Origin of the sequence: Chryseobacterium polytrichastri (genome assembly GCF_900142445.1) — a bacterium.
In the GTDB taxonomy this organism is placed as follows: Bacteria; Bacteroidota; Bacteroidia; order Flavobacteriales; family Weeksellaceae; genus Chryseobacterium; species Chryseobacterium polytrichastri.
The window spans coordinates 1-42,620 of sequence record NZ_FRAV01000043.1; the positions used below are offsets into that span (position 1 = coordinate 1).

Here is a 42,620-nt window from a genome sequence, read left to right on the forward strand (position 1 = left end):
ACATTGTATAATCTCGTTGTGTACGCTTTTCTCTATTCCTATCTCGTTTTTCCATAATAAGTATATTTTCTGTAAACCTATTTTAGGACGCGACATTTACACAAAAAAAGCCTTTCAAATCTGAAAGGCTTTCAATTTTTTTTATTCAAGGCATTTTCTAATACTTAGCTTTAATTCTACATGAAGTTAGTATTTCCAAGAATTTGATTTTTTTAATCAACTGGTGTTGAAAAGAAATAATTCTCAATTAAATTTACCCCTTGGAATGTGGCTTGATTATTAAAAGTATATACACTTCTGCTAATACTGTTAATATCCGACTGAAGAACAAAATATAAAGTAACATTTGCATTCGTTATATTATTATAAACAAAGGATTGGGTAACTTCAAAATCTCTTCCCATCAGTGGTTGAAAATTAGTACTTCCCAGTATAGGTGTATCTTGTGGATTACTATTATTGGTTCCAACGTTTTTTGTTCCTATGTACGTTCTCACAAATCCGTTATTAGAACTATTCAGTATGTGAATTTTTGTATAGATCATATGTGATCCTGGAGTGATGGTCAGAGAAGCAATTCCATTCCAATTTGTGTTTCCAATATTAGTATAAGGAGCCCAATTAAAAGCACCTAATATATTTTGTCCGGTAAATAGTGACAGTTTTTTCCATGTTCCCACCCCGTTAGCATCACAATATAACACATTATTTGCTGCTTCATTTCCATCCGAAAGTTTAAAGCCATACACTGGAGATCCAGCTGTTCCGGTGGTTTTTATGTCTAACTTAACTGTAGGGTCAATGCGGCCTATACCAAGATTCCCATCCGGTTTAGAAACAACGACATCATCATTTGGATTTGTATCTGCTGGAGTACTTCCTCCATTAACATGCAATATCCCTAAAGGATTGGCTGTGTTAATACCTACTTGTGCAGATGCGGCTACTGAACTAAGTAAAAGTCCTGAAATAATAAAGTTTTTTTTAATCATTTTTATAAAGTTTCTTGTTAAATAATAATTTAAAGAGCATGAATCATATCTTCTACTCAAGGTATTCCTCCAAAATTTCCAAAACTAATTGTACTTTAAAAAAGGATAAAATTTATGGTGTGTTTTTAAAATTTGGGAGTGCAAAGGAATGTGAAATTAAAATGTAATGCAAAAAAGGGGTATACCATTTATATACTACTTTCATGTAGTGTTTTGAAAATCAATTATTTGTATATTGTGATTGTCAGTGTGTGTAATGAATTATTTTTAAGATATAGATTTTCGAGTACCTATGTATTTTGTAGAACTTATATTGCAAAATGAATTTCGCTTTTTAACTAGGAGGACTTCACTTCAGTATTTAGTATGTAAGTGAACTCATTTAGATACATTTGAAGTATCTTCATTTGCTTTCAAGGTAATGTTTTATAAGAAATATAGATTCACTTTTGTTTCTTAATAAAATAAGGTTCCTTTTATGAAAGACTTACTTATCATATTGATATTTTTATGTAGTATTGTGAAAAATTTACTTGACTGTTTTTTAATTGGGCCTCTATTATATTTTTATATTAGATCAATATTGCAAAATATAGTCTCGTTTTAATTATTATAAGTATAAGTGCTTTTGGTTTTCTTTTTTCAGGATTAGTCATCTCAAAGAGAAATGAATCTTACGTTGAACAAGATGGTCGAATTGTTACAGTGCAAAATTTTCAATCATCAAGTGATGTTACCTTAAAAATTATTGAATTGATAGAGAAAAATAATTAGGATAATTTTTCAATAGTTAACGATGGGAGGATTGAATGTTGTAGATTTTATTTTGCATCCAAAACTCCTTCCATATAGTTAAAAGATTTAGACAAGAAAAAACGGCAAATATCTAAGATATTTGCCGTTTTAGTGACCAAAGAAGGATTCTCTTCAAACACTTTTATAGATGATTTATTTAGTTTGAACCAAATTAAACAAGACTTACAAAGCTCATATTTATAAGATAATTTTATTCGTTTGAAGTAAGCAATCTTAATAGAGTTATTCTTCATTTAGATCTTGTTCTTATAAAAAGCTTATTAAAATTTAACTGATACAATCAAGTATGTTGTTATCTGATTTTTAAAAAAATAAATCAACGCTTGATGGGATTTTGCAAGATTATTATTCTCAATAATTTTAGCCTCAAATCTATGCGCCAACGAGGGATTTGCGGATGTTCCATATGCTCACTCAACATAATAAAAGTTACTATTAGCATCGCAAAATTATGTCCTTGTGGTAGCAACATCGGAAAAAGCATTAATGCCCAACCTGCACCTACACACCAAAAACCGTGAGTGAGCCCAAATGAAAAAGCATCTGTATAAGCTTTTGATCCCCACGCAGCCAAAACAGGATGATAATGCCCCTTATTAAGACACTTTTGCTTAGTTGGAGAAAATTGCCAAATTAAAGCGATTATCCCCAAAATAACAACCGGAATAAAAGATCCAGGCATCTGAATATTGAGAAACAAGATGAGTATGTTTAATAAAACCCCGGCTACAATCCAAGTCAAAGCATATCCTATTACAAAAATAAGAACCATTAAAAAGCTCATATTCTTAAAACTGTGATCAATAATAATCTGGATAGGAACAATCAACTTAGGAAGCATCATGGCAAATACCATCAATATCCATCCAGCCATCATTTCAGGAAAAGGATTTATTTTCAGGAGCATTTTTAATGAAGTCGCGTTTCCCTCACACAAAGTCATCTTACAATGTGCTGCAGTCATCAAATTACCGGGATTCCAAAGCAAGATAAACCAAAAGATAATGCTTATACCCCATATAATATAACTTATGAGATTTCGATTGGCATTTGATGTTTTCATGGCTATTGTTTTTCCCTGTAAACACTTATTCTTCCTACTGTAATTTTTGTATCGGATAAAATTTCGTTATCGGGAGTAACAGCAACGTCTAAAGAACTTACATTTTCAAGATCATTTTCAAGATGCAGTTCATCAATAATATTGGTAATATCCAAAGAAAAACTAAGACCGTTACCTCCTCCGTGAGAATCACCCAATGATGCATTGCGAAGTCCAAAAAGCGAGATAAATCCTACATGCTGATTGTTTACAGAAACTTCAAGTGTATTTGCGTTGATATTTCCCTTAACATTCTCAAGAACTAAATAAACACGGTCAGGGACTTCCTCTGCGGAAGCTTTTAAAAAGCTTTTAGAAACTTTCTTTAATCCTTTATCAGAAAAATTAACGGTGGTTTTAGTTATGGCATTCTTAATTTCAAAAGAACCTTGGTTTGCACCGACTAATTCTGTTGGTTTTTCATTATTATCCATAGTATCTTCAGTTAGTTGAACATGATCCAGAGTTGGAATTCCTAGCTTTTTCAATCTTTCAGAAGTGTTATCGGTAATAGCACTTTCTGTTTTTGTTTCAAGGTTGTCATAGCTGTAATCTAAAGAATCCAGATTGGTTACATCATTTGGTGTATATATCCATTCTTTTCCATCAATTAAAGGCATTACAAATTCACGTTCACCAATTTCTTTCGGACCTCCCAGCCATTCTATCTGTGATGGATTATTGTTTCCTTTCGCATTCCATGATGCCCACATTCTGTCAATATTGCAATGATGAAGATAAAAAATAGGATCCAATGCTGCCGTATTGGGATCAGACATAATACCTTCATTTCCCTGAGCAACTCCTCCTACATCATTATGAACAAAATTGTGAGGATTCGTTTCTAAGCTTTCTTGAGGAAATAACGTTCCATAATGTGAAAATTCAGTTTCAGGCCCTCCAAAACAATTTTGATTACCTGTATATACCGTTTTAAGTTCACAGTTTTGGGTAACTCTTGGCTTACCGTCTTTAAATAATTTGATGTAAATATTTCCGTCATTATCCGGACCGTATCTTTCTGTAACAAAAAGAGGATTGGGTGTTGTACCGTCATTTAGAAACTGTTGAGTAAATGCCGGGGGTATCTTATTCTCTTTTTCTCCATTAAGATAATTCCAATACGGTAAAGCCCAATCAGCAGGTCCCTTAAGCTCTATCACGATTGTTCTTATCTGTATTTCCAGAGCCATAAGATAGCCACGATGCCATGGTGCAAAATACCAAGTTTGGTGCTGACATTGATTCCAATACTTATCTTTTATGTTTGTAGATGGAAGGGGATTTGTGGGTACTTTTGGGGGCGTTTTAATTGTATTCCAATTAATACTATTAGGATCTCCGGCAATATTTTCACCGTGAATTGCAGCAAAAAACCACCAACTCGTCGGGTCATCCAATTTTCGGGACTGCATTTCAGCCACTGCTTTTGCGTACCAGAATAAATCGCTATTATCAAACGTTCCCTCTTGATTCCACGCATTTTTTCGTAAGAATTTTTTCATGTATTAATAGATTTATGATGAGTAGTTTTTGATTGAAGGAAGAATGTTGATTTTCGCCTTCCATCACCTTGTAAAAGTATCATTTTTAAGATATCTGTCTATCAGTAGTAATACCTAATATTTTATTAAAGGAGAACAGATGTAGTTTATGTATATGCTTTCCATGAAACTGAAATATTTATACAATGAAAAACGACAAATACCTTAGATATTTGCCGCTTTAGTGAACATGCCATACGTTGATAAAAACACCTTTGTGGATGACTTAATTCGTTTAAACCAAATTAGATAAGAATTATAAAGTTTGTATTTATCAGGTGATTACGAAGAATAATTAATTTTAATTCAAATTTTCCAAATCAAAGCTTGATATCGTATGAAAAGCATCTGCTTCTTTATTCTTTTCTCCTGGAAAAGTATCATAATTAACGACTAATAATTTCCCTTTATAGATAATTGTTTCACAAGGATTATCCAGTTGTCCATCAGAACCGTCTGCATCGTCATTTTCCCAAATCAGCGAAATGGTATTGGTATCTAAGTTGAGTTGATGCACGCTGTTATTCTCATAATTGGCAATAAAAATCGAATTTCTTTTTTCGTCATAAAAAAATCCGTCACAGCATTTTAACAGATCTGAATCAAAAACTATTGTATTCGATTTTACTTTTCCGTTTTTGTCAAATTCTAGTTTATTAATAACGCCATCTCCAAAATTTCCGGCGTATAAATTTCCTTTTTTATCAAAAGCAATCCCGTCAATTCCTATCGTGTTTTTCGTAACTTCTGGTTTTAAAGTAAAAGTTGCAATGATATAATTTTTCTTATTGGCTGCATCTAACGTGATATTTTTAGAATTTAATTGTTTCATGGTAAAGCTGTAAATTCCGCTTTCTCTTCTGTTTTTAAATAATGCATCCGTTATATAAATTCTGTTTTTAGACCATCTTACGGCTTCTCCGAAATTAAATCCTTCAACCAAAACCTCAGCATTTAAAGGTTTTCCGTCTTTTACATTTATTCGAATCAATCTTGAAAAATTTTCATTTCCTGTAAAAAACTGATTATCCATTATATATAAATTTCCATCAGGACCAAACTCCATTCCCATTGGATGTACTTTTTTAGTAATAGGATGCAATGGGAGTTGGTCAAACCAAATGACGGGTTTATCATTTTCATCAAAAGTTAGAATTCTGCTCCCGTGTTGATCAAATGTAATTGGATTGGTGATCGATAAATATAGATTTCCTTTTTTATCTAAAGCCATTCCGTCTGGCGTTTGGTTGGTTTCTCCCAAATCAGCAAACAAGGTGGGCTTTATGAGTTTAGAAGTTTTGCTGTATACTATTTCTTGTTTGATCTCTTGCGAAAACAAGGTTAGGGCATTCATTAGGATCAGAATACCTATTACATTTTTAATTACTTTTTTCATTTCGTTTTGTTGGTTTAATCATTTTCCGTTAAAAAGGTTTTTTATTTTAGGATAGTACTTAACAGTGCTGCCGGTAGAATAATACGGTTGATCATTTTTGTTATTTGAAGCGAATATAATCACGTCATTATGATGATTTTTTGAGCATAGTTGAAGAACCTGTTTAAGCATTCAAATAATCGATTTTTAAGTTGTATTGAATTCGTATGCTGAAATGCAGTTTTTATAGGCTAAAACAGACTATTCAGATTAATTAACGGACTTTATTTCTATATTTTGTTACTTTGCGTTTATTAAAATATATAATGAATTTTATCAACAGAATTGATTTAAAAAGAACGGCGCTTCATTGTTTATACTGGATTTTATTTTTGCTGTTTTTTTATTCAAATAAATCTGACAATGAAGATTCTTATGCATTCATTGTTATTTATTCCTGTAAAATTTTAGCACAGGCCGCCGTTGCTTACGGTTTGATATATTGGATTATTCCTGAAACATTAAATAAAAAAAGATATTTATTTTTCATAATTTCTGCCTTAGGCTGGCTTTATATTGTTTTTGCGCTTTTAATAACTTTAAAATTTTATTATCTGGAAACCAGATTTCCAACTTTCTTTGATGATTGGTTGGGGCATACAATGACGATTCGTGAACGTCTTACTTCGGGCAAATTGATAGTAAGAGAGTTTTCTTTTATCACGTATCCCGTTATTATTTTAGGATTTATCAGTTTTAATCGCAAACAACAGCGTCTTTTAAAACTGGAAGAAGAAAAAAAGTCAATAGAATTAAAGGTGCTGAAAAACCAGCTGAATCCTCATTTCCTGTTCAATACTTTAAACAATCTATATACTTTAACCCTAAAAAAAGATGATAAGGCGCCTGAGGTCATTGCTAAATTATCTGAGATTTTAGACTTTGTTTTATACCGCTGCAATGAAGATTATGTTTCTGTTGAAAAAGAAATTACGCTGATTGAGAATTATATTGCTTTGGAAAAATTACGTTATGACGAAAACAGACTGGATATTTTATTTACGAAAGATATTCAGGAAAGTAATAAGATTTCGCCTTTAATTGTATTGACTTTTATCGAAAATGCTTTTAAGCATGGGGTCATTAATGAAACTGAAAAAGCAACAATCAGATTGAATTTAGAAAGTAAAAATGGACAAATTATTTTTAGTATCGAGAATACAAAACCTCAAAATGAATGTGCCCGAATTTCGGAAAAATCTAAAATTGGCCTAGAAAACGTCCGGAAACAATTGGATTTATTATATCCAAAAAAACATCAATTGGAAATTGAAGAAACGAAAACGTTTTATAGCGTTAAGCTTTGTCTTAAAAATCAAAATGGGAAAGAAGCTTTATAAGACTGCCGATAGACCATTCAAAACCATTACATTTAGCTTTTAAGAATTTTAAACTACTTATTTCGCATGAAACACAGATGTATTATTGTTGACGACGAACCTTTGGCAAGAGAATTAATTGCTTCTCATTTGGCAAATTTTGAAAGCTTTGAGTTAGTAGATTCTTTTGAAAATGCATTAAAAGCATATTCCTTTTTAGAGCATAATTCTGTCGATCTAATCTTCTTAGATATTGAAATGCCTTTACTGAAAGGCAATGATTTCCTGAAAAAATTAAAAAATCCGCCTCAAGTAATTTTTACAACAGCTTACAGAGAATACGCCATTGAAGGGTATGAACTTAATGTGATTGATTATCTTTTGAAGCCCATTACTTTTGACCGTTTTTTTGTTTCAATAGAAAAATTTAAACAGCTTCAAACTCCAAAGAAAGAAGTTAATGAAGAATCTGAAAATCATATTTTTGTAACAAGCGGCAACAGACATATTAAAATTATTTTTGATGAGATTATGTATGTCGAAAGCCTGAAAGATTACATCACTATTCATTTGGAAAATGGAAAATCACATCATATAAAACAGAATATCTCGGTTTTTGAAAAATTATTGAATGCTGATTTTATTCGAATTCATCGTTCCTTTATTATTCATGCAAAAAAAATGACTGCTTATACTAAGAACGAAATTGAAATAAACTCCATAGAAATTCCCATTGGAACCAGTTACAAAGAAAACTGGCAGAATTATCTGGAAACCATTACTTCAAAATAATAAAAAACTGCAATGATTTGTATTGCTGAAATATATAAGAATAACAGCAAATAAGTACCAATTTATGCACTTTTAAGCTTTTGAAACCTCTTTTATTTTTTCTTATGTGAATTTTGCATTTAAATAATTCAAATTACATTTATGAAAAAGTTGTTATTACTGGCTGTTGTTATTTTGATCACCTCATGTAGCCATGAAGATTCAAACTCCTCATCTGATAGAAAAGCGCTGGCACAGCAAAAACTTGATAAAGCTTTGTCCAACTTCCCCGGCTTAAGTCTTAGTGTAAAGACAGCTTCCGAGAATTATACCCTGGTTGCGGGAGACGCGGTAATTAATAAAAAGCCGATGACCGCTTCTGCACTTCATTATATGCAGAGTATTTCAAAAACCTTTACCGCAGTTGCTGTCCTAAAACTGAAAGAAGAGGGCAAAATTAATCTCGATGCCAAAGTAAACACCTACCTTCCTAACATTTGTAATCATCTTCCAAACGGAAATATCATTACGGTAAGGCAACTGCTTACGATGACATCGGGCCTTCCAGATTATTTAGATAATGGTCAGTTCTTAAACGATGTTGTTACAGGGCCACTGCCTATGACGAGCGGACAGGTATTGAGCTATATTTACGATCAGCCTGCAAAATTTGCACCCGGCGCCTCATTTGGGTATTGTAATATAAATTATCACTTGCTGGCTCTTATTATTGATCATGTTACTCCAAACGGGCATCGAAAGTATATTACAGACAAAATAATTAGCGCCACTGGACTTTCCAACACCTATTATATAGCGGGCACGGCAAGTACGATGGCTCCCGAAGGGACAACGGCTAACTATTTAGATATAAACGGCACCTTTACCGATATGAGCGAGTTGCAGCTGGGTACCGTACTTACCTTCATTGGCGATGACGGTATTGTTGCTTCCGTTCAGGATATAGCTGGATTTTACTACAAGCTACTCCATGACAAAACGGTACTGTCACCCGCATCGCTGGATGAAATGAAGATTGCAGTTATTTATCAGGGAACTCCGATGTATGGCTTAGGGCTCCATTTTTATAAAACCAATGGTGGCCTGCAGGCAATCGGCCACGAGGGTAGTGGTGTCGGAGCCGGAGCCTATGCTTTTTATTTTCCTTCCAAAAATACCAGCGTCGTCCTGTGTACAAACATGGGAACGCTTACCGATGCTATAAAAGAGGAACAGTTACGGACATTGTATGATGAAATTATAGGGATATTGCTTGAGTAAAACTAATTTAAACCGTTGCATTACGTTCCTTATTGATGAGGCATCAGTTAGCAGTAATGGAAAGGGAAGTAAAGAAATTGCCATTTGTCTCTTTATCAACATTGATACGCTCAACAGTGTGTTGCTTTACTGCTCAAAGTCTCCCGAGTTTGAGCTAGTAAAATAAGATCATTTTCTTTAAAATTACTTCAAAGTCGGGAGGCTTCGGAGAGTGTGGGAAAAATAACAATACAATGAAATTATTTACTAATATTTAATATTGATAAAAACACATACTTAATGTTTGTGTATATTTTAAATATTATCTATAATTTTATAATAACCTGTTAAAAAATATTAAAATGCCACATAAGATCAATTGGAAATTTAGCGATAAGAATTCTAATCTTTTAAATTCAAAAGACAAAATTGAAGATGGGAATGAAATGTTTGAAATAATTGACAAAGCAAAAAAGGATGAACTACAAGAAGTATTTAATACCGCTATTGACATTAAATATGATTTATATAAAAAATATTTATTTGAAAATAATTTATTTCTCTTTAGGAGTTTAGAAAATAATATTAAAGAATCAATATACTGTTTAATAATTGGTATCCATACTGCAAGTATAACGAATACAAATCTAATATTAGAAAGAGCTATAAAATTAGCTTTAATTCAATATCAGGCTGAGGATTTACTTGACTATTCGGATGAAAAAATAATTCAGAAATATATTGATAGTGATAAAAAATATTCAGGTAGAAACTTAGATGAAAATATCCAGACTTGTCAAAAATTCAAAATTTTCAGTGAAAACGAGGCAAAAGAATTAAAAGAATATAAAATAAAATTTAGAGATGGTTTCTCTCATTTCACACCTAAGAATATTTTAAGAGGGGAAAAAAGTTTAATTCATATATCTGGTAATTTGATAGATGAAAAAATGGAGACTCATATTAAATTACCAACTTTTCAAGTTGTTGAATTATAGTAATTTGTGATAAACGAGGTCGAGAATCACGTAAAATATGTTTTAAAAATTATAAATCATTTACAATTTAAGATATTAGAAAAATTTGCTAAAAATTAAAACTAAATGGAAAATTATATTGGCAATTCTATGAAAAACCTTATGAACAATGAGAAAATTTGATGATTATACAGAAATATTTGGTAATTGGTGTAACTTTAGTGATCGTTTTGATGAACTGAAAATTTATTCTAAAGAACTTGAAAAGATAGTTAATTTTGAAGCGGAAAATTACAGAATAAATAGAGAAACCTTTGAATTGGGAACTGACGAATTTGAACGTCAATTTCATTTTGTAAATGATACTTTTATAAAAAACTTAAGAACATCGGTAATTGTTTCACTTGTTACTATTATTGAAAATGAATTTCATAATTTTTGTAATATGCTAAAACTAATTAAGAATTTAAAAATAAAGCACAATTCTTTTAAAGGAACAATCTTAGAACAATTCAAAATTTATATAACTGATGTTTACTCCTTACGATTTGACTTAAATGCAAATGATTGGCAACTCTTAAATGAGATAGTTGAATTACGAAACTGTATTGTTCATCACGATAGTAATTTAGAAGACTGGTATGGAAGAAAATTTGCAAAAGCTGAAACTATAAAAAATTTATCTAAGAAAATCCCCGACATTGGGATAGAAAATGATTTAAACAATATAACTCTAAACAATGGATCCTGCGAAGAATGTATTAAAATTGTAGAATCCTTTTTTAATAGCCTTTACAAACATACCTTAAATCTATTTTCTAAAAATGAAAATTAAAAGGACTTCCAATACCGTGTTTCTGATATGTCCAAACTTTTAAAAAACTGCTTAAACAATGATAGAACTTGATGGAAATGATTTAAATGAAATGTTAATTTCAACAAGAGAAATTGAATATTCAAACATTAATTTCAACATTGAAACTCCATTAAATATTGACATAAATAAAATTACTCTAAAAAATAAATTTATAAATTGTAAATTTAAAGGACACCAAATTGATTTTTTAAATCTAAATATTGCACACCAAGAAAATGAAATTCATATTTTAAATTTTGAGAACTGTGATTTTGATAATGAAATTTTCTTTAAAGATTGTTCTTTGCAAGAGTTGAAAATATCAAAGTTCCAGAATATTAATAAATTCCATATTGCTTGCAAAAAAATATCATATCTTATAATAGAAAATGATGAGAAAGCTATCATAGAGGATTTTAATTTAACATTACACAATTGTGAAGTTACTAAAGAATTATCTTTAAGGAACATTAAGACAAATACCGGTTACGTGGATTTTATTAGCTGTAATTTAAATTTATTTACAATTTTTAACTGTAAAATCGAGCGTTTAGATATTTCAAAATCAACCTTTAATAAAACATTTGAATTCCATAAGAATGAAATATCAGAGTCTTACATTAAAAATTGTAATTTTTCAAAATTCTATTTCATAAAAAACAATTTGAATGGTTGCATTAATTTAAAGTATAACAATTTCAATGAAACAACATTAGTTGAAAAAAATGAAAATGATATTAGAGGTGAATTTAATATAGTTTCATGTGATTTTAATAAATACACATATTTTAATAATAATAATCTCTTTCGTATTATTATTGACACTTCAAAATTTGCTGAAACAACTTCATTTCAAGATGTAAATATTGATGAATTTAAATTAGACAAAACTATTTTTGAAAAAACTCCTTTTTTTGATGATTTTTCTATAAAAATGATCGATAGATGTACATACCGAACAATTAGAAATTTAAAACAGCAGTTGTTGCGAGCTGACAATTCTATTGATTATAATTTTTATAGAGCGATAGAACATACGATTTATAAGAAACATTTAAAAACCAAGATCAATAAATCCACCTCAAAAGTTGATAAGACAAGATTAAAAAGAGACCTGATAATTCTAAAAATTAATGATTTCTTTTCTGATAATGGTGTAAATTGGGCTAAAGCTATTAAAAGAACTTTATTTTTCAGTTTTTTAATATATGTTGTATTTTACATAAGTTACAACTTTCAACATTCATTTGATTTAAAATCTTTTAATAAATTTACTGTTGGATATTTCAAATTCTTATTAGTAACTGACTATCACAATCCCCTGATTGAAGAAAAAAAACATATTGATTTATGGTATGCATGGATTCCTTTCATAATAGGAAAAATTTTTATTGGAATAGGAATTTATGAAATAATTGTGTCTTTTAGAAAATTTAAAAAATAAAATAGAAATGGACTTTTAGATATATTATTGTTATTTAGAATGTTTATTATTAAAAACAACACAAAAGATTCGTGCAGTAGTGGCATTATTTTAGAAATTAAAATAGTTTATAGGATAATACTATTTTTCATTCATGTATTGGAACCTAAAATCTATATTTTCAACTTTATCTATCTCTATAAGTTCAAGACCAAACGGATCATTGCTTTGAATAAGATGTTTTTTATAGGAAGCTAATCGTTCATTCATGAATTGGTTTGAAGTAGGAATTACGAAAGAATGTCCCATCAAAGGATAGCTATAAAATCTAAAACTTTTATCTATTTCATCACTATGCTCCGTAAATCGTATTTGGGGCACTAATAAATCTTCAGTATTATAGAAAACTACTTTAAACTTTGGTTTTTGAATGTATACTGGATAATCATTTAGGTTATATCTGGAAAATTCTCTTATATAATTAAATCTTTCGTCGTGAGCATCCCCTAATTGCCTTTCTCTTTCTTCTAAAAATACTTTGTAAATTCCCCTTCTAAATCTTTTTGCAAACTCTCTCTGAAAGTTTGGTTTCAGCTTATATCCCATCTTAAACTTAAAAGTTCTGTCATTCTTATAATTGAAAACAAAATATTCCGACTTAAACCTATTTAACCTTAACTCTTTATGTTGAGTTAAAAGCAAATATTTTGAAGTATTCAAAAGTTCCTTTAATGCAATCTCTACCGCAGGTAATCCAAATTCTTTCTTTCCAAAATATTCATTACACTTATCACATACATTTTTACAAGTAAATTTTCCCCCTAAGGATTGAGGAATTGTATGAGCAAGCTTATTAAAGGTTGTATGATTTTCTGTTTTTGAGCACCAAATACATTTTTTCATTTAGTGAAATTATTATGGTATTAAATTATTGCATCTTGTTCAAATATGCAAGTTTTCAAATTTTCGAATTTTATGGCGAAATAAACAAAAATCCCAACTTTCGTCAGGATTTAGTACTAAAATAAAAGTTTTACTATTGAAAAATTTCCATTATTTCCCAAGATATTTTTGAACTGCAGCAGCAGAAACTCCAACAGCCCTAACTGCATTTTTCAACTGATCTTTGGTAACGCCAAATTTTTTTGACCAATATTCTAGTTCCCAACTCTCATTTACATTTACTTTAGTTGCATCTTGTGGTCTTTTTTTACTTAAATCATCGCTCATAATAGATATTTTTTGGTTAATAAAACCAAAGATAAATAGGCTTTATACCATATCCTTACGGTTTTCCGTAAAATCAAAAATCCCAACTTTCGTCAGGATTTTTAATCAATTTTGAAGTTCAATAAATCGCTTCCAAAGAAAGCCTCAGCAACACTATGAATGCAAGTGGTGCAAACATCACTTATAATTTTACACAGATAACCTCATAGATGAATAAGAAATGCCCCATTTTAGGGGCATTATATTATTGTGCTTTTACTTGCTCTATCTTTATGAATATTTTAGTAAGGTTGGGTTGGGCACTGCTTGAAGTGGGGGCTCCTGCCATAATGGTTGCAGTATAAGCGGTTTTTGAAGAAGGATTACTGTCTATCCAGGTATATCTTCTATGCTCGGGTCCGCCACCGGCTCCATCTATAATCCCTATGTTCCCCCAGTAAGCACTTCCCATTGCTCCTGTGCCTTGAGGATACCAAGTAGTTGATGCATCTGCCATACCGCCCCATACTCCTGAAGTAATATTGGTTGTTGTTACAGCTGCACCAATATAACCACCATATTCGGTATTATAATTCCAATACAGATTAACGGTAGAACCTGTATTATTATACAGTTGTACATTAGGATTGGCAAGGGTTGTACCACTTGTGGTATCAAATATTACCCTAATCGAATACTTACCATCTGAGGTAGCAAGAGGGAAAGTATAGGCTTGTTTCCCGTTGGTATCGGTTGTTAGGGTGGGATATCCCATCGCAGCGACAGATGAAATGTCTGCACGACTTGTATTTCCTACTGTGTCGTTACAGTTTTGTCCTGCTGTTAAGAAAGGAACAGTGGTACTGTTCATAGGAAGAGTCATATCATTACCAGTGGTAGGAGTTCCATTCACTGAGAATACCAATTCGCCATCACCAAACTCTAGAGTCCCGGGTCTTAGTTGGAAGGTTAATCCGTTCACTGTAAAAGGAGCTCCTGAATTATACGAACCTCCGTTTCCTTGGTTATAGGTAACTCTCAGGTTTCCGTTGAAAGGAGTACCGGGAGTATAAGTAGAAGGATTTAAGTAAGCTGTAGTACATTGTAATGCGGAAATCACTGGAGAGAAGATGGTATTTGTTGCTTGTGTAAGTCTTTGCCATACTGCTCCATCAAAATAATAATAGCCCATAGCAGTAACATTAATACGTTGTCCTGCAGCATCTCCACCAGTAACATCCGTAATATAAATTAATGCTCCTCTCTGATCACTACTATAGGTAGCGGTATTTGCTGTAAGCTCAGCTCTTGTAAGCCTCGGAGCCTGTAATCCGAATGTTTGTGTGTTATCCGTAATCACTCCTGAATTATCTCTTTTAGCAGATACATCCATCGTTGTTTTTGGTAAAGATGTATTGAGGCCTACTTGGGCAAATGAGAGTCCAGAAATAAGAATAGCACTGAATTGTGTAAATTTGGTTTTCATATTAAGGTGTTATTTTGGGTAAGTCAAATGTAACTTTTATTTTATGAGAAAATAAATAAAATACCTATATAGTTGATGAAAATTAATTAATTTGTAATATTCTGTTTAATTTAAGTACTGGGTTTTTGGTTAAAAATATTTATATTAAATTATATTTTTCTCTAAAATAAGATGATTTTTATTTAATATATAGATGTTTTTACTGATTGTTTTATTTCTAATCGGTTCTAATACCTTGAAGATATGACTAAATATAAATGAATCTAATAAATTGCCCAAAGTCTAAAAATATACTAGTGAGATTTTCGTGATAGAATTCTAAATTGTAAATACCGGGAGAACTTGACGAGATACTATTCATTTTTTTTTATTTACACTTTATTGGTATAAGAAGTAGAATTAACATTTTCATAAAATACAATCAGGCACAGCCAGGTATATAATGCCATAATTTGTTCTATATTTAGAAGTATATTAGTATATATGTTTACGAATGTTTAGAAAAATGTCTTGTGTTCGTATTCTGCATTCTAAGCATACCTATAAATATGATATAAAAAATGACAATGCCTATAAATCAATTACCTCCAGACGGAGGAATGTTATATAAAGAAACAGATATGGCTCAGTTTTTCCCTGAGCCATTCAATGCAATAACTGCTCTGTTGTTTTTAGCCATAGCTATTTTTTGGACCATTAAAATGAAGGGTACTTTTAAAGAATATCCTTTTTTAACCTACTGCTTGGTTTTATTATATATTGGCGCCATAGGGGGAACTGTTTATCATTCATTCAGACAATGGCCGGTATTTATCATGATGGATTGGATGCCCATTATGTTGCTCTGTTTGTCTGCCGGATTTTATTTTGTAGCTCAGATCACCAAATGGTACTATGCTGTTGTAATGGTTCTTGTATATCTAATGCTTATGTTGGGTTTAAGAAATTGGATTTTGGTAGATAATCCTTCTCTTTTTATCAACATAAATTATGCAATCATGGCTTCATTTGTGCTTTTTTCGGTATTAAGTTATTTAATTTATACCCAATGGAAAGCTGGCAAATGGGTAGGCTTTGCTTTATTGTCGTTTGTTTTTGCACTGACCTTCCGTATAGCAGATAAATGGGAATGGTTGAGTTTCGGAACACACTTTTTATGGCATACATTTGGGGCGGTGGCAACATTTTGCATGTTTAATTATATCTATCTTACACGGAATACAATTAGAAAAACATAAGTAGCTTTTATTTTCTTTGAAAAAAATGTATACGTGATTATCAAACCTTGGGTCTGTGGTTAAAAGAATTTCCCACAGATTCCACAAATTTCACGGATGTTTGTTGATATTTTTCTCTCGCTGATTTTGCAGACGACGCTGATTTTATAAAGAGACTAAACCTTATAGGTTTTTAATATACACAAGTTTTAAAACCTATAAGGTTTGATCCGATAATTTTCAAAAGATCTCAGCATTCTTATGGATAAAAAAATCTGCTCAATCTGAAGCATCTGCGAGAATAATAGAAATCTTTGATTTTTTTAAAACTTATGTGTACTTATTGTGCGCCAGGATATCCTCTTAAGCTCACTTAAGTATTTCAATCTTTTGTGCCTTTTGTGGTTTATTTTATTTACAGATGGTACAAATTTTTGCAGAAAACATTACCTACATATCGTCCTTTTATTTTTAACACTTTAGGACACTTAAGAAGGTTTAAAATAATACAGCATAAAAGTACACTGAAGAAAAAAATCAAAGATTTTTAAAACTTATGTGGACTTATTGTGCGCCAGGATATCCTCTTAAGCTCACTTAAGTGTTTCAATTTTTTGTGGCTTTTGTGGTTTATTTTAATTACAGATGGTACAAATTTTTGCAGAAAACATTACCTACATATCATCCTTTTATTTTTAAGACTTTAGGACACTTAAGAAGGTTTAAAATAATACAGCATAAAAGTACACTGAAGAAAAAAATCAAAGATTTTTAAAACTTATGTGGACTTATTGTGCGCCAGGATATCCTCTTAAGCTCACTTAAGTGTTTCAATCTTTTGTGGCTTTTGTGGTTTAATAAAAAAATAAACAGCTTTTTTTATGAAATTCACAGTTTAATTCTTTTAAGTTTGAAAGAAAGATGATTTACTTATATTTGCCCTGCAAAGTAAAATTAAATGTTCAAAAAAGTAAGCACTGTATTTATCCTTGGATTGTATACGGTTTTTTGTTCGGCCCAACAGGTTCGACCCTCAAAATCATCTGAAATTTATCGTGAACTCAAAACACTTAAACAGCTGCCTAAAGTTTTATACCTTGCGGCTCATCCCGATGATGAAAATACAGGATTACTCTCCTGGTTAATCAACGATCAAAATGTAGAAACTGGCTATTTGTCTTTAACGAGAGGTGATGGTGGTCAGAATTTATTGGGCACAGAGCAGGGTGCTGCATTGGGTTTAATCAGAACGCATGAGCTTTTAGAGGCAAGAAAGTTAGACGGCGCCCAACAGTTTTTTACCCGGGCGATTGATTTCGGTTTCTCTAAAAATACGACCGATACCTTTAAACAATGGGATGCAGATAGCATTACGGCTGATGTAGTTTGGGTAATCCGTAAATTCCGTCCCGACGTTATCATTTGTCGTTTTCCTCCTACTGCTGCGGCAGGCCATGGACAACATGCAGCTTCGGCTGTGGTTGCGGAAAAAGCTTTTAAGCTGGCTGGCGATAAAACGGCTTTCCCAGATCAACTAAAATATGTTAATACATGGCAACCAAAACGGGTATTGTGGAATACGTTCCGATTTGGTGCGGTCAATACGACAGCTGAAAACCAACTGAAAGTCACGGTTGGGCAATATGATGCGCAACTCGGAATGGGCTATGGTGAATTGGCAGGATTAAGCAGAAGTTTACATAAAAGCCAGGGTGCAGGAACACAGTCTGTAGCCGGCATCAGAACTGAATATTTTTCGCATGTTATTGGCGAGCCTGCAAAAGCAACACTTTTTGATGGAGTAGTTAAAACATGGACTACAAAAGGAAACGCTGATATCGACCAATCATTAGACAACATTATTTCAGCTTTCAATTTCAACGAGCCAGACCAGAGTTTACCTGCTTTGCTTGCTTTACGAAAAAAGGTTGCTGCTCTTAAAGATGTAGACCTGAAAAGCGATAAACTTAAATCTCTCGACAATATCATTGTAAGCTGTGCGGGGTTTATGGGCGAGGTGGTTACCAATCAGGCTGAAGCTGTTGCGGGAGATCATTATAATTTCAGATTAAATTTGATTTCAAGAGCTGCAAACCCTGTTGTTTTAGAAAAAGTGGAATGGTTAAATCAATCGGAAAGCTTCAACAGAAAACTGTCAAAAGATTCTTTAATTACCATTCAGCATGATATTCAGATTCCTGCAAATGCAGCACTCACAGAACCTTATTGGTTGGCAAAATCTCCCACGAATGCAGGAACTTTCTCTGTTCCGAATGATACTTTAATCGGTTTGCCTGAGGCAGAATCACCGTTGAATGTTTTGCTTGGTTTAAAAATCGGTTCGGAAAATTTTCAGATTAAACTTCCTTTATCCTTCAAGAAATTAGATCCGGTGCGTGGTGATGTGGTCGAAGCTTTACGCATTGTTCCTGCATTGGAACTGAAATTTACACAACCGCTTTATCTGGTCAAAGAAAATGAGGATTTACATTTGAGTTTAAATTTTAAGGTTAATTCCAACAAACAGTTTAGTAATGGTAAAGTTAATCTGATGTATAACGGAGAACGATTGGGCGGCGGTGATTTAAAATCAATGAATGGAAAAGATTTTACCGTCGATTATGTTATTCCAAAATCGAAGCTTACCTCAATACATTCATCTCGTTTGCAATTGGACGCCAATTTTGTTGCAGATGGAGTCACTTATAATAAAAAACAAATATTAATTCAGTATCCGCATTTACCTTCATTACAATATTTTACGCCTGCCACTGTAACCGTAATGAAAGGTGATATTCAGGCGAAGGTTAAAAAAGTCGGGTACATACAAGGTGCGGGCGATTTCATTCCTGAGTTCCTACGCATTGCAGGTGTTCAGGTAGATGTCCTGAAAGATGAAGATTTTTATGGCAACTTAGATGAAGCTGGCGGAAATGGTAGTCAAAACAAGCTATCGCAATATGATGCCATCGTACTGGGTGTTCGTGTCAATAACACAGAGAAAAAGCTGGGCCGCTGGATGCCTTTTTTATGGTCTTATGTGAAGGCCGGAGGTAATTTGGTGATGCAATACAACACCAACCAGGATACAACGGTTGACCAATTGGGAATGTACAATTTCAGTATTGCCAATAAGCGTGTTACCGAAGAAAATGCTGAGGTTACATTTTTAAATCCAAATCATAAATTACTGAATTTTCCGAACAAAATTACTGCGGATGATTTTAAAGGTTGGGTACAGGAGCGCGGTGCCTATTTCCCTGACAAATGGGATTCAGCATATGAACCGCTTTTTGAAATGCACGATACCAATGAAGAGCCTTTGCAGGGATCAACTTTATATGCCAAATACGGAAAGGGTAATTTTATTTATACACCGTTGGCTTTTTTCAGACAGTTGCCTGCAGGAAATGTTGGGGCGGCACGATTATTTTTAAACTTTTTATCTGCACAGAAAAACTGATGAACAAACAACTTAAAAATTGGAATACGTGGTACGTATTATTAGCAGCTGCATTAGTAGTTCAGATTGTATTTTATTATTTGTTTACTAAATTTTGGGCATGAGTACGATAGATTGGACAGTTCTTATTGTTACACTGGTTGCAGTGGTGGTTTACGGCGTGTTTATCGGTCGTGGCCAAAAAAGCAACGAATCATACCTGAAAGCAGACAATAAAATGCCTTGGTATATTGTGCTGATAGGCATTATGGCCACGCAGGCAAGTGCCATCACTTTTCTTTCGGCACCGGGTCAGGCGTATACAGACGGCATGCGTTTCGTTCAGTATTACTTTGGTTTGCCTTTGGCGATGATTGTGATCTGTATTACTTTCATCCCGATTTTTCAGCGCTTAAATGTGTACACTGCCTATGAATATTTAGAAAACCGTTTTGATAAAAAAACAAGGGTGCTTACTTCACTGCTTTTTCTTTTTTCCAGAGGCTTATCAACAGGAATCAGCATTTACGCTCCGAGTATCATTTTATCAAGCGTTTTAAACTGGAATATTTATTTAACCAATGTTTTAACAGGTGGTATTCTGTTGATTTACACTTATGTTGGCGGTGCAAAAGCGATCGCTCATACCCAAAAACTACAGTTTCTGATTATTCTGGGAACCATGGCTTTTGCAGGGTATTTGCTTATTGAAAATATGCCGAATGGAATTGGTTTTAAGGATGCCCTTTATCTGGCGGGCAAATCCGGAAAGCTCAATGTAATCACCACGGAATTTGATTGGAAGGATAAATACAATATTTGGAGCGGATTGATTGGTGGTTTTTTTCTGGCACTTTCTTACTTCGGGACGGATCAAAGTCAGGTCGGGAGGTATATTACTGCGAAGGACGACACCAATGCAAAAATGGGCTTGCTGTTGAACGGATTGGTTAAAATTCCGATGCAATTTGCTATTCTCCTGATTGGTGCTTTGCTTTTCGCTTTCTTTTCTCTAAAACCAGCTCCGATTTATTTTAACGAACGCTCATATCAACATTTAAAAGAAACAAAACCTGAACAGGCTGCGGAATTTGAAAAAGAGCATCAGAATTTGCAAATAAAATTTAATACAGAATCAAAAGAAATTCTAAAACTGAAAGAAAACCATTCTCCTCAACTTAAAGAAACAATTCAGGATTTTAAAAATACACAAACTCAGGTAAAAGCACTTCACGGTAGGGTAGAGGAAGCAATTAATCAATCAAACTATAATGCGGAGAAAACAGATACCAATTATATTTTCCTGTATTTCGTAAAAAATACCTTGCCTGTAGGGATGATCGGTTTACTGTTTGCCGTCATTTTTCTGGCCAGCTGGGGTTCAATTTCGGCAGCGTTAAATTCCCTTGCCGCTTGCTCATTAAAAGATGTTCATTTGATATTCAAAAAAGAAATCCCTGATGATGCAACCGAATTGAAATACAGTCGTCTGCACACTTTAGCCTGGGGGATCTTCTCAATAGGTGTAGCTATGTTTGCCACTCAAATGGGTTCCCTTATTGAAGCAGTTAATGTATTAGGTTCTCTTTTCTACGGCCCGATATTGGGGATTTTTCTTGTCGCCTTTTACTATAAAAAAATCAACGGAGCGAATGTATTTATTTCTGCAATTTTATCAGAAATTACGGTTATTGCCGTTTATCAATTCGATATTGTTTCTTTCCTTTGGTTGAATGTAATCGGGGCAGCGGCGGTAATTATATTTTCGACAATCGGGTTATTGTTTTATAAGCCGAAAGCAGTAAATTCGTAAACGAAAAACAATTAAAACAAATAAATAAAATAGTATGAAAACGATCATTAAATCTGCTGTTGTCCTTGTTGCGACAATGACAATCTCCATGAATGCCTTTGCACAGGACACTAAAAAACCTGCCAGCCCTCCAGCTACTGCAACGGGAAAAATTAAAGATGCAAACATTACCATAGCTTATAGCAGTCCTTCTGTTAAAGGGCGTACAATCTGGGGTGGTTTAGAAGCTTATAATAAAGTTTGGCGTGCAGGTGCCAATGAAGCAACGACTTTCGAAACCAGTAAGGACATTACCGTTCAGGGTAAAAAATTGCCTGCGGGTAAATACAGCTTTTTCTTAATCCCTAAAGAAAGCGGAACCTGGACTGCGATTTTTAACAAAGAGCCAAAACAATGGGGCGCTTATAAATACGAAGAAGCTAAAGATGCTTTACGTGTTGATGTAAAAACAAAAGCTTTACCAGCAACACAGGAAACTTTAGTTTATAAAATAAACAGTAATGGATTCACAATGGATTGGGATAAAATCTCAGTTCCTGTAGAGATCAAATAAATTTGAATATCAGAAATTAAAATCCCGTTAATACGGGATTTTTTTGTTTTGAATTTTGATATTGTCTCAAAAATTACAATCACTAAATATTAAAAAGTATAATTTATTTTTGAGTGGTCAAAAGTTGATTGATTTTCAAAACCATTTCCTTTGCATTCTGATTGGCTGGATCAAGTTCCAATGATTTCTGATAATCGCTTTTTGATAATGTGTATTCTTTTTTGTTAAAATAAGCTTCACCACGACTGTCATACATATTTCCTGACTTTGGAAACTGATTGATATTTAAGGTAAAAATCTTAAGTGCTACATCTAATTGATTATCTTTTAGAAATTCATAACCAAGCCCGTTGAGTTCATTTTCATTGGAGAAGTTATAGTCATTTGGATTATTCTTTTTCAGCTCTTGGTACAACACAATTCCTTTATCGATATTTTTTAAACATTCTTTTCTAATGGTTAAGGCAATGGATTCTTTTTGAGGTTCAATGGGATAATTTTTCCATTGGTTCAAACTGGCAATACTTAAAAGAATTTCATCTATTAGTTTAAAATTATTACCGTTAGTCATTACAACTAGACCGTTTCCGTCTTCAATACTTCCAATATAATAACACATAAAACCTTCATTTCCACCACTATGACTGAAATATTTTGTGCCTTTGAAATCATTCAGAAACACACCGTAATTATTCTCAATTCTCTTTACAGACATTTCCTTTGATAAAACTTTATTCGATTTACCTACTAATGACAACTGTGTTTCGATGATATATTTTGCCAAATCATTTGGGTTGGTCCATAAACCGGCTGCGGCTTTTTCAGGATAAATATGATATTTACCTTTTACTTCTTTTCCATTGTTATAAGCCGTTGCAAGCAATTTTTCTTTATCTGAAGAAGGCGGTTGATGGTAAGAACTTTCGTTCATCCCTAACTGGGTCAAAATGTTTTTCAACATATAATCTTCATACTTTTCTCCTGTAGTGTTTTCAAGGATTAATTGTGAAATGGTTGTTCCACCCCCTGAATATTGAAATTTAATGTTGGGCTCAAACACAGACCGCACCGCAGGAGAGTTGGCTGGTTTTTGTCCATCGAGAATTTGTATCAGGGTAGGTAATTCTTTCTCTTGTTGATAGCCTCCGAAGCCATGAACAGATAAGCCAGCTTTATGGCTCAATAGATTTGCAATAGAAATTTTTTTCTCTTTTGAAAGCGAATCGTATGGGAATTTCCAGGTTTTTAAATAATTATTGATGTCATCGTCCAACCCTAATTTTCCTTGTTCAACCAATTTTAAAAGACCGAGACTGTTGATAGACTTGCTAATAGATGCTGCCTGAAAAAGTGTTTGCGGGGTAGCTTTTCTGTTTTCTGCAACATCCGCATAACCATAAGCTTTTGTCCATTCTATCTTATAATCTTTTATGACTGCAATGCTTACCGCATTCATATTGTAGAAAGCCATTCTTTCTTTTAGCGTCCATTTTTTTGTTTTCGATGTATCCCAACTGAGCAGATTGTTTTCGAATGATTTTATTTTATCCTTAACATTTTGGGCAAAAACATTAAACGATAAAGAAAGCAGTAGGATTAGGTGTATTTTTTTCATTTAGAAATAGTTAATTTATTTTGTATTTATAAGACAATTCAAAAAAGGATGTTGTTACATTTGTGTCTGTTTTACTTCCCTATTTCTTTCTCTATTTTATCGATCATTTTTTCAGCATTACCATTGGTTCCGCCAAGACTGATTGCTTTTTTATAACTCTCTAATGCTAAATCATATTGCTTATTTGTAAAATAGGCTTCTCCTAAACTATCGAAAAGATTGGCATCTTTAGGAAACTCATTGGTCGCCAATTTAAATATTGTTATAGATTCATTGATTTTTCCGAGTCTTGATAGTTCATATCCTAACTTATTAAGTTCTCCCGGGTTCTCAAAACTATATTCATTTTTAGATTTTTCTTTGAGTAAATAATAAGTCTCTATCCCTTTATTTACGTCGTTGAGAGATTCTTTTCTTATCGCTTGATAAATAGATTTTTTAGGAATTTCATACTCTTTCCCTAACATTAAGTTGTGAATAATATGTCCTAAATCCCAAACTCTATTGAGATTATTGGACACCAGAATTATCGTAATTTTATTTTTAAAATCGTTTAAAAAGATGGATTCAAATTTATAAGAAATTCCATTGTGTCTTTGTAGTCTATCTTTTTCAAAGTATTGGCCAAGTGATCCGCCTTCCTCTTTTGCGTATGGGTTACTCAACAAAGTTTGAAAGGATTTTTTGGATATTAAACGATTAGAATTCATTGCTTCAGTCCATTTATAGAAATCATTGATATCTACCCAGAGCCAGCCGCTAATAAATTTCAATTCTGGGCATCGGACATTGTCCATATCATAACAAGAGGTTCTGTTTTTAGAGCCAAATGTTGGATCAAATACCGAATTGGTCATTTTCAAAGGTTTAACAATGTTTTTAATGACAAATTGCTGAAAAGACATTCCGGTTACCTTTTCAATAATTCTTCTTTGCAAAAAGACATTGCCATTATCATACCTGTAACTGGTTCCTGGTTCAAAGAGTAGACTATCATTACTTCTCAAAATATTCCATGTCTCCGCATCATTTTCGGGTTTTAATCGTTCGATTGGAGGAATACCACTGGCGTAATTAATCAGATGACGTATAGAAACTTTTTCTGCCCATTTTGGTAATCCTAAATTAAATTTGGATACCTTGTCATCAAGATTAAGAAGACCACGTTCAACCAAAATCATGATGGCAACCGCATTAAATTCCTTTGCAATAGAGCCAATGTTGAATATTGACTTCTTGTTTAAAGAAGTTTGTCTCGTTTCATCGGTAAAGCCAAATGATTTTTGATAAATAATTTTATCATTTTTAGCAATAAGGACATTTCCATTGAACAAACCTCTTTCGTAAGATTTTGTCATTAAGGAATCAATTTGATTGATTTCCGATTTTTGTTCAGTCGAATTTTGATGTATCTTCTTTGTTTCTTTTGGATTATTTAACCCCTGGGCAGAAAGCGTATTTGTCAATAAAACAGTTGTTAATAATAAGAAAAGCTTGTTCTTCATTGAAATTATATTTTTAAAAAACTTTCAGCAAAGATGCTTTAAAACACTTAAGTACGCGACCGATTAAAAAAAGTCGAACCCATTTGTCAGAAAAAAACGAATTAATTTAAGCTTTTTCTGAAATCTGTCGGAGTTGTGCCCGTATGTTTTTTAAAAGAAGTACTAAACGATGATTTGGAATTGAAACCAACCTGATAAAGAATTTCTAAAATAGTCAGTTCTTTTTGCAAAGGATTTTTCAATATTTCTTTAGCTTTTTCGATTCGATATTCATTAATGAAATCAAAAAAGTGCTTATTCATATATAGATTAATCAATGCCGATAAATCTTTGACGGGCATATTTAGTTGTTCTGCCAAATCCTGAATCGTTAATGAAGAATTTAAATAAGGTTCATTTTTAATCATCAATTCTTTCAAAGCTAGGATTTGCTTATTTTTTTCATCATCAATTATGGGAGAAGATTTTTGTTTTGGAATTAGATCTACGATAGGTTTCAATTGAGAATTCACTCCTCTGAAAAATTCAGGATTATTTAATGCGACAAATAGGTACCAACAGGTACAAAAGAGAAAAGCAAATCCGTCAAGAGTAACAATCCATTGCCTGAGTTCTCCCCAGCCAAAGATCAAACTAACCAGCCATCTTATAAGCACTAAAAAATGTAAGACATAATATAGAATTGTTATTTTGTAAAGTGCATTTAAGATAGAAATATTTGGATTTGTATAATTCTCGAGATAGACGGTTTTAGACTTTCTAATAACCAGAAACGAAGCAATAAAATAAATTTGAAATAGAAATTCGAAAAGGAAATAAAAAAAATGCATGATAGGCGTTTGATTCATCGTATTTATGAAACTCACTTTCGTAGCTCTATCTTCAAAATATATCCCAGACATCATATACAAATTGAAAGCAACAAACGGAATGGTATGCAATAAATGTTTCGGTTTTAATCGGAATTTGGAAAAACAAACGGACAATACATAAAGATAAAACGATGCCGGAACCAAATAGTTAATACTCCAACGAAAAGCCTCGAGGTTAATGAAATTAACAGGGAAATCACGCATCAAAAATTTACAAGCATCCACAGCATTTGTAAAAAGAAAAAAGGCAAGAAGCCAATTTGCAAGTTTGTGCTTAGTTTTTACAGTCAATAAAAATAAGGCAAGAAACAGCACCAAAAATATTCCTATCAATGCTGTTATTTCCAAAAAGCTGTATTTGTCCATGGTCTTTTAACGTGGGTGCAATTTAATATTTAAATAGGAAAACTTAAAGACGTATAGATGGTTTTATCCTTCTGCTTTATTAAATGTTAAAAATATTCCGCCCAAATTCTAAAAGAAGTATTGTTGTAAATGACAACTCTTTCGTTTTGAATACTTATTTTTAAGCCTACAAGGGTTTTTTATAATTCTGTATTGCCCAAATCAGTAATGCATTTTTTTCTTTTGGAATACCCAATTTTTCTATAATTCTGGTACGGTGTCCTTCTACTGTTTTTTCGGACAGGAACAGAAGTTCTGCAATTTGCTTACTTGTTTTTTGAGCAGCTATTAATTCTATTATTTTTCTTTCAGAAAGTGTTAATAGGTTGAGTTTGCCGAGGTTATCTGTGTGTTCTATCGTGTAATTTTGAAGTAAAGCTCCGGAATAATATTTCTTTCCTAAAGCAATTTCGTTCATACATTTTTCTAAATCAGGAGTCGCTTTTTCTTTTAAAATATAACCATCTACTTCAAATTCTTTTGCTTTGTTCAGAACTCCAATCTCATTGTGCATGGTAAGGATGATAACTTTAGTACGCCATTTATTTTCCATTACATTTTTTGCCACTTCCAATCCGTCCAATCCCGGCATATTTAAATCTAAAATAGCAACATCCGGCAAATAAATCTGAATGTAATTAAGTGCTGCAGTTCCATTAGAGCAAGCACTCACTACGTTATATCCCAAATTGGTAAGGTAAGCAACGGTTCCATTCAGGGTTAAAGGATGATCGTCTGCAACTAGAATTTTCATTGTATTATTTTTTTATTTGAACCACTATTTTTGTGCCTTTATCAGTTGACGTGATATGAGCTTGCCCACCAATTGCTTTGCTTCTTTCTATCATATTGTGTAAACCAAAAGAATCCTTTTTTTCCAGAGTTTCCTTTACATTAAAACCTTTTCCATTATCAATAATTTCTAAAATAACGATGTCTTTGTTTTCAGTTAAAATTACTTTTGCCGCGATAGCATCTGCGTATTTTATAATATTTGAAACAGCTTCCTGCACAATTCTATAGATTTGTAATTCTTTTTCAGTCGTAAGACCATCTTGATAATTGATTTCGGATGAGATCATAAAAAGATGGGTATTCTGGATACGTTCTATGAATTGTTCTAAACTGGCTTCGAGTCCTATTTTTTCAAAAAGAACGGGATGTAAATTTCTGCTGATTGCTCTGATGTCATTAATAATGCTATCTACTTTTTCGTTTAATTGAAGTTGGCTTACCTCAAATGAATGCTTAAGCGACAATAGTTCATGGCTCACGCTATCATGGAGATCAGATGCAATTCTTTTACGTTCTTCCTCGGTTTTATCCAGAAGGTTTTTAGTAAATTGTAATGATCGTTCTTTTTCTAAAGATAATTTCTTTTGTTTTTGTTTTAAATAATAAATAATAAATAATAAATAATAAATAATAAATAATAAATAATAAATAATAAATAATAATTGCTAATAACAATGCAATAAAAACGAGTATTAAAGCCATGATAACAGCATTCTTATTGATAATAGTTTCTTGTTGGAGGTTAATTTCCTGCTCTTTTTCTTTAGTTTCATATTTTGCAGCGAGCTCTAAATTGATCAGCTTACTTTTTGCGCTCGATAAGCTGTCCTTTGTACGGTAAACTTCATTATTATAAAAAACAACTTTGTCCAGATCTCTGCTTTGAATAGCTTTTTCTAATAAAACATCGTAAAATAGGTTGGCTCTTTCGTAGTTTTTATGTTCAAGCAAATTGGGCAGTGAATTTTCTATATATTTTGTGTTACAGGTTTTTACATCTTTATTGATTTGATAGAGAGCTAATGTCGCCTGGTAATCCTTTTGCCAATTCTGAGAGGTGTTTTTTTCTGCAACAGGCTTTATTCTGTCTAAAACTGTTTTGGCATCGTTTAATTTATTTTCTTCAATTAAAGCTTCTATTTCGTAATCAGAAATACAAAGCAGAAGTACATCATTATCATATTTGCTGGCTATGTATTCTTTGTAAGTTTTGTGGATGTATTTATTTTTCAACTGATGCTTATTAAAAAAGCCATAAACAGAGCATTTGTTATATTTGCCCATAAAATAATCATAAGTGTTCCTGATTCCTTTGGATATCTTTATCACTTCATCCGCACTTGCGACTGCCTTCTGAAAAGAACCATTTGCTTTGTAAATATTAATGTAATTTGATTCTACAGAAGCTATACTTTCCTGGTCTCTGATTCTTATGGAGTAGCTTCTTGATTTTTCATTCGCTTCTATGCTGTTTTTTAAATCCCCTAAAACAAAATAAGTATATGATAAATCATAATAAGCACGGGCTATTTTGTAACAACTTCTGTAGTCATTTGGCTCTAAGTCTGTAATTTTTAAAAAGTAATCCTTAGCCTTGTTTAGATGGTCTCTGTCAAATTCTAAATTGCCATAATAACTATCAATGTAAATTGTTTTTATGGGTGGCAATTCACTCCTATACCTTTCGTCAAATTCTTTTACAACTTTGGTAAGACGAGCATCAAAATCATAAAAATAAACAAATTTGGTAGTCACTAGATCTAGAATTTTGGAAGCGTTCGGATAATCACTTTTAGCAATTTTACTTTGATAGTAGTCCAAAGAAACTTTCAGGTAACGTTCTTTATCTGTGTTATAGTTTTCATTTTTTCTTAACCAAACTTTTGTAGGCTCTTCTTTTGACGGAGTTACTTTTTCAAAATAAAAAATTTCCTTTTTTTCTCTACAGGATAATGTGAAAAAAGCAATGAATAAGAATATGATTTTCTTAATCGTAGGCATACCTATATTTTTCTACAAATGTATCAATTTCTAATATTGAAAATTATACAATCTTCAATTCAGGGGTTTACCCTTGTATGAATCTCCGGAAGAATAATACAATTTTGTGACTTAATTAATAAAATTATTATTATGAAAAGTAAAATACTTTTTACGCCATTCAAACTAAATTTTCAAAAAATTTGGGTTGCCTGTTTTCTTTTAATTTTCCAAGTTGGATTTTCCCAGCAAGGTTCGGCGCTAGATTTTGACGGCGTAAATGATTATGTAAGCTGTGGTAACATTTTGCCTTTATCTTACATGAAAGAAGCGTGGATTTATGTGAAAAGTTTAAACAGCCAAAATAATATTATTTCTGGAGGTGATTCAGATGGGCTGCACGCTTTCTGGATACCCAATAGTTCAGGTAAACTTTCTGCGGGGCATAACGGTGATTGGTATGCTGTAGAAGACAGTGTTCCATTTTCTATTAATACTTGGCATCACGTTGCAGTAACTTATGATGCTGCTACTACTACACTGAAATTATACAAAGATGGACAATTGAGATCTACTAATACTGATGTTGATCCAGTAGATGGGGGAAACATGGTTAGGTTAGGCGCTTTTAATGATGGGGCAAATAGTTTTACAGGAACTGTAGATGAAGTAAGAATCTGGAATAGAGCTTTGTCTCCCGGTGAAATAACAAACCATATGAATTGTGAGCTGTCAGGTCCACAAACAGGATTAATTGCGTATTATAAATTTAATCAGGGCATCGCTAATGGTAATAATGCTTCCGTAACAACCTTGCTAGACAGCAGTGGAAATAATTACCATGGAACTCTTAATGGTTTTGCTTTAAACGGAAACTCCTCTAACTGGTTGGGTAATAGTGTTATAAATACCGGAACTATTTGTTCTGGTTATTTAAATGTGTCAAATGTATCCTCAATAGAAAAAACGAATTTTAAATTCTTTCCTAACCCTGCTACAAACAAGTTGTTCCTGATATCAAAACAGCCAATTTTAAATGTTGAAGTGATTAACTTTCTAGGACAAACTGTTATAAAACAAAAAACAAACAGCGTTGAAGCAGAAATTAATTTGTCATCCCTTACTCCAGCCTCTTATTTGATTAGAGTAAAAACTGAACAAGGTCTTGAGACCATAAAAGTCATTAAAAAATAAAGAATTCAAAACCAGAATAGGCTGGTCAAATATTTTAAGCTAATCTATATTTTGGTATTTTAAGAACTGGAAATTTATTAAAAGTATCTTAAGAAAAATGGCGCTAACTGTTTTAGTTGGCGTCTTTTGGTGAACTTGACAGTATTATCTTCGAACCAATTTCTAGAAGATCTTGATAGAATTATAAAGTTATTTAATGAATAGCTCAATTTTGAACTCAAACAATAATTATATCTTTAACTCATTACTAGAAATCCAAAAAATAAAATTAAAAGAATTATTGGGAGATGTTTTAATAAAAAAGATAACTTGCTTTTTCTGATAGATAAACTCCTTAGTCAACAAACAAAGTATTCTTACACAATTACAATACAAGCGATAGTAATTTTTGTCTCAATTGTTACAGGTGCTTTTTTATCCAAATTTTTAGATTTTGCAAAAGATATGCAGGATTTTAAAGAGGGGGCTCGAAGCCTTTTGATAGCTTTATTTATGATTGCATATATGGTGATTATGGCTGATATATTTATTATAAAAGATTTTGTTCAACAGTACATAAGAAATAAAAACAGGTTGATAAGAACGTTACACAATATTTATTTGGATGAATATATGAATAGTTATAATAATTTATGAATCTAAATAATTATAACTATTCATATATATATATATCAGCAATGCGTTGCAAAAATTTTAAATGTATCTGAATTTTAAATTAAAATTTACCTAATTCATAAAAATACTTTCAGCATCGAAATACTTTTTACTCAGTATCTTCAATTTTTTCCAATGATTGTGGTCCTAATATATAAGAAATCTTCTTAGATATTTTATCTATTAATACAAAATATGATTGTGTACTATATTGATTATTTTCGTCAGCGACTGCGTCATAGTTTAGAAAATAATAATCTTTAGGTTTTTCATTAGAAATTACATGATTTTCTCTAACTCCTACATATCTAACGCTATTTTTAACAAAATTTGTATCTGAATCTAAAAGATAATTTTCAACTTGTTCTATAAGTGCTTGTTCTTTCATTTTTAATATTTCTAATTTGAGAAATAAATTTTATAATCTTTTTTCTACATCAGCAATCAGCTAGGGGAATTTGGGAGTTCAAGAAATTCAAATTACCATTTGTTTATAAAAATATTCTCAGTAATAACAAACATATTATTGCTATAAAATCTAAAACTATTTCTTATATGATTAGGAAATGTTTTAGACTATGATTACCCTATCTCTCTCATATACTGAGGAGTCAATAAAAGTTCAATTTTATTACTAATTATATCAATAAAAATAAATGATGTTTGTGTATAACCTGTTTCGGTCGGAATACAAAAACCAACAAAATGCATGTCTTTTGTTTTTTCTTTTATCATTACATTCTTTTTGATACCACAATATTCTACTGTGTTTTCTTGAAAAGAGATATCATTGTCTTTTAAGTAATCTATTACTTTTTCTATTAAAGATTGTTCGTTCATAATTTTTTTACTTCTGGAATTGGGTGTTTCATATTTAATTTTTTTAATGCTAGTTCTAGTCTTGCTGCTAAAACGTCAAAATACCAATAGGCATGATATTTTTCTTCATCAGTTAAAGTTAATTTTCTCTTATTTTTATGAAATAGATCATATACAAATTTTTCTCTCTCATATTCACGAATTTGATTTAAAATGGTAAAGTCCGTATTTTCAACGTGTCCATTTTTAACATATTCATCAAATCCAATTAAATGCATTTCTTCTGCATGATAAGATTCATGAGTTATAAAATACTCTGTTACATTATCAACGTATTTTACAGTATTAGTGTTCGGGTCAAAAGCAGCCAATACAGTAGGATTATCAAAGCTTTCAACTCTTTCAAGCTTAGTCCCGAATTTCTTCTTTAAAATTTTAGCCCAATCTTCTATCTCGGTCTCAGATAAAATTTTGCCTCCATACTGACCAATTCCTTCAATATGACTATTTTCAAAAATTTCATCAAGGCTCTTGCCTTTTTTTAATCCAGAAAATAGTTCCTCCACCCATTTTATAAAAGATTTGAATCCTTTTGCACATGCCTTTCCAAATCTAATAATAAATCGTGAAAGAAACGTTAATAAATCTGTAATTCCTAATGTTACAGCAGACATTGCTTCCCTTGTAATTACTTTTAACAGACTTGCAGCTTTTTGTACGTAAGTAGTTCCTTTTATGATGTTACCTGCACCTTCCGTAAAAATCAGAAGTAAAATATTGATAATAAACTCAAAAGCAATAACTCCTGAATAATATGCAACTGTATAACGAGATGTTTTATCCCAATACTGTTTTAGCATGTTAAACATCCTTTCAAAGTCAGACTTAGAGATACCTCCACTTGAACTGAATAGATTTTTAACTCCTTTCAAAAATATAGGACCATTTTCAAGAATCCAGTCTAATACATCTTCTGCTTTCTCCAGCAAATCCCTCCTGTTTTTGTACTGCTCATAAGAAAAAGTTGTTGTTGGTTGGAAAAGAAACTGTAAGATATATAAAATACATTGTAAAAGCCCAACGATGCCACTGTTAATGCCACAGTAAAACGCATTTGCTATTTTAAGAACTTCAACTCCTTTTTTTGCCAATTCTACCAATTCTTCTTTAATATCACCAAGAAAATTCTTAATAGTATTAATGATACTGCTAATTTTATCTACAAGTCCTTTGAAAGCATCAGGAAGATGTTCAATAGAAGCGTCTTTAACCTTACTTGCTGCCTGTTTTACTAATTCCCAAACTTGGGCAAAGGCAACTTGTGTTCCTTGAACAAAAGGATTATTTCCTAAACTTTCAAAGAATTGAGATGCCTTATTCATGTTGATCGGTATAGGAATTACGCCAACACCAATTACAAGAGGAACTAAAGGAGTATAATCTTCTGATTCGGGATTGTAATTCTTCTCTGTAGGCTTTAAACCTTCTAATTGCTCTGCAGACCATCCAAAGGCATCAGCGGGAATCGATATTATATTTCCTATGATTTCTTCAAATCTTCTGTCACCAGTATAAAACTGATACTCTCTCATTAATGCATCACGAACAAGTGTTGCATTAATCTTATCCCCATAATAAGTATAAGCTAACTGTGCCAAGTAAGCAGCTTCATCCTCCATAGAAGTAATGTTCTTAAAGAATTTTCCGCCAATGTTAGAAGGTAATGGCTCAGGAAATCTCTTAAAAAGCTGGACAAAATAATCTCCCATCTTGGCAATGTAAAAGCCACCTGCAAAGTTGGATTTTTTTGAATCTGGCTTTTCATAAAAAAGGAAAAGACTTTGGGGCTCCCTTTTGTTTGCATTATAACTTCCCAATACTTGTGAGCCATTTTCACAAGGTAATACCTGAGCTTGATACTCATATCCTTTCACTCCTTTGTCATTTACATCTGTTGATGCAAAAACTGATACTGGGTTATCAGTAAGATAAGAGTATCCTAAAGGAGTATTTCTATAATCGTGAAATGGGCTTCTATAATCAGGAGAGTTATCTTTGTTGATAATTGTGTTGGTAAAAGCATTGTTTCCTGTAAATCCTTGATTTACCTCTTCCAAAGAGAGTATTTTGAACTGGGATAAATCACCAAATTCGCCATCAAATTCTTCCATAAGCTGTGTTTTAGTAATTAATATTTTGTTTAAATGTTTCTAAAGCAAAGCTAAATCTTGACTGCGCCAAAACTTGACGTGTTTAATAATTCTTTTTTGAAGTATTTTGTAATAATAATTTGAAAAATATTTGCAGAGCGATAAAATATACCGTCTTTTTTCTTCAAATTTTCCCATTTGGAAAGACTTGAGGATTGCTAGAGGAAGATAACAGTTGATGTAGATTTTAGGGTGTATTGATACTATGTTGTAAATTCTTTGTTAGCCCTGTGTTTATAAGTGTTTGCAGGGATAAAAACAAGCCCCGATCAAAATGCGGTCAAGGCTCAAGATTAATTGCTTTTGAACGGGTTGTTGCCCTCTCTCATAAATACCGTATCCATCTTTTGGTATTTGATTGGCTGACCTTTTACACAAGCGGTGTAAATTCCGCTACCAAAACCGTTTTGTGCTCGGATAATGATTACTTCTTTTTCCTCAACTCCGTTGTCAATTACCACGAACTTTTTTAATCGGTTGTTTTTGATTGGCTCTTTGAAGTCTTTAGGTAAATCACATTCTTTAGCGGTTTCTTTTGATTTTTCTTCCTGCGCAAAAAATAATACTGGTGTATGTATGATTACTTTGAGAGTAATGGACATTATTTTGGTGCTTAAATGATAATCGAGATTTAAATAGATTTAATTAAGTTCAAATAGCTTTAAAAAAGCATATTTTGAAAATTCGGATACAAAAACAAAAAAGAGAATTTTCAACTATTTGTTTTTCAATAGTTTGAAAAATTATCTTTTAGAATTTAGTGACCTTGACGAGCGTATCTTCAAACACTTTTATTGATGATTTAATTCGATTAAGCCAAATTAAACAAGAATTGGCAATTCCGAATCTAGCATTAAGTTTCTTGTAGTTGTAAAGTTTTTTGCAATTTAATTTTTTCTTCTGTGTAACAATCAAAATAGATATATTTCAAATATATTTAACTTCGACTGTCTTTCAATGTTGAATGAAGATTTTAATTAATAGATAATTGGATTGAAAATATAATTTGGTACACTAAAGTATAGAATTACTTTAATTTTTAAGTAAATCTCATAACTTAATATCATCAATAATGCTTATTTAAAATAGTGACGTCTATTCCAAAATAATTGGTTTGGCCATCTTTTTTCCATCTTGTAATAGATGTAATGATGATATTCATAACGAGACCAAATATTTTCTGCAATACGATTGTATTCTGCTATAAATGCATTTTTAATGTTTCCTGATAAGGTATGAACTACATTCGATTTAATGATCAATTTGGAGTATTGAGCAGCCATTGCTAAAGCATTAAACATTCCTTGAGAGGATAATGGATCAAAGGTTAAACATGCATCTCCAATTGCTATCCAATTCAATTGCACTGGAAATTTAAGATAGGACGAATGGGATGCTTTTGTACCTAAAAATTCATAATCTAATGTTTCTTCTTCAATTTCTAAAATTTTAATTAAATCTTTTTCGGCTAAAAAATAATTTTTAAAAAATTCTCCATCTTTTGTCAACTTTTTATCGCATAAATCGGAATCTGTAAAGAAACTAATCAAGTGTTTATTATTAGGTAGTTTGGTAATATACCACCACCCATTTTCAACACTATAGATCGTAGAAAGTTCTTTTACAGTTGGAATGTGTATACTTCCATGAATCCCAATAAGTTGATCTTTTTTGAGATGCTTACTATTCATTTTTTGAGCCATCAAACTTCTACGTCCTGAAGCATCTATGATAAATTTAGCTTGATGATTATTTTCAAAACCCTCCTTTGTCTTTGTAATCAAAGCCCATTGTTGAGACTCTTCTACAACGCTAATGATATTTTCTCTAATGATTTTAATACCTCGCTCACTTGTTATTTTTTGTAATTCATTTACAAAATTATTCTTATCGATGGACCAGCCGTGACCTTCAGGATTCTGTATGCTATCTTGTATGATAGGATAAGGGGTTCCCCAATATGATTGCATACCAATTGTAGGTTTGCCAAATAATGGATTTTGCATTATTGCATCAATATCAATTCCTAATTCACTAAAAATACGTCTACTGGATGCAACTAAAGTTTCCCCATGTAAAACATTTGTGTTTTCTGGTTTTTCAATGACTAAAATTTTGTAAAACGAATGGAGGTGCATAGCAGCGATACACCCTGCTATGCCTCCTCCAATAATTATAATGTCGAAATCGTTATTCATTATTAAGCATTAAAACGTCTTCTAAATCTTTCATGAATAGTCACTATTTTTTGATTTGGTTTAACATATTCTATTTGTAAATCTTTATTTGTTTGTTGAACTTTTGACAATAGATTTTCTAATTCTTCTGAGTTATTTAATATATGTTCCGCTTCTTTTTTTAGATCTTCGTCAATTTGTAATTTAGAAGAATTTAATACATTATCTGATATTATTTCAATTACCTTATCTTTTGCGACATTATCTATTAGCTTTTGTCTGGTCTCTTTTAAAATGATATTTATAATTTTAGTGTATGAGCTGGTTAAAGCAACTTGCACCGTATCTGGAACTTTAGTGTTATCGTTATTCGTAATTGTTTCGTCTAATTTCATAGGTAGCACTGTGCCTACAGCATCAAAATGAGTAATCATTTTATTAATAATTTCTTCATATGGGGAATAAATGGTAGGGTTACCAGGTAAATCTTCTAACCACTCAAAACGTTGATTAAATATTTCTAATTGCTCTTCTGGATTTCCTTGTTTTTCCTGTAACGCTTTAAATTGCTTGTAAGTAATAATTTCATTAGGCACTCTTGCTGGCCAAAATGTTGGAATATAAGAGTCATATGAACTGTCGTATCCATCTTTACAAGAAGCTGTATCTGTTTGCCAAGGAATAGCCATCCAGCGTGTAATACCGCCTGCAACTTGAAATTCGAAAGGATTAACTATTTTATTAAGTAACGTTTGATCTATAAAAGGACCGTAATCAAGGTTGTCTTTAATAAGATTATTTCTATCAAATTTAAATCTGAAAGGAGAATCATACATAGTAGATATTCTTATCGGCCATGTCATTTCGCAACCAGGATGAAAAGCATCTGCTAAACAAAAATCTAAAGCAGCTCTTGTAAGTAAGTCAGCTTGCTCTTCTACAGGATATTCATCTAAAGGTTTAGGACTAATATAATTGATTTTATATTGATCCCAATCATCAATAAAATTCCCATCCACCCATTGCTGCAACATTTTGATTTGTAGATCTGTCAATGTACTATGCTGTCTAGGGCTTCCGGTTCCTATTCTTTCCGTAGCATCTCCATATAACCAAGGCCATAAAGCTGGAGATTGAGAACCAGGAAGATCAAACTGCCTAAACTGATTAAACATTTGTCTTCTGAATTCTAAGTTATTCATAGTTCCATCTCTTAATTTTTCAATCCATATATTTTCATTGAAATTATAAGCTCCATTGAACCCAAAAGTGGTTAAAAAACCTTTGTTTACCCATTGTAATTCTGTCATTCTCTTAAAGATGGGAAATATATCATAAGAGAATGAAGGACTAGGTGGAGAAGGCAAATTAAGTTTACTTACAGATAGATCCCTCATTAGATCCCACATTGTTCTTACCGATTGTTGCATAGGAGCATAATCTGGAGGTGCACAAATTACCCAAGCCGGTTTTACATTAATTTCCTTATTATTGACTTTTACAGTTGCTGTTACCGGTCCATCAGAAGTGTCATCATACCAACCATCATTATTTGCAAAGTCTAAAGCAATTTCATTTTTAAAACTTTTGGATATACCTTTACCTCCAAGTACATGTAATCTTTTGGAATTTGGTGAATGCTTATCGAAAAATATTTCTCCAAGATAAACTTCTGTGTCTCTTAAAAATTTCCCTTTAAATTTTGCTGAATTGTTGATCGATTTGCTATTTATATTTTTTATACCTCCATCAATAACGAGGCTCATGCGATCTTGGATGTCTGAATTTCTTTTAAATGAATATTTATATTCATCTTCATTTGCTTCCGGAATATCTAACGCAAGATTGAATTGATACCAAGCTGCTTTTTGGTTGGCTAAATGGCACGACCAGCTAATTTCAACATTGTCTTTACTATTAGGATGGGTGAGTTCTTTTACAACTTCTCCCTTAATATTCAGACCATATATTCTAAATTCTGCTGCTTGTCTTTTAATTTTGCCTTCTCTATCCCGATAAAAAGAAAGATCATTTGACATGATGGGTTCCGGAACTTGTGGCCCTATATAGTACTCATCACTATTTCCTACACGCATAATGCCTATTGAAGGATATATTGCTGCACTTACAATTTCGTGGTCAACTGTTTCTTCATCTTTATTTTGTCCACGAAAAGGGCAAATTTCTCCTAGAGGTTCTCTGAACTCTAAAGCATTAGCACTGTATCTCGTTTCTGCACCATATTTGTAAACATGTCTTCTCGCATCAGCAATACTGCCCAGAGGTTGATTTAATGAATTTATACGCCAGCAATTAAAATTAATATGATCACCAAGTTCTTTCACTCCAATCAGATTCAAATCTTGTTTGGGAAGGTTTAATCTACCAATTTCAATAAAACTTTCATCCCATTTTAGTTGTAAATTATCTGCTATTTTTTCATCAAGCTCTTTGATTTGTCCTTCAAGAATAAATTGGTAAGAATCATTAGATAATTTTTGTTGTAAATCTTTAGCAAGATAATCTTTCTGCTTCATAATGACAGGGAAGTTTTCTTTAACCGCTGGTTTAAGCCGTAGTTTTATCATATATTTTTCACCTAAGCGGAATGGTATGATAGGGTAATATGCAGTGGTTAAACAACTGTCTTCGTATTTTTCCATTTGGTCTAAAATACGTTTCAATTCTTTGTTTTCTCTATAATATTCATTTAATTGGTTGATATCACCAGAAGAGGAAATTTGCGTGAATTCTACCATTTGTTGTGCATTTTGAGCAAAAAACACATCAATATTTTGAAATATAAAATCTGTATTTGGTCCATCAAACCCTTCAGCATTATTCGGTAAATCAAAAATCTTTAAACCCAAACCGATTGTAGACTTTACATCTGTTTTTTTAGGGTCTGTGTCACTTGAAAAACGCATTACACACTTGAAATTATCTTTAATACCAAAGAAACCAAGATCACCTATTAATTTTTCAACAGGTAAATTATTGGTTAAGCTTAATTCACCATGTACTACACCATGTTGTTTTCTGAATACGGCTCTTGGTGCTGGATTTGCACCATTTTCGATCATAACTTTTTGGTACGTATCTATGAACTGAGCTTTAAGATCGGATATGTATTTTTTTTCCATTTTTTTAGTTTTAATTAATTTGTTATTTAACTCATCATGGTTTTTGTAGAGCTACTTTTGTCTTAAATACTGGATCGAATTTGTGTCTTTCTTTTTTTTTGACTTATTTAAAGTAAATATTTTTAAAATTAAATACTAATCCAGTATTTTGATGGTATTATAACTACTTTTTAAGTAATTCTCTAGCTTCTTCACGAGATGATTCCCTTATGTTATTTTTTAACTTATTAATTTCATCTATATTATTATAAGATTTTATTGTATTAGTATTCAATCCTTTATTTATTTCAGTTTTGGCTGTTCCTTGAATTGCTAATAATGCTGCTTTTAATTCTGCATATTTTTCAAATAAATGTGAGTTAATTAAAGGAGACTTAACATTTATTTTTTTTGATGCATTTGTTCTATATAAATTATTATTCATAGAGTGACAAGTAAAACAATTCATTCCTTCTGCTTGGAATGTGGTTTCCATAGTGACATTTGCTAAATCTAAACTACCAAAACTTTGCCCATTACCGGTACCATATGGTTTTGATAAATTTCCATCCAGCAACTCATTAATTGGAGCATTAGTTTTTGACCATATAGAGCCAACTAATTTATAATTCGCCCATATTTTAACTTTATTATTCGTAAGGACTTTTTTAGCTAATTCGTTACTAGATTTAATCATTGTAGCAAACTCTTTATCTTCTTTAATAACGTCCATTCCTTGAGATTCCTGATTATATCTAACTCCTTCAGGATAGGATTGAAATACTTTATTTTTAACTTTTGGAGTAAGAGTGGTTCTATCTTGAATAATTCCATCTTCTGTATTTCCAACAGAGGCTCCATCGAATAATGTGTATTTATCTGATTTAGAATTTACAGGGTCTCCATGAAAACTTGTTCTATCTGGTGCTAAATCTCGTTGATCAAAAGTTGACCATACTCCTTCAGGGTGCTCTGCTGTAACTGTAAATATATGAAAACCAATCATAGACATTCTTTTTAGCTCAGCGTTATTATAATTTTCGTAGAAATTTTTATTAGCTTGATTAACAATTGCAGTTATATTAAAAGTTTTACTAGAATCTACTACTTGAGATGTTTCTATCCAAGCTATTTTAATTTCGGTAGCACCAACTGGATATTGATTTTTACTCTCACGAATAGAACGCTTTAAGCTATCATTTTTTAGTATTTCAGCTGCTTGGTTAATAATTGATGATGCGTCGGCAGAATTAAACATCTCTAATATTCCGTCATTAGCATGTATCGAATATCTTACAAGAGAGTTGCTCTTGCTGCTCAATTTTGTTCCGTCTGCTTGTTGAAACAAATCTAAGATTAATGGTAATTTACCATCTTTTATGTATGAAGATGGTAATCCTTTCTTTTTTAAAGAATCTATTTTTATTTCTTCGCCAAAATCATTAACCTGTTTTAATTCTTTCATAAATACAGGAACATTATCTTCGGTATTTGACGTTAACCATAAAAATTTTTGCCAAGACCAGTCAACAAACATTTGATCATTGTCAAGAACTATGGTATCAACTGTATTTTTAATTTCATTATTCTTATTGTAATCTTCAAAAATACTTGCTAAGCTTGTTTTAGTTGTAGAGTAAGTCTCTTTTTTACAAGATGTAAGCCCCAGTAAAGTAGCTGTTGTAATGCTCAAAAGCATCAGTTTTTTTAATTTTAATTTCATGATTATTTAGATTATTAGTTTTTAGTTGATTATATTTTTAAAATTGCAATAACATTCTTTAGTTATAAACAGGGTGATTATTAAAAAAATTATTACACTGTTTTACGAATCCCATTTTATACAATATAAATTGTAAAATTTTAGTCTGAAATTAATTTCCCATTTAGGAACTCGAGGATGTTCCATATGCTCTGTTAGCATAATAATAGTTACTAAAATCATGGCTAAATTATGACCTATAGGTAAAAGCATAGGGAATAACATCAATCCCCAACCTGCGCTAATAGGTTTAGTTTATACTTTATCAATAAAACAATATTAATATAATTTCTGTAAAAATAATTCAGTATTATTACTGAATTTTGAAGTAATGTATTATGGAATGGTTACTAAATTTTTATTTGGTATTTAATTGAATTTCTTATCTTGTAATTTCATGAACTTCAACTAGATTGTGGGAAATTATAGCATCTAAAAGAATCTCTGTAAACATGTTTTGACAAATAGAAATAAATGCTTTGAAGATATCTTCAAAGCATTTATTGTAATTATTTAACTAGTTTTAATAGTATGTAATTCTTTACTTTATTGTTATTGTTTCTCTCACTTCGACTGTTCCACCGATTAATAATATGGGACATTTTTTTGCTATCAAAATAACTTCTTCTATAGTTTCGGATTTTAAGGTTAAATTTCCATTAATTGATAAGTCATCTTCATCGGGAATTTTGTTTTCTACAGATTGTTCACTTATTACAACCGCTTCATCACTTAATCTTGAAACATTGACTAATTTAACTTGTGCTGCTATCATTGCAATGTATTTTTTCCATTCCTGATGCAATACCGCATCATTTTCTTTTACAGTTGTATATTCGCTTTTTGAAATTCTAAATATCAACATAAACTCTTTTAGATTTCCCATCTTATTTTATTCTTGTTCTAGGTTTGGTGGTATCAACTTATACATATAGGTGTTACGATTCTTGAAAGAATTGTTGAACTTATAAGCCATCCGATCAAAACAATGGCAAGAGGTGCTATCTGAGGGTTTGGATTCATTGCGATTGGAATCAATTCACAAATTACGGTAATAGAGGTTAATATAACCGGAAGGAAACGTGTTTCATCTGCTATATGAATTGCTTCATCAATGCTTTTTCCTTCGATACGGAGTTGATTGGTAAAATCTATCAATAAGAGTGAATTCTTAAACTGGATTCGTGATAAACTGATAAAGGATCAGTTCCAAAACTTGGGGACTACGCAAAAAGTTTAGATAATCTAAAAAGGAAAAACGATTTATCTCGCACGCCTCTAAGTTGTAATCTGAA

At 31.9% G+C, this 42,620-nt stretch carries 33 protein-coding genes; 11 read left to right on the forward strand and 22 right to left on the reverse strand.

Translation table 11 applies throughout. The annotated features are described in order from the left end of the window. Positions 1-212: 212 nt before the first annotated feature. The 4 genes from BUB80_RS19840 to BUB80_RS19860 all read right to left on the reverse strand — a co-directional run bounded on the left by BUB80_RS19840 (position 213) and on the right by BUB80_RS19860 (position 5,850). Positions 213-992 (reverse strand): hypothetical protein, encoded by a 780-nt coding sequence (locus tag BUB80_RS19840; RefSeq protein ID WP_073296802.1) that lies wholly within the window; start codon positions 990-992, stop codon positions 213-215. Between the two features lie 1,132 nt (positions 993-2,124). After that, on the reverse strand, positions 2,125-2,871 hold the full coding sequence (locus BUB80_RS19850) for a copper chaperone (RefSeq protein ID WP_073296810.1): 747 nt from the start codon (positions 2,869-2,871) through the stop codon (positions 2,125-2,127). Between the two features lie 2 nt (positions 2,872-2,873). Continuing rightward, positions 2,874-4,415 (reverse strand): tyrosinase family protein, encoded by a 1,542-nt coding sequence (locus BUB80_RS19855; protein WP_073296813.1) that lies wholly within the window; start codon positions 4,413-4,415, stop codon positions 2,874-2,876. Positions 4,416-4,755: 340 nt separating this feature from the next. Continuing rightward, positions 4,756-5,850, reverse strand: a complete 1,095-nt coding sequence (locus BUB80_RS19860; RefSeq protein WP_073296816.1) for an NHL repeat-containing protein — start codon at positions 5,848-5,850, stop codon at positions 4,756-4,758. Positions 5,851-6,155: 305 nt separating this feature from the next. Between BUB80_RS19860 and BUB80_RS19865 the strand changes: the two genes are divergently transcribed. From BUB80_RS19865 to BUB80_RS19890, 6 genes are all read left to right on the forward strand, one after another. After that, positions 6,156-7,229, forward strand: a complete 1,074-nt coding sequence (locus tag BUB80_RS19865) for a sensor histidine kinase (RefSeq protein WP_073296819.1) — start codon at positions 6,156-6,158, stop codon at positions 7,227-7,229. Between the two features lie 66 nt (positions 7,230-7,295). After that, positions 7,296-8,000, forward strand: coding sequence for a LytR/AlgR family response regulator transcription factor (locus BUB80_RS19870; protein WP_073296822.1), 705 nt, complete (start codon positions 7,296-7,298; stop codon positions 7,998-8,000). A gap of 141 nt (positions 8,001-8,141) precedes the next feature. Further along, positions 8,142-9,260: a serine hydrolase domain-containing protein gene (locus tag BUB80_RS19875; RefSeq protein ID WP_073296825.1), complete on the forward strand. Its 1,119-nt coding sequence runs from the start codon at positions 8,142-8,144 to the stop codon at positions 9,258-9,260. A 341-nt stretch (positions 9,261-9,601) separates the two neighbouring features. After that, positions 9,602-10,237, forward strand: coding sequence for a hypothetical protein (locus BUB80_RS19880; protein WP_073296828.1), 636 nt, complete (start codon positions 9,602-9,604; stop codon positions 10,235-10,237). A gap of 148 nt (positions 10,238-10,385) precedes the next feature. Then, the gene (locus BUB80_RS19885) at positions 10,386-11,051 is read left to right on the forward strand and encodes a hypothetical protein (protein WP_073296831.1); all 666 of its coding nucleotides are present in this window, start codon (positions 10,386-10,388) and stop codon (positions 11,049-11,051) included. Between the two features lie 58 nt (positions 11,052-11,109). After that, positions 11,110-12,516 (forward strand): hypothetical protein, encoded by a 1,407-nt coding sequence (locus tag BUB80_RS19890; protein ID WP_073296834.1) that lies wholly within the window; start codon positions 11,110-11,112, stop codon positions 12,514-12,516. 120 nt (positions 12,517-12,636) lie between these two features. On the opposite strand, the gene BUB80_RS19895 is transcribed toward BUB80_RS19890, so the two are convergent. The 3 genes from BUB80_RS19895 to BUB80_RS19905 form a co-directional block, all read right to left on the reverse strand. Further along, positions 12,637-13,398, reverse strand: a complete 762-nt coding sequence (locus BUB80_RS19895) for an HNH endonuclease (protein ID WP_073296837.1) — start codon at positions 13,396-13,398, stop codon at positions 12,637-12,639. A gap of 150 nt (positions 13,399-13,548) precedes the next feature. Next, positions 13,549-13,725, reverse strand: a complete 177-nt coding sequence (locus tag BUB80_RS19900) for a DUF3606 domain-containing protein (protein WP_073296840.1) — start codon at positions 13,723-13,725, stop codon at positions 13,549-13,551. A gap of 244 nt (positions 13,726-13,969) precedes the next feature. Then, entirely contained in the window at positions 13,970-15,190 is a 1,221-nt protein-coding gene (locus BUB80_RS19905) for a hypothetical protein (protein ID WP_073296843.1), read from the reverse strand. A gap of 566 nt (positions 15,191-15,756) precedes the next feature. On the opposite strand from BUB80_RS19905, the gene BUB80_RS19910 reads away from it, so the two are divergent. The 4 genes from BUB80_RS19910 (at position 15,757) to BUB80_RS19925 (ending at position 22,215) form a co-directional block, all read left to right on the forward strand. Beyond that, positions 15,757-16,428 (forward strand): hypothetical protein, encoded by a 672-nt coding sequence (locus BUB80_RS19910; RefSeq protein WP_073296891.1) that lies wholly within the window; start codon positions 15,757-15,759, stop codon positions 16,426-16,428. 937 nt (positions 16,429-17,365) lie between these two features. Then, positions 17,366-19,870 (forward strand): PIG-L family deacetylase, encoded by a 2,505-nt coding sequence (locus BUB80_RS19915; protein ID WP_073296845.1) that lies wholly within the window; start codon positions 17,366-17,368, stop codon positions 19,868-19,870. 100 nt (positions 19,871-19,970) lie between these two features. Then, a complete protein-coding gene (locus BUB80_RS19920; RefSeq protein WP_073296848.1) occupies positions 19,971-21,662 on the forward strand; it encodes a sodium:solute symporter family protein in 1,692 nt (563 codons plus the stop codon). A gap of 34 nt (positions 21,663-21,696) precedes the next feature. Next, on the forward strand, positions 21,697-22,215 hold the full coding sequence (locus tag BUB80_RS19925) for a DUF2911 domain-containing protein (protein ID WP_073296851.1): 519 nt from the start codon (positions 21,697-21,699) through the stop codon (positions 22,213-22,215). Positions 22,216-22,318: 103 nt separating this feature from the next. Here BUB80_RS19925 and BUB80_RS19930 read toward each other — a convergent pair whose 3' ends face one another. The 6 genes from BUB80_RS19930 to BUB80_RS19955 form a co-directional block, all read right to left on the reverse strand. Next, positions 22,319-23,830 (reverse strand): serine hydrolase, encoded by a 1,512-nt coding sequence (locus BUB80_RS19930; protein WP_073296854.1) that lies wholly within the window; start codon positions 23,828-23,830, stop codon positions 22,319-22,321. Positions 23,831-23,901: 71 nt separating this feature from the next. After that, positions 23,902-25,335: a serine hydrolase domain-containing protein gene (locus tag BUB80_RS19935; RefSeq protein ID WP_073296857.1), complete on the reverse strand. Its 1,434-nt coding sequence runs from the start codon at positions 25,333-25,335 to the stop codon at positions 23,902-23,904. A 101-nt stretch (positions 25,336-25,436) separates the two neighbouring features. After that, positions 25,437-26,573 carry a helix-turn-helix domain-containing protein gene (locus tag BUB80_RS19940; protein WP_073296859.1) on the reverse strand — a complete coding sequence of 379 codons (1,137 nt, stop codon included), beginning with the start codon at positions 26,571-26,573 and terminating at the stop codon, positions 25,437-25,439. Between the two features lie 166 nt (positions 26,574-26,739). After that, positions 26,740-27,366, reverse strand: a complete 627-nt coding sequence (locus BUB80_RS19945; protein WP_073296862.1) for a response regulator transcription factor — start codon at positions 27,364-27,366, stop codon at positions 26,740-26,742. Positions 27,367-27,370: 4 nt separating this feature from the next. Further along, positions 27,371-28,060: a sensor histidine kinase gene (locus BUB80_RS19950; protein ID WP_317043911.1), complete on the reverse strand. Its 690-nt coding sequence runs from the start codon at positions 28,058-28,060 to the stop codon at positions 27,371-27,373. Next, the gene (locus BUB80_RS19955) at positions 27,948-29,408 is read right to left on the reverse strand and encodes a hypothetical protein (RefSeq protein ID WP_073296865.1); all 1,461 of its coding nucleotides are present in this window, start codon (positions 29,406-29,408) and stop codon (positions 27,948-27,950) included. Before BUB80_RS19955 ends, BUB80_RS19950 begins: the two co-directional genes overlap by 113 nt. 132 nt (positions 29,409-29,540) lie before the next feature. On the opposite strand from BUB80_RS19955, the gene BUB80_RS19960 reads away from it, so the two are divergent. After that, positions 29,541-30,581 (forward strand): LamG-like jellyroll fold domain-containing protein, encoded by a 1,041-nt coding sequence (locus BUB80_RS19960; RefSeq protein ID WP_073296867.1) that lies wholly within the window; start codon positions 29,541-29,543, stop codon positions 30,579-30,581. 763 nt (positions 30,582-31,344) lie between these two features. Here BUB80_RS19960 and BUB80_RS19970 read toward each other — a convergent pair. From BUB80_RS19970 to BUB80_RS20010, 9 genes are all read right to left on the reverse strand, one after another. Next, positions 31,345-31,623, reverse strand: a complete 279-nt coding sequence (locus BUB80_RS19970; RefSeq protein WP_073296872.1) for a hypothetical protein — start codon at positions 31,621-31,623, stop codon at positions 31,345-31,347. Between the two features lie 194 nt (positions 31,624-31,817). Next, positions 31,818-32,075 carry a hypothetical protein gene (locus BUB80_RS19975; RefSeq protein ID WP_073296875.1) on the reverse strand — a complete coding sequence of 86 codons (258 nt, stop codon included), beginning with the start codon at positions 32,073-32,075 and terminating at the stop codon, positions 31,818-31,820. Beyond that, complete coding sequence (locus BUB80_RS19980) at positions 32,072-34,225, reverse strand: hypothetical protein (RefSeq protein ID WP_073296878.1); 2,154 nt, start codon at positions 34,223-34,225, stop codon at positions 32,072-32,074. The genes BUB80_RS19975 and BUB80_RS19980 overlap by 4 nt, the downstream gene beginning before the upstream one ends. 332 nt (positions 34,226-34,557) lie before the next feature. Further along, positions 34,558-34,866 (reverse strand): hypothetical protein, encoded by a 309-nt coding sequence (locus tag BUB80_RS19985; RefSeq protein ID WP_073296881.1) that lies wholly within the window; start codon positions 34,864-34,866, stop codon positions 34,558-34,560. Positions 34,867-35,340: 474 nt separating this feature from the next. Beyond that, a complete protein-coding gene (locus BUB80_RS19990; protein WP_073296884.1) occupies positions 35,341-36,462 on the reverse strand; it encodes an NAD(P)/FAD-dependent oxidoreductase in 1,122 nt (373 codons plus the stop codon). Between the two features lie 2 nt (positions 36,463-36,464). After that, positions 36,465-39,584: a LodA/GoxA family CTQ-dependent oxidase gene (locus BUB80_RS19995; protein WP_073296886.1), complete on the reverse strand. Its 3,120-nt coding sequence runs from the start codon at positions 39,582-39,584 to the stop codon at positions 36,465-36,467. Positions 39,585-39,747: 163 nt separating this feature from the next. Next, positions 39,748-41,286, reverse strand: a complete 1,539-nt coding sequence (locus tag BUB80_RS20000; protein ID WP_073296889.1) for a hypothetical protein — start codon at positions 41,284-41,286, stop codon at positions 39,748-39,750. 580 nt (positions 41,287-41,866) lie between these two features. Further along, positions 41,867-42,211: a YciI family protein gene (locus BUB80_RS20005; protein WP_083547298.1), complete on the reverse strand. Its 345-nt coding sequence runs from the start codon at positions 42,209-42,211 to the stop codon at positions 41,867-41,869. Positions 42,212-42,243: 32 nt separating this feature from the next. Next, positions 42,244-42,483: an efflux RND transporter permease subunit gene (locus tag BUB80_RS20010; RefSeq protein WP_262484446.1), complete on the reverse strand. Its 240-nt coding sequence runs from the start codon at positions 42,481-42,483 to the stop codon at positions 42,244-42,246. Positions 42,484-42,620: the final 137 nt, after the last annotated feature.

Excerpts from the sequence above, each read along its gene's own strand:
- BUB80_RS19955 (WP_073296865.1), bottom strand. The coding sequence starts at position 29,408 with ATGCCTACGATTAAGAAAATCATATTCTTATTCATTGCTTTTTTCACA.
- BUB80_RS19865 (WP_073296819.1), top strand. The coding sequence starts at position 6,156 with ATGAATTTTATCAACAGAATTGATTTAAAAAGAACGGCGCTTCATTGT.
- BUB80_RS19890 (WP_073296834.1), top strand. The coding sequence starts at position 11,110 with ATGATAGAACTTGATGGAAATGATTTAAATGAAATGTTAATTTCAACA.
- BUB80_RS20005 (WP_083547298.1), bottom strand. The coding sequence starts at position 42,211 with ATGGGAAATCTAAAAGAGTTTATGTTGATATTTAGAATTTCAAAAAGC.
- BUB80_RS19920 (WP_073296848.1), top strand. The coding sequence starts at position 19,971 with ATGAGTACGATAGATTGGACAGTTCTTATTGTTACACTGGTTGCAGTG.
- BUB80_RS19910 (WP_073296891.1), top strand. The coding sequence starts at position 15,757 with ATGCCTATAAATCAATTACCTCCAGACGGAGGAATGTTATATAAAGAA.
- BUB80_RS19900 (WP_073296840.1), bottom strand. The coding sequence starts at position 13,725 with ATGAGCGATGATTTAAGTAAAAAAAGACCACAAGATGCAACTAAAGTA.
- BUB80_RS19935 (WP_073296857.1), bottom strand. The coding sequence starts at position 25,335 with ATGAAGAACAAGCTTTTCTTATTATTAACAACTGTTTTATTGACAAAT.
- BUB80_RS19930 (WP_073296854.1), bottom strand. The coding sequence starts at position 23,830 with ATGAAAAAAATACACCTAATCCTACTGCTTTCTTTATCGTTTAATGTT.
- BUB80_RS19970 (WP_073296872.1), bottom strand. The coding sequence starts at position 31,623 with ATGAAAGAACAAGCACTTATAGAACAAGTTGAAAATTATCTTTTAGAT.
- BUB80_RS19945 (WP_073296862.1), bottom strand. The coding sequence starts at position 27,366 with ATGAAAATTCTAGTTGCAGACGATCATCCTTTAACCCTGAATGGAACC.
- BUB80_RS19905 (WP_073296843.1), bottom strand. The coding sequence starts at position 15,190 with ATGAAAACCAAATTTACACAATTCAGTGCTATTCTTATTTCTGGACTC.
- BUB80_RS19985 (WP_073296881.1), bottom strand. The coding sequence starts at position 34,866 with ATGTCCATTACTCTCAAAGTAATCATACATACACCAGTATTATTTTTT.
- BUB80_RS19885 (WP_073296831.1), top strand. The coding sequence starts at position 10,386 with ATGAGAAAATTTGATGATTATACAGAAATATTTGGTAATTGGTGTAAC.
- BUB80_RS19940 (WP_073296859.1), bottom strand. The coding sequence starts at position 26,573 with ATGGACAAATACAGCTTTTTGGAAATAACAGCATTGATAGGAATATTT.
- BUB80_RS19960 (WP_073296867.1), top strand. The coding sequence starts at position 29,541 with ATGAAAAGTAAAATACTTTTTACGCCATTCAAACTAAATTTTCAAAAA.
- BUB80_RS19990 (WP_073296884.1), bottom strand. The coding sequence starts at position 36,462 with ATGAATAACGATTTCGACATTATAATTATTGGAGGAGGCATAGCAGGG.
- BUB80_RS19980 (WP_073296878.1), bottom strand. The coding sequence starts at position 34,225 with ATGGAAGAATTTGATGGCGAATTTGGTGATTTATCCCAGTTCAAAATA.
- BUB80_RS20000 (WP_073296889.1), bottom strand. The coding sequence starts at position 41,286 with ATGAAATTAAAATTAAAAAAACTGATGCTTTTGAGCATTACAACAGCT.
- BUB80_RS19880 (WP_073296828.1), top strand. The coding sequence starts at position 9,602 with ATGCCACATAAGATCAATTGGAAATTTAGCGATAAGAATTCTAATCTT.
- BUB80_RS19995 (WP_073296886.1), bottom strand. The coding sequence starts at position 39,584 with ATGGAAAAAAAATACATATCCGATCTTAAAGCTCAGTTCATAGATACG.
- BUB80_RS19875 (WP_073296825.1), top strand. The coding sequence starts at position 8,142 with ATGAAAAAGTTGTTATTACTGGCTGTTGTTATTTTGATCACCTCATGT.
- BUB80_RS19840 (WP_073296802.1), bottom strand. The coding sequence starts at position 992 with ATGATTAAAAAAAACTTTATTATTTCAGGACTTTTACTTAGTTCAGTA.
- BUB80_RS19915 (WP_073296845.1), top strand. The coding sequence starts at position 17,366 with ATGTTCAAAAAAGTAAGCACTGTATTTATCCTTGGATTGTATACGGTT.
- BUB80_RS19975 (WP_073296875.1), bottom strand. The coding sequence starts at position 32,075 with ATGAACGAACAATCTTTAATAGAAAAAGTAATAGATTACTTAAAAGAC.
- BUB80_RS19850 (WP_073296810.1), bottom strand. The coding sequence starts at position 2,871 with ATGAAAACATCAAATGCCAATCGAAATCTCATAAGTTATATTATATGG.
- BUB80_RS19870 (WP_073296822.1), top strand. The coding sequence starts at position 7,296 with ATGAAACACAGATGTATTATTGTTGACGACGAACCTTTGGCAAGAGAA.
- BUB80_RS19860 (WP_073296816.1), bottom strand. The coding sequence starts at position 5,850 with ATGAAAAAAGTAATTAAAAATGTAATAGGTATTCTGATCCTAATGAAT.
- BUB80_RS19925 (WP_073296851.1), top strand. The coding sequence starts at position 21,697 with ATGAAAACGATCATTAAATCTGCTGTTGTCCTTGTTGCGACAATGACA.
- BUB80_RS19895 (WP_073296837.1), bottom strand. The coding sequence starts at position 13,398 with ATGAAAAAATGTATTTGGTGCTCAAAAACAGAAAATCATACAACCTTT.
- BUB80_RS19855 (WP_073296813.1), bottom strand. The coding sequence starts at position 4,415 with ATGAAAAAATTCTTACGAAAAAATGCGTGGAATCAAGAGGGAACGTTT.